This window comes from Vibrio sp. 03_296, from assembly GCF_002265885.1.
Genome location: NZ_NPKW01000118.1, coordinates 57,672 through 105,721, shown reverse-complemented (window position 1 = coordinate 105,721; position 48,050 = coordinate 57,672). Strand labels below are relative to the sequence as shown.

At 48.8% G+C, this 48,050-nt stretch carries 37 protein-coding genes and 3 pseudogenes; 23 read left to right on the top strand and 17 right to left on the bottom strand.

Annotated features, from left to right (window positions below):
- On the top strand, positions 1-204 hold a 204-nt coding region (locus CIK04_RS33375; RefSeq protein ID WP_325205718.1), incomplete at its 5' end, for a hypothetical protein.
- Between the two features lie 1,257 nt (positions 205-1,461).
- Positions 1,462-2,460: a hypothetical protein gene (locus CIK04_RS14590; RefSeq protein ID WP_097352489.1), complete on the top strand. Its 999-nt coding sequence runs from the start codon at positions 1,462-1,464 to the stop codon at positions 2,458-2,460.
- 104 nt (positions 2,461-2,564) lie between these two features.
- Here CIK04_RS14590 and CIK04_RS14585 read toward each other — a convergent pair whose 3' ends face one another.
- From CIK04_RS14585 to CIK04_RS14575, 3 genes are read right to left on the bottom strand one after another with little or no spacing between them, the layout of a single operon-like run.
- Positions 2,565-3,575 carry a DUF2955 domain-containing protein gene (locus tag CIK04_RS14585; protein WP_038939189.1) on the bottom strand — a complete coding sequence of 337 codons (1,011 nt, stop codon included), beginning with the start codon at positions 3,573-3,575 and terminating at the stop codon, positions 2,565-2,567.
- Positions 3,565-4,671, bottom strand: coding sequence for an HlyD family secretion protein (locus CIK04_RS14580; RefSeq protein WP_097352488.1), 1,107 nt, complete (start codon positions 4,669-4,671; stop codon positions 3,565-3,567). The genes CIK04_RS14585 and CIK04_RS14580 overlap by 11 nt, the downstream gene beginning before the upstream one ends.
- A 13-nt stretch (positions 4,672-4,684) precedes the next feature.
- On the bottom strand, positions 4,685-5,182 hold the full coding sequence (locus CIK04_RS14575) for a permease (protein ID WP_097352487.1): 498 nt from the start codon (positions 5,180-5,182) through the stop codon (positions 4,685-4,687).
- Positions 5,183-5,601: 419 nt separating this feature from the next.
- On the opposite strand from CIK04_RS14575, the gene CIK04_RS14570 reads away from it, so the two are divergent.
- Together CIK04_RS14570 and CIK04_RS14565 are read left to right on the top strand one after the other, a co-directional pair.
- On the top strand, positions 5,602-6,249 hold the full coding sequence (locus tag CIK04_RS14570) for a hypothetical protein (protein ID WP_039541133.1): 648 nt from the start codon (positions 5,602-5,604) through the stop codon (positions 6,247-6,249).
- Positions 6,250-6,400: 151 nt separating this feature from the next.
- Positions 6,401-7,360, top strand: coding sequence for a phosphatidylinositol-specific phospholipase C (locus CIK04_RS14565; RefSeq protein WP_097352486.1), 960 nt, complete (start codon positions 6,401-6,403; stop codon positions 7,358-7,360).
- 268 nt (positions 7,361-7,628) lie between these two features.
- Here the strand turns inward: CIK04_RS14565 and CIK04_RS14560 are convergent, their stop codons facing one another.
- From CIK04_RS14560 to CIK04_RS14550, 3 genes and pseudogenes are all read right to left on the bottom strand, one after another.
- The gene (locus CIK04_RS14560; protein ID WP_017421781.1) at positions 7,629-8,969 is read right to left on the bottom strand and encodes an MATE family efflux transporter; all 1,341 of its coding nucleotides are present in this window, start codon (positions 8,967-8,969) and stop codon (positions 7,629-7,631) included.
- 170 nt (positions 8,970-9,139) lie between these two features.
- Positions 9,140-10,906: pseudogene (locus CIK04_RS14555) on the bottom strand (glycoside hydrolase family 3 N-terminal domain-containing protein); the annotation flags it as partial.
- 29 nt (positions 10,907-10,935) lie between these two features.
- Positions 10,936-11,703 (bottom strand): annotated as a pseudogene (locus tag CIK04_RS14550) (carbohydrate porin); the annotation flags it as partial.
- Between the two features lie 529 nt (positions 11,704-12,232).
- On the opposite strand from CIK04_RS14550, the gene CIK04_RS14545 reads away from it, so the two are divergent.
- From CIK04_RS14545 to CIK04_RS14510, 9 genes and pseudogenes are all read left to right on the top strand, one after another.
- On the top strand, positions 12,233-12,694 hold the full coding sequence (locus CIK04_RS14545) for a molybdopterin-dependent oxidoreductase (RefSeq protein ID WP_017421760.1): 462 nt from the start codon (positions 12,233-12,235) through the stop codon (positions 12,692-12,694).
- A gap of 14 nt (positions 12,695-12,708) precedes the next feature.
- Positions 12,709-13,800 carry a GGDEF domain-containing protein gene (locus CIK04_RS14540; protein WP_097352485.1) on the top strand — a complete coding sequence of 364 codons (1,092 nt, stop codon included), beginning with the start codon at positions 12,709-12,711 and terminating at the stop codon, positions 13,798-13,800.
- Between the two features lie 143 nt (positions 13,801-13,943).
- Positions 13,944-14,603 carry a thermostable hemolysin gene (locus CIK04_RS14535; protein WP_097352484.1) on the top strand — a complete coding sequence of 220 codons (660 nt, stop codon included), beginning with the start codon at positions 13,944-13,946 and terminating at the stop codon, positions 14,601-14,603.
- A gap of 9 nt (positions 14,604-14,612) precedes the next feature.
- A pseudogene (locus CIK04_RS33370) lies at positions 14,613-15,602 on the top strand (AMP-binding protein); the annotation flags it as partial.
- 513 nt (positions 15,603-16,115) lie between these two features.
- The gene (locus CIK04_RS33365) at positions 16,116-16,799 is read left to right on the top strand and encodes a TenA family transcriptional regulator (RefSeq protein ID WP_232708646.1); all 684 of its coding nucleotides are present in this window, start codon (positions 16,116-16,118) and stop codon (positions 16,797-16,799) included.
- Between the two features lie 9 nt (positions 16,800-16,808).
- Positions 16,809-17,615 carry an SDR family oxidoreductase gene (locus CIK04_RS14525; RefSeq protein ID WP_039561177.1) on the top strand — a complete coding sequence of 269 codons (807 nt, stop codon included), beginning with the start codon at positions 16,809-16,811 and terminating at the stop codon, positions 17,613-17,615.
- A gap of 55 nt (positions 17,616-17,670) precedes the next feature.
- A complete protein-coding gene (locus tag CIK04_RS14520; RefSeq protein WP_086017731.1) occupies positions 17,671-18,258 on the top strand; it encodes a tetratricopeptide repeat protein in 588 nt (195 codons plus the stop codon).
- Between the two features lie 3 nt (positions 18,259-18,261).
- The gene (locus tag CIK04_RS14515; RefSeq protein ID WP_053543286.1) at positions 18,262-18,918 is read left to right on the top strand and encodes a response regulator; all 657 of its coding nucleotides are present in this window, start codon (positions 18,262-18,264) and stop codon (positions 18,916-18,918) included.
- Positions 18,908-20,326 carry an ATP-binding protein gene (locus CIK04_RS14510; protein WP_176463343.1) on the top strand — a complete coding sequence of 473 codons (1,419 nt, stop codon included), beginning with the start codon at positions 18,908-18,910 and terminating at the stop codon, positions 20,324-20,326. Before CIK04_RS14515 ends, CIK04_RS14510 begins: the two co-directional genes overlap by 11 nt.
- Before the next feature lie 111 nt (positions 20,327-20,437).
- On the opposite strand, the gene CIK04_RS14505 is transcribed toward CIK04_RS14510, so the two are convergent.
- Positions 20,438-21,244: an ABC transporter substrate-binding protein gene (locus CIK04_RS14505; RefSeq protein WP_097352481.1), complete on the bottom strand. Its 807-nt coding sequence runs from the start codon at positions 21,242-21,244 to the stop codon at positions 20,438-20,440.
- Positions 21,245-21,321: 77 nt separating this feature from the next.
- Positions 21,322-22,200 (bottom strand): LysR family transcriptional regulator, encoded by an 879-nt coding sequence (locus CIK04_RS14500; RefSeq protein WP_017421756.1) that lies wholly within the window; start codon positions 22,198-22,200, stop codon positions 21,322-21,324.
- A 188-nt stretch (positions 22,201-22,388) separates the two neighbouring features.
- Between CIK04_RS14500 and CIK04_RS14495 the strand changes: the two genes are divergently transcribed.
- Positions 22,389-22,874 carry a VOC family protein gene (locus CIK04_RS14495; RefSeq protein WP_026050592.1) on the top strand — a complete coding sequence of 162 codons (486 nt, stop codon included), beginning with the start codon at positions 22,389-22,391 and terminating at the stop codon, positions 22,872-22,874.
- 110 nt (positions 22,875-22,984) lie between these two features.
- On the opposite strand, the gene CIK04_RS14490 is transcribed toward CIK04_RS14495, so the two are convergent.
- Complete coding sequence (locus CIK04_RS14490) at positions 22,985-25,732, bottom strand: pitrilysin family protein (RefSeq protein ID WP_097352480.1); 2,748 nt, start codon at positions 25,730-25,732, stop codon at positions 22,985-22,987.
- Between the two features lie 189 nt (positions 25,733-25,921).
- Here CIK04_RS14490 and CIK04_RS14485 point away from each other — a divergent pair, with 189 nt between their 5' ends.
- Entirely contained in the window at positions 25,922-27,730 is a 1,809-nt protein-coding gene (locus tag CIK04_RS14485; protein WP_097352479.1) for a Na/Pi cotransporter family protein, read from the top strand.
- A gap of 143 nt (positions 27,731-27,873) precedes the next feature.
- Positions 27,874-29,199 (top strand): HD-GYP domain-containing protein, encoded by a 1,326-nt coding sequence (locus CIK04_RS14480; RefSeq protein WP_046029616.1) that lies wholly within the window; start codon positions 27,874-27,876, stop codon positions 29,197-29,199.
- 137 nt (positions 29,200-29,336) lie between these two features.
- Here CIK04_RS14480 and yghU read toward each other — a convergent pair whose 3' ends face one another.
- A complete protein-coding gene (gene yghU, locus CIK04_RS14475) occupies positions 29,337-30,194 on the bottom strand; it encodes a glutathione-dependent disulfide-bond oxidoreductase (RefSeq protein WP_094867307.1) in 858 nt (285 codons plus the stop codon).
- 153 nt (positions 30,195-30,347) lie between these two features.
- Positions 30,348-31,775 carry an NAD-dependent succinate-semialdehyde dehydrogenase gene (locus CIK04_RS14470; RefSeq protein ID WP_097352478.1) on the bottom strand — a complete coding sequence of 476 codons (1,428 nt, stop codon included), beginning with the start codon at positions 31,773-31,775 and terminating at the stop codon, positions 30,348-30,350.
- A gap of 218 nt (positions 31,776-31,993) precedes the next feature.
- Between CIK04_RS14470 and CIK04_RS14465 the strand changes: the two genes are divergently transcribed.
- Both CIK04_RS14465 and CIK04_RS14460 read left to right on the top strand, forming a co-directional pair.
- Positions 31,994-32,773, top strand: coding sequence for an EAL domain-containing protein (locus CIK04_RS14465; protein ID WP_097352477.1), 780 nt, complete (start codon positions 31,994-31,996; stop codon positions 32,771-32,773).
- A 117-nt stretch (positions 32,774-32,890) separates the two neighbouring features.
- A complete protein-coding gene (locus CIK04_RS14460; RefSeq protein ID WP_039547932.1) occupies positions 32,891-33,436 on the top strand; it encodes a hypothetical protein in 546 nt (181 codons plus the stop codon).
- A 68-nt stretch (positions 33,437-33,504) separates the two neighbouring features.
- Here the strand turns inward: CIK04_RS14460 and CIK04_RS14455 are convergent, their stop codons facing one another.
- Positions 33,505-35,127 carry a methyl-accepting chemotaxis protein gene (locus CIK04_RS14455; RefSeq protein WP_097352476.1) on the bottom strand — a complete coding sequence of 541 codons (1,623 nt, stop codon included), beginning with the start codon at positions 35,125-35,127 and terminating at the stop codon, positions 33,505-33,507.
- A 214-nt stretch (positions 35,128-35,341) separates the two neighbouring features.
- Here CIK04_RS14455 and CIK04_RS14450 point away from each other — a divergent pair, with 214 nt between their 5' ends.
- On the top strand, positions 35,342-35,944 hold the full coding sequence (locus CIK04_RS14450) for an HAD family hydrolase (protein ID WP_097352475.1): 603 nt from the start codon (positions 35,342-35,344) through the stop codon (positions 35,942-35,944).
- A gap of 254 nt (positions 35,945-36,198) precedes the next feature.
- Positions 36,199-36,867: a porin family protein gene (locus tag CIK04_RS14445; RefSeq protein WP_097352473.1), complete on the top strand. Its 669-nt coding sequence runs from the start codon at positions 36,199-36,201 to the stop codon at positions 36,865-36,867.
- A 119-nt stretch (positions 36,868-36,986) separates the two neighbouring features.
- On the opposite strand, the gene CIK04_RS14440 is transcribed toward CIK04_RS14445, so the two are convergent.
- A complete protein-coding gene (locus CIK04_RS14440) occupies positions 36,987-38,168 on the bottom strand; it encodes a lytic polysaccharide monooxygenase (RefSeq protein WP_097352472.1) in 1,182 nt (393 codons plus the stop codon).
- Positions 38,169-38,598: 430 nt separating this feature from the next.
- Here CIK04_RS14440 and pcp point away from each other — a divergent pair, with 430 nt between their 5' ends.
- Together pcp and CIK04_RS14430 are read left to right on the top strand one after the other, a co-directional pair.
- On the top strand, positions 38,599-39,237 hold the full coding sequence (gene pcp / locus CIK04_RS14435) for a pyroglutamyl-peptidase I (RefSeq protein WP_097352471.1): 639 nt from the start codon (positions 38,599-38,601) through the stop codon (positions 39,235-39,237).
- An 84-nt stretch (positions 39,238-39,321) separates the two neighbouring features.
- Positions 39,322-40,509 (top strand): hypothetical protein, encoded by a 1,188-nt coding sequence (locus tag CIK04_RS14430; protein WP_097352470.1) that lies wholly within the window; start codon positions 39,322-39,324, stop codon positions 40,507-40,509.
- On the opposite strand, the gene CIK04_RS14425 is transcribed toward CIK04_RS14430, so the two are convergent.
- On the bottom strand, positions 40,506-40,946 hold the full coding sequence (locus CIK04_RS14425; protein WP_026050595.1) for an Lrp/AsnC family transcriptional regulator: 441 nt from the start codon (positions 40,944-40,946) through the stop codon (positions 40,506-40,508). The genes CIK04_RS14430 and CIK04_RS14425 overlap by 4 nt on opposite strands.
- A 121-nt stretch (positions 40,947-41,067) precedes the next feature.
- On the opposite strand from CIK04_RS14425, the gene CIK04_RS14420 reads away from it, so the two are divergent.
- The gene (locus CIK04_RS14420) at positions 41,068-41,655 is read left to right on the top strand and encodes a LysE family translocator (protein ID WP_017791431.1); all 588 of its coding nucleotides are present in this window, start codon (positions 41,068-41,070) and stop codon (positions 41,653-41,655) included.
- An 87-nt stretch (positions 41,656-41,742) separates the two neighbouring features.
- Here CIK04_RS14420 and rimO read toward each other — a convergent pair whose 3' ends face one another.
- The 3 genes from rimO to malQ form a co-directional block, all read right to left on the bottom strand.
- A complete protein-coding gene (rimO, locus tag CIK04_RS14415) occupies positions 41,743-43,152 on the bottom strand; it encodes a 30S ribosomal protein S12 methylthiotransferase RimO (RefSeq protein ID WP_045609994.1) in 1,410 nt (469 codons plus the stop codon).
- Positions 43,153-43,400: 248 nt separating this feature from the next.
- Complete coding sequence (gene glgB / locus CIK04_RS14410; RefSeq protein ID WP_225459738.1) at positions 43,401-45,548, bottom strand: 1,4-alpha-glucan branching protein GlgB; 2,148 nt, start codon at positions 45,546-45,548, stop codon at positions 43,401-43,403.
- A gap of 267 nt (positions 45,549-45,815) precedes the next feature.
- The gene (gene malQ, locus CIK04_RS14405; protein ID WP_097352469.1) at positions 45,816-47,996 is read right to left on the bottom strand and encodes a 4-alpha-glucanotransferase; all 2,181 of its coding nucleotides are present in this window, start codon (positions 47,994-47,996) and stop codon (positions 45,816-45,818) included.
- Positions 47,997-48,050: the final 54 nt, after the last annotated feature.

Here is a 48,050-nt window from a genome sequence, read left to right as displayed (position 1 = left end):
GCAGAAGGGCATTATTTTAATGAATACATTAGTTTAGATCACATTATATGTCGGTACAAAGCTCCAATCTTAGATGGTTTATTAAGAAAAGTTGATGACTTGAGTCTTCGTACAAAGCGTTTGGCAATGCGCTTTACCCGTGTGTCGCCTAAACCGAAGGTTATAAAGCCTATCCCTCCTAAAGTTACAGCTTTTGTCATCTAAGAACACCTTCCTCTCTTCATGTCTACCACAAGATAGCTAAATGGTATAATCGGAATATTCAGATTGATATGGGCGATATGCTCTTTGGACTTAGACATTTGAGTACGCTCTACGAATTTACAGTTCTTATGCAAATTGTCTCTGCTTTGGAGAAGTGTGGCTGCGTATTAGTTCAGCAAGGTTGGAAAGACTATTCTGAGCAAGTATTTGGGGGAGTTGAAAAGGCTCGACCAACAAATCACTCTGAATAACTACATTTGAGTTCACCGACTCACAGCGAAAAAATGAATATAGAGCTATTTTATGAACCTAGAATTTGGACTTCAGAGAGAGCTCAACCCGGAGACCCAGTAGATGTATGTATTGAGCAATCAAGATCGGAAACACAGATATCGCTCTCCAGACTATGTAATTCGCTTGAGACTCCAAGGATTGGAAGAACCTATTCTGCTAATTTCGACGCTAAGTTTCTATCCGCTTATCGGGTAAAACTCAGAAACTACCAGACTTGGTAAATAAATACCTACTTGGGCTCCATCAGAAAAAAGCAAATGGTGAATTTGGGAAGTTACCTATACAAGCAGTTTGGGCTATTTACCCTAAAGGCAATGAACCAACAGTTAATTTCTATGCAAAGCAGCATTCTATTGGTGGCCCAGAACGTATTTTACCATCATTGGGGGGGATTCGAGTAAAACCGTAACGAAGGATGAACGGCTACCTMYACTGTTGGGAGAACTATTTGATCATGTTACAAATGAACATCAAGTCAAAGAGGTTTTGCTAGAGAAAACTGCATTAAGTAACTCGATAACCTCTCTACTTAAAACACATCAGGAGATATGGTCAAATTAAGTAATAAGTACAATCTCAATAGAGATAGTTTACCTCAACTAAAATCCGAGTGTTCTACACACTCGGATGTTTTAGCATATTTCTAGCCCTAAATATTGTGAGTATATTACTCTTGGGTTTAGGCATGTTTAAAAAGGAAAATATATGCTCATAAAAACTAGTTTTTAGGCATTCTGCTTGAGCTATATATTAGGCCCCCTCATTCCAACACACCATCCCATTACTCCCATCAATCTCAACTCTGTGATCTTGCTGCTTTCTCTATGCTTTTCCTGTTGAAAGTTTGTACAAGGCTGTCATTATCTACCACAAAATAAATGGGTTACATTTTGCGCCGTTTTTATGGGTGCGATGTGACCGAATAAGGACATCAAATGGGTGTGTCACCTATCGAGGTATACCATGCAATTTTCTACAATTTCTCGCGCGCTGTTGGCCGTTTCTACGATGACGTTGGCGATGCCAACTCAGGCTATCAAACTCACCGAAAACCAGATCGAACTGGGCATCAATACTCAAATCGCTTGGATGAAGGACTCTGGCGCATTTACCCAACTTGCGGCTTGCAGCGGCAAATCGGAAGCCACCATTATTCAAGGCTTTCGCAAGTTTATGGATAAGTGTGCGAGGGGCGATGAGAGCCAATATGAGCTTTGCTACAACAATGAGCTTAAATCACTGCTTGGGGTGACAGACGCACGCCTAGAAGCTTGTATCAATCAGTATGGTGATGATGACGAAGAGCGTTATTACGCACTGAAAGAGAAAGAAGAGAAGTTGCAAGCCGAGCTCGATCAGTTGAATAGCCGCAATGACGATTCCGACGCGCACTGGAATAAGATCGAAGCGCTAGAGAAACAACTTCAAGATCTCTATGCAGAGATGGAGCCGCTCGAGCAAGCAGAAGCGGATCGCTCGCAGCGTGAATGGGAGTTGGCGACCAATGAAGTGCGCAAAATGAATAAGAAACTCGCTCCGCTGAAAGAGCATGCCCCCCACAACCTACCCACTGGCCTGGATGAACCTTGGCTAGGTATGACACCGAGCTTTGATCACCTCCCACCTGAGTTGGCCTCAGCAAAAGAATCACAATGGGCCATTTGCGCCAATATGATCAAAGACGTGACCTTATCGGCGGAAAGCATTGGTGCGGTGAAGCATCAACCTGAAGCGTACGGCATTACCGATGAGCAAAATCAGCAAGCATTACGCGAGATGTACCATGCCTCCAGCGGCACCTTCCTCGATAAGATTGACGCGAAGATTGTTGAAATCAGCTTAAAGGATTGGCAATTTGCCCATACGGAGAAAGGGATGTACGACATTTCGAAAAAAGCGTGGGACTGGTGCCAAGCGCAACCTGCTGAGAATTTCGTCGGCCTTGATGACTCTCGCCTTTAATCGCAAGGCGTAAAACACGCCAGCCCCCCTCCACAAAAAAACGCGAAAAGTAAAAAGCACTGAGTGAGTTCAGTGCTTTTTTTGTTGGCGAGTATAAGCGCGGCTTACGCAGCGTTTTGGCTTGCTGGTCGCGTTTTAGGATGCAGGATGATGAGGCTCATGATGCCGAGCAATACGGCAAGCATCACTGAGGCAAAACGCACGAGGTCATCTGCAATGGCACTGATGCTGGTGGAGGTAATGCCGTAGAACACCAATACGACATAGCTGGAATACATCAACTGTATCGAGTTGAAGCTGGCTTTCCTCTCAATGGCATGAATACCCATGAACAACGCACTGACGATAGCGGCCCCCATGGAACCCACCAAGTTGACTTGAAAGAGGCTGACAACCAATGGTGGTATGGCATACAACACGCTGGCATAAGTGGTTATTAGCCTTCTGATGCCATAATCATGGCCAACGATGGGATCGGGATCTTTCAACACCAAGGCGACAATGATGGTGATGATGGTGCTTTGCTCCAAATCCATACGGATGGTGGTGATCAGCACGGCCATGATCAGCACGGTTTTCGCCATGGTCTGCCAATCGAGCGTATAGCGAATGGTGGAGGTTCGCCCTTGCACATTCGCAGCCATTGGCTCGCCCCCTGGGAACAGGAAGTAAGCCAAATACGCGACAAAACCCGCGATGAAGATGTTCGCTAACAAGGCAAATGGGATCTGCTCGACATCGATCCCTTTTTGTTGAGTAAACACCGCTATCATGGCGGTGGAGACGACCAAGAGTATCGCCAACACATCTTGCGTGTTCTTTTTCGTGCGCTCCATACACCAGTAGAAGACGCCAAATAAGAACAAGTAATAGACGTGTGGATAGTCTATCAACAAGTTGCTGACAAACGCCTGCATCCAAGCGGTGGCAAACAAAATGCCCCCCATAACCAGTATCATCACTGGCGGCGGCGGCTCGTGAGTGGTGGTGAGAAACACCACGCACATCGCCGGTGCGAGCAAGGGCAAATCGGTACCGAAAACGTATTGCCAAAACAGCAATAAGATTGGAAACAGCGCGACTCTGATCAGAGGGTTCGCGGCGCTACGATACATAACTAATATAACTCCATGCCCACATCCAGAGGTCTTGTAGTCGCTCTGCGATGTAGCTTTCCTCAGGATAGAAACCGACCACTGCGCGGCCACTGTATCTTAGAGTGATGTTGTCTGGTAAATCGGAAAACTCAATGTTGACCGGAAAACGCTGTGCTTTCGGGTTGTTCGTTGGTGAGGTCATTAAGCCTGTGCCAGCATCAACCGCTAAGCTGCCGTTACCGCTGCTGCCCCAACCAATGGAGGTGATGTTGCCTTCGAACACTTCACCTGGGTACGCATCAAAGACGATTTTCACTTTATCGCCCGTTTGTAGGTACGCGAGTGAGTTTTCTCTCACCATGGCGGTCAACCATAGGTTGTGATTGTTCACAAAAGTCAGCAGTGGCTGGCCTGCACCTGCGTAATCGCCCACGGCCAAATCCATATTGGTGATCACACCATCAGCGGGAGCCGTCAGTTTGGTGTGGTTGAGGTTGAGGAGCGCTTGTTCAAGACGGTTCAACACCGCTTGGATCTCTGGGTTTTCTTTGCCACGAGGACCAAACTCTTGTTTGGCTTTCTCTAACGCCGACGATGCTTGAGCTAGGTTAGCTTCGGCGGTATCGAGCTCGGCAACGATGTTATCCAACGTGGCTTGGCTGATGGTGCCTCGCTCTGCCAACACTCGGTTACGCTCAACGTTTTTTCTCGCGTTGGCGACTCGCACGCGCGCGGCCACTTCATTGGCTTTGGCCACGTTGATCGCTGCGGAATCCGCTTGGTAGGATTGCGCCGCTTTTTGTAGGTCAAATCGCGCCGCTTTGACGGCCAACTCAAAAGGTCGGTCATCAATGTTTAAGAGTGCATCACCCGCTTTCACTGCCGAGTTATTAACTATGTGAATTTCTGAGATAGGGCCAGAGACTTCTGGGCTAATGCGGATCACTTGGCCATTGATGCGCGCTTGATCCGTCATGGGCGTAACTCTATCGGCCCATAGTGTGTATACCCACAGGACCAGCACTGCGGCAAAAATATAGTAGGTAAACGAGCGCGCTTGTTTGAGTTTTTTGTTGTCGTCTGATGCGCTTGTTGTGGTGTTTTGTTCTGACATCGTTGTTCCTCAGTTAAATCGCTTTTTGCTCAAGTATATTCACTTTCTTGTAGATAATGCTGCTTTTGGTTCTCACTTCAACGACAATCGTAATCACAAAAGCAAACAGCCCTGTTAGCACAACCGCCGCCATTGGCGAAACCATCACGACGCCAGCGTACTTAGTCCAGATCACCGCCAACGCAACAAACCAGCCAAACAAAGCGCCTGCCTGCATTAAGGCGATGGGCAGGAGGTCTTTCCAAAATGAACGTTGTAGCTCATTCACCTGCGCGGGATGCGATGACTTTAGTTGATGAAGGAAGAGCTTTGAGGTGATCAAAGACAAAATGATCCCCAAACCAAACGTTAAAGAAATCGCCTGTCCCCAAACGGTCACTTGCGAGTTGGAGATCATCTCCATCGACATCGGGACCGAACTCATTCCTTTGAAGTGGTGACTTGCGATATAGCCGTTAATGGCACCGTTTATCAGTCCTGCGATGAATGAATCTTTTACTTGGATATTCATTATCTACCACCTAGCGAGTGTGAAGAATAAGGGCGGGGAGTATAATCCCATCACTCTACTGAATGCATACGCCAGCCTTGAAATCTCATATTCCAGCTTTGTATAGAATAACGGACACAATGATAGTGCCCGTTAATTTTTTGGTACAAAACGCGATGCGTTAGCTGAGTTTATAACGTGTCCAAACAAGGAATTACCGCTTGTAATGATAACGAACATTTAACAATAGTCCCCCTCCCAGCTATTCACTATGAAAACGCCTTACTATAGATGAATATCTCAAGTATTAATTTAAATGAAACTAATTGCATATTGTTTTTTGCCTACTACCTTTTTATAGTCAGAAATAACCAATCTGATTGATTCATTCAAATCAATAATAAAACTGCGATGGTATCGTTGAGCTAGGAGATAAATGCATGACAACACTGCACAATAACGAGTTCACCTTCAACATTGAAGGCCTATCAGAAATATCCTTTGTCGAAACAGACCATAAAATCACCAGCGGCCAACCCTATGAGGGGGTTACCTGTAAAGGGAATACTCTTATCGTTAAAGCCGGACGCCATAACTCAAAGGACGTAGCAAAGTGGTTCCTAAACAACACCAGAGAAGGTGGCTGTATAGCAAAAACATTCAATGACGAACGACCTGAAGAGCTCAATTTTGCTATTCGCGGTAAGCTAACTCTTTATATTCGTGGCGTCGCTTACACCTTCGATGACTTCGTGATAGGGCAAGGACACTTTCTATCAAACAATAATTGGTGGATTGGTTCAAAAGAGATGTTCGGCGTAACGTGGGGTAACGTAAACCAGCACTATGCTGAAGGTTTAGTGCAAGACTCTCTACGTGTCGTTAAGAACATTATTTCCGAAAACCCTGTTGGTAGTATCGTCGGTAGCGCCAAACTCATTGTTGATATTCTAGGCAAACGTAAAGTTGGCTCAGGCTCTATCGCAGCGCAAACCAGCGAGTCCGACACCGAAGTCGAATTGTTTTTGTTTCAAATGAACAATTCTGATACCGATGCAAGCATGACGGGTCGTTATCAACATCCATAACTTTTCCCAAACTCAGTTGGCCTAGCGGCAAAAGCAGCTAGGCTCAATTGACTCACAGATTAATACCCAAAACGTAACAAAGCTTTTGTTTGTGAGAATGCCCATCCTTTAGATGATGGATCTCAATAAACAATCGACATTGGAGAAAGATATGACGTACGTAGAGACTCGTAACTGGATGAGCGCGCTCGATCCTCAATTAACGCTGGACCAAATTTCTCTGCCGGGCACTCATGACTCTGGCACCCAGAAAGCACCTGCAGGCCCAGCCAGAACACAAAACTTCGATATTTATACTCAGCTAAATGACGGTATTCGTTTTCTTGATATTCGCGTCAAAGCAAACGGATCCAAGCTTGACTCTCTGAGTATTTTCCATGGCATCGTCAGCTGCGATATTTCTTTCGGAGATGTTCTTGATGATTGCTTGAAATTCCTTTCTGAAAATCCGACAGAAACCATCGTTATGCTCATGGATGCAGCAACAGGTAGCGGAAACGATATACAGGCAAAATTTGACGAATACATCGCTCTGGAAAAGTACCAGCACCTTTTTTATTTAGGGTCACGAGTACCGACATTGGCACAAGCTCAAAGTAAGATTGTATTGCTAAGACGCTTCCCTAGCAGTATGGGGATAGATCTATCCAAAGGTTGGGAAAAAAATAAAACCTTCACGCTAACTACGCCAGAAAACCAAGTATTTGCGATAGAAGATCAATATCAAGAACACGATACACACAAGAAAATGGCAGCCGTCCAAGCTTCAATTGACAATGCCATTGCGATACCTGACGACGGTGTAATGCATCTAACCTACAACAGCATTAGTTACTCATTTTTAGGCCATACCCCTTACCAGTACGCTTGGGGTGGAAGCATAAGTAAAGTCAACCCAAAAATGAATCCCGGTCTTGGCGAGTTCTTACGTAACAAAACTAGAGGAAATAGGTTCGGGATCGTGGTGTTGGATTTTTATAACAATGAACTGGGCCACATAGACAACAGCGTCGCTGAGCTTGTTATCAGCACCAATATCGGTGTTGCTTTGAAGAACAACGCTAATGCGAGCGAACCCGTCGTTAACCGTGAAGACCATTCCTATACATAAGGTATACTTTTTATTTTAAATCAAGACTTTGAGATTGGACGGAAGTTTGCTGGGATAGAGAAGTTAATAGCATCAAAAGCGCATCTATTAGCTTCAAAGACAGCTTGATTCCTACAAAGCCCAACATCCTAGAACAGTAGGAAAAATTCGACAACGCAAAGCAAAGTTCAATCGACATCAATGCCAACCCATGCTGTCATCGCATCTGACTGCATGGGTTTTTCACAAACCTCGCATCCATTAAACTCTTGCGACTCTATCTTATGCGTTAGCTGAGTTTATAACGTGTCCAAACTTGCGAGCGCCAACGCCTTGCCATGATGAGACCGCGGAACCACTCGTCGAGGGCAATCGCCATCCATGCGCCAAATACGCCGTAACCCCAGTGAATACCGAGCAGATACGAAAACACCACGCCCAAGCCCCACATGCTCAAAATGCCCATTTGCACTGGGAATTTGATGTCCCCCGCCCCTTTGAGCGCCGAGATGAAAATCAGGTTAAACACACGCCCCGCTTCCAACACAATGGAGCCCATAACTAAGGAGCCGGCTAACATGAGGATCTCCGGCTGCTGAGTAAACAGAGTTAAGATCGCATCACGCATAAAGTAGATGGTGCTCGCCACCGTGACCGAAGAAGCAAAGCCAACCAAGAAGTAGATTTGCACCCGTTTGGTGATGTTCTCTATCCACCCTTTACCAATGTAGTAACCAGTTTGAATTTGCGTTGCTTGGCCAATGGCTAAGGCAAACGCAAAAGAGAAACGTGCGATGTTCTGCGCGTAGGTAAACGCGGCAAGAGATGAAGTGCCCATCTGCACCACAAAATAGACGATGGTGATTTGCGCCATGTTGTACGAAAGCACTTCCCCTGCGTTCATACCGCCGATTTTGAGGATTTTCTTATAGACCGCGCTGGGCACTTGTGCGAGAGAACGCATCGGCAAATCAATTGAGCTGCGCCACAGTAGCACGCCCAAAATCGTCGTGCCGATCACTTGGCTGGCCACCGTTGCAATCGCCACGCCTTGCACGCCATACACGGGCAAACCAAACGGCTGATAGAGTGCAATGTAGTTACCGATGATGTTGAGCACGCCGCTGATGAGGTTAACCGTCATGGGCGAGCGCGAATAACCGTGGCTGCGCAAAATGGTGGTAAACACGATGCCAATGGTGACGTTAAAAGTCATCGCACCGCTGATGAGCAGATACTCTTGCGCGTATTGTTCCACCTGCGCTTCCAAACCGTAATAGGGCAACAAATGCGTTGCACCGAGCACCGCCAACACGCTGAGGATCACCCCAATCACGCTGGAGAGCGCAATACTTGCCACCCCAACGTGGGTGGCATCTTGATCGCGGCCTGCACCGTTGTATTGGGCAATGAGAATCCCAGTGCCGCTGCTGACAAAGGTAGAGACAATGATGAGGAAGAATGTCAGTTGGGTGATCACGCCCACCGCGGAAACCGCTTTGTCTGAATAACCAGAGAGCATGAATACATCACTGGTGCCGAGCGCTGTCCGTAGCAAAATCTCCACTAATATCGGCCACGCGAGCGTCACGATAGACATGCGCTGGTTGATATTTTGGGTTTTAGCCATTTTGTTGACCTTAAATATGAAAAATCGATCGTCGGAAAAACGAAAAACTGCTCCACAAAAGGGTTGCAGAGCAGTCTGAATGAACAATAAAAATGTGCGTCTTATTGTATAGGAACTGCGCAAAAAGACACACAAAATTCATGGCTAAATGTGGCGCAAACTGGCGGCACTTATTCCTCTTGTCGCTCAAAGCGTAAGGTTTGCAACACTGCGCCTTTTTTCACAAATTGGCTCTCTAGCCAGTACACACCCGATGACAGAGAGATCGCTCGACCTTCCACTTTGACACTCTGCCCGTTGGTACCATTGGTCGGCAGTGACATAGCAAACTCACCATTGATACTCAAACTGCAAGACGATTGCGCCAACGCTTCTCGATCGTAGGCCATCTGAGCAAAACAAAGGTAGGTGCCGCTGTGTTCTACCTGCAACAAACACTGGCTGGCGCTTTGGCTGTTGAGTTCGATGGTTTGATCCGCAAAACAGACGGGGGCCGATTCAGGCACGGCGTGACGCGCCTGTGCCGAAAGTGGCGCAAAAGGTTTCACCGCTTGATACGCCTGCAGCGGTCTTTGCATCACAGGCGCTTGCAAAATAAAGCGGCAGATGTTCATCGCGCTGCGTTGCAACTCGCCTAACGTCAACTCACCTTGCGCTAACGCCTGCAATGTGTCGTCGCCCATCGGGTTGCGCTCGGCAGCGTCGTTTTCCACCACCATGTAGAGATCATTTTGCGCTCGTAGCATGTAGCCAGTGAAGCGCTTACTCTCTTCGCCCCCGTCAACGGGGTGATTCATTTTTGCCCACCAGTCGGTCATCACAATGCCAGTGTAGCCCCATTCACCACGCAAAATGGTGGTGTTGAGATCATAATTGGACGCCGCCCAATGGCCGTTGACCGGATTGTAGGAAGTCATGATGGTGGACGCCTGACCATACTTCACCGCCATTTCAAACGGCTTGATGTGGATTTCACGCAGCGCGCGCTGCGACATCACGCTGTCCACATCCACGCGTGCGGTTTCTTGATCGTTGGCCGCAAAGTGTTTGATGGTGCCAGAAACGCCCGCTTGTTTTAAACCTGTGGTTTGCGCCGCCGCAATCCAACCCGTTAATAACGGGTCTTCGGAGAAATATTCGAAATTACGGCCATTGAGTGGGTGGCGATGAATATTGATGCCGGGGCCAAGTAACGTATCGATTTGGTACGCTTGTAATTCTTGGCCAACCAGATAATACAACTGCTGATTGAGCGCCGAGTTCCACGTGCAGGCAAGCAGCGTTCCAATCGGCACTTGCGTCGCTTGATGGCCACTGTCCATACGAATCCCAGACGGACCATCGGCCGCCGCGGCCACCGGAATGCCCAGCTCAAACAGCGAATCACACACCCCGCCAAACGCCGCCGCCGTACCCGGTGTCACTTTCGGGCTGCACATGCCTTCTCCACGGACTAGAGTCGCCAATTGCGCTGGCGTCAGTTGGGCAATGAAGGCTTCTAAATCGGCTTGGCCTTGGGCAACATCGGCCAACTTAATCCCTTGATCACCCGTAAAAGCATAGGTTGGCGGCAAGTTGGCTTCAATTCGCTGCGCCAAATCCACCGTACGCAATGGCACAGGCTGATAGCCAGTTTGATAGACGCCATTGGCTTGGCGCTCGGCGGGCACTAGGCGTTCAAACTCACGCGTTGGGGCACAGGCTTCTGCAAGGGTTTCTAGCACCCGCAGTTGGTCGAGTTGCCACACGGCATCAAGCAGCTCCGCTTGGCGTACGCTCCCCCCAAGGTAGAAACGGTATTCACCCGCTTCCAACACATAACTGTTTTTGTGCCCTGTCACGCCGCTGTCGTCATAGGAAGCCAAAGCCCACAACGGCACGGTAATTTGCACTCTTTCACGGCCATTCGGTGCAATTTCACCGCTTTTATCAAAACCACTTGCCAAGCGGTTTCCCCTTGTTTTGCCGCATCCGCTTCATCAGAGGCAAAACCATAGTTGGCATAGAGATCGAGCGTCGCCGCACCCAAATCCATCGCGTGCAATCGAGAGGTTAAGGCATAGATACCGGTGTCATTGCCCAGCGCGCCACCATCCCCGTTATCCACTTGGCCGACAAAGCCAAAATCAAACTTAGCGCCGCCCAAGTTAAGGTTTTTGAAGCCGCCGCCTTGGCCATCGTGGCTCATCCAAAAGTAGTCATTTAACCCTTGTTGTGGACGTTGATGGAAATCACGCCCCGCCCACACATAAAGTTCAGGCTGGCTTTCAAACAGATTGGTGGCCCCCGCGTAGGCTTTTTTCAAATTCAAACCACCCGGTGAACTCCATTGATCAATCCCCCATTGATCCATCATGAAGACGATGTCCCAAATCGCTCCGCCGTCGGTCTTAAAGGCTTTCGCAAGTTGAAACTCGCCGCCGTTTGCTTCGTTGCCGAGACGGCCCACCGCTGCGCCACTGCTGCCCACTTGCACGTAGCGATTATCCCCCGCTGCATAGTGCGCGCCGTAACGTGCATAGCCGGAAAACACAATGCCCAGTGGCACTTCGGTGTCTGGTGTGAGCACCGCAGGTTGTTGATCGTAGACGTAAGCGGTTTCCAGTTTGGCTTCGAGCTCCTGAATGCGTTTTTCCAACGCATCAAGATCAGATTCCGAGGTTGCAAAGGCAGAGACAGAAGCAAGCGAAGAGGCCACCGCAAGAGCAAGAGGTAAAAGTCGTAAGGTTTTCATGAGTGTTCCCTGTTTATGGTTATTGGTTGCCATAGTAGGGAATGAAAGGCTTGAAAATGTCGCCCCGCTTCACAGGCTGTTCTGACTCGAAGCGCCATGAAACTGGGCTAGGCAAGCGTGAAAACAGATTGTGTTTTGAGATCAGAAAGATAGAGAAACATGCAAGCCAAAGAGGACATTTGAAATCGGTTTCATTTCATGGCGATTAGCCAATGTCATCACGATTTCGAGTCACTGTTTGTTGTTTGAAAAGCTCATGCTACGTGAAATATTCATGACGGTGAAAGTTTTCATGATTGCGTGGTTATCGCATATCGAGCTCAACATTATCGTTTCATTCAGAATTCATAAATACACTCAATATCATAAACTTACAGACTGATTTTCGTCTTATTATTAGGAATAATTACATTAGAATTACATGACATTTGAGCCGCTAAGAGAACAAATAACCACCAGCATGAGATTATAAAAACAGCATACCGAGGCTATAATGACTGCATAATCAATAACAATCGGGTCACAGGAAATGAAGTATCTTGCTCTTGTTTGGGGCTTACTCATTGCACCTCAGGTGTACAGCTATAATTTGCAGATGGATATCCCCCATGCCCCAGCGGTTGTGTTAACCGTTCAGGATTTAGAGCAAATGGAAGCCACGCAATACACCACTATGCTTCCTTGGCTTAGCGCGCCAGCCACCTTTACCGGAGTCAAGCTCAGCACCCTTTTAGCGCAACAGTATGGCTTTATTCCTAATCGCGTCACTCTGCGCGCCTTAAACGACTACGCCGCCGACATCGATCTCTCTGATATCGAAAAATATCAGCCCATCGTTGCTTATTGGCAAGACGGCAAACCCATGCGAGTGAGAGATAAAGGTCCTTTCTGGCTCATCTACCCGCAATCTTCGTTTCCAAAAGAACTGAATATCGAACGCTACCATTCCCAGATGGTTTGGCAGTTAAAACAAATACATATCGCGAAGTGATGTGAAAACGAATAATGCAAAAAACAAACTTAAATCTTTATAAAGGGCCCTTTTCAACTTCAGCAAAACTGACTTTGCTGGCAGTGACCGTCTGCTTGTTGATCGCCAATCTTGCCCTACTGCAGGAAACGAGAACCTTGGCACGCTCTTACTCAGACTCACAAAATCAAGCCACTTGGTTTCTTTTCAATCTCTCGAAAGAGCTCTCTGAATTGGTGAGTGAATCGAGTCGCGCCGAAGACAGCAGCTACGACCTCAAGCGAGTCGAACTGAAATATGAGCTCACTTGGAGCCGTTTTGATTTGTTGATCAACAGTCGAGAAAGCGACACCTTTCTCTCGCGAAACGAAGTAAAAAGCTTTTTCGTCGATCTGTTTTACCAATTCCAAACGCTAGAGCAGCCGCTGCAACTCGCACTAAACGGTGATGACAACGCCGCTAAACTGTTTTACCGCGAAACCAGCCGCCTTTATCTGTCCATGATCGACTATGTGACGCGCAATTTCCGCGTCGCCAGCCCTTTGTATAAAGAACAGCAGATGCGCGCACACCTGCTCTTCCAAGCTCAGTTTGTGCTGTTAGGCATTTTTGTCTTGTGTGCTGGCTTCATGGCTTATTTCTTCTACAAAGAAGCCCGTTTTCACAAAAAGATGTCGTTAACCGATCCGCTGACTCAATTGCCAAACCGTATCGGTATGTTTTTGCACATGGATAAGTACATCCAGGACAAAGAGCATTTTTCGATCTACCTATTGGATCTCAATGGCTTCAAAGCCATCAATGACAATCTTGGCCATCAAGCGGGCGATGCCGCATTGCAAGAAGTGGCGCTGCGATTAAAAAAACTGGAAAACGCCTCAGTGCGAGTGTGCCGCATGGGAGGCGATGAATTTGCCGTGCTGTGCAAACATGTCACCAATGACGAACATCAGGTGCTCAATCAGGCGATTCATCAGCTGTTTGTGCCACCGATTGCCCTCGAACAAGGCCCAGCTAAGCTTTCCACCAGTTTAGGTCGAGCCTGTTTTCCAGATGATTCAGAAAACGTGGATGCGCTTATCAATCTTGCCGACAAACGCATGTACCGCATGAAGTTTTCTCGCTAGCGCTTATTTGGCAGCATCCAGGTCACCCGATGCTTCCACCCCTTTCCTAATAAAATGCCTTCGTAAAGAAATATCGCGCTCTTAAGGGTTTCTTAAGTTTCGCCTCTTACCTTGTCAGTAACCAACGAGTTAAGGGGCGCATCATGAAACGGAATCCATCACTCTCGACCGCACAGCCATCACTGCAGTCTGCTGGCGCAAAACTGGATACGACTCAGTTACAACAAGTGAGCTTAGAGATTGTCTATCCACATCATCCCATGTGGGAGGCAGCGGTTGAGTATGTCAAACAGCGTTATGAGCTGGCCTTTTCCGCCCATTTGCACCAGTTCATGCCCGCTTACTTGGTGTTGGCGCATCAAGGCCATCTGCTTTCTCTGTGTGGATTTCGTATAGCGGCAGACGAGCCCCTATTTCTTGAGCAGTACTTAGTTCAGCCCGCCGAACAGGTTCTGTCTCAACGCTTTTCCTCAGACATCCAACGTTCCAACTTAATTGAATTTGGCCATTTGGCCTCGTTCACCAAAGGCACTTCACCCACTCATTTTTATTTGATGGCCGAGATGTTGGTTTCCATGGGTTTCGAATGGTGCATTTTTACTGCCACCGACCCACTGCATGCGTTGATGACTCGCATGGGCTTAGAGCCACAAGAGATCGCCCGTGCTGACCCAAACTGCCTCGCCAATGCACAGAGTTGGGGCAGCTATTACGACCACCAACCACGCATTCTGGCCGGAAACCTGAGAAAAGGGTTGGACCGCTTGCATGCCCTCTTTCAACGCTCACAACGCCACGCCTAGGAGGAAAGCATGAACCTAATCATTCAAACCTTGCAGCAGTATGCTGAGCAGCGCCCAGAGCAAGTGGCTTTCTTTGGCCTCAATGACGAAGGTCGCGAGCAGAGCTACACCTATCTGCAATTGCTGCAGGCGGTCCGCCAAACGGCACAGCAACTGCAAGAGCGCAATATTTCGGCATTGGCGCTTCGAGCAGAAAACAGTCTCAACTGGCTGATTGTCGATCTCGCTGCGATGATGGCCAACGTGGTGATCGTGCCAATCCCGATGTTCTTTTCACCGCTGCAAGTGGCACACAGTTTAGAAGCGGCAGGGATCACCTATTTATTGGGTGATTGGCAATCTGATGCTCAACTCGGTGAAATGGCTGGGCTGGCGCTTTATCATCGCCCTTGTGACGGAGAAGTGGGGTATCTGCCTAATACGGGGAAAATTACCTTTACTTCTGGTTCGACAGGGACCCCAAAAGGGGTCTGTTTAAGCCACGAACATTTGGCCAATGTCAGCCAAGCATTAGCCAACGGGCTCGCTTTAACTCAAGGGGCGCATCTGGTGCTGCTGCCACTGTCCACCTTGCTAGAGAACATCACCGGAATTTACGTGCCTTTATTGCTTGGCCTGCCGTCCATCATTCTGCCAGGCCACAAAGTGGGGTTATTAGGCTCAAGCCAATTTGACCCTGCTCTCTTTGCCAAGGCTCTGGCGCACTATCACCCAGCCACACTGGTGCTTACCCCCGCCTTGTTGATGGCATTGATTGGCGTGGTTCACGCCAAGCCAGAACTTGCCCATTCACTGCACTTTGTCGCGGTAGGCGGCGCAAAAGTCGCCGCGGGGCTGATTCATCAAGCTCATAGCCTCGGCATTCCTGCCTTTGAAGGCTATGGTTTATCGGAATGTGGCTCGGTGGTTTGCTTGAATTTGCCCCAGAATCATCAAGTGGGCAGCTGTGGACAGCCGCTGCCCCATTGCCAAGTTCGTATTTCTGACGATGGTGAATTGCTGGTCAAAGGCAACAGCGCGTTAGGCTATTTGCAACAGCCTTTTGAGCAAGAGTGGTTAGCCACTGGGGATCTCGCCAGCATCGATGAAGACGGCTTTGTCCACCTTTCTGGCCGCAAAAAAAACCTCATCATCACCGCTTACGGACGCAATGTTTGCCCTGAGTGGCTTGAATCTCAAGCGCAAATTTTCTTGCCCGGACAGCCTTTTATTGTCACAGGGGATGGCCAACAGGCGCTTTGCGCCATCGCCCAACCGAGTTCGCAGCTTGCGCAGCAGCTCATCAGCTTAAACGCATCGTTACCAGACTACGCACGTATCCATTATTTGATTGAGGTTGAACAACTCACCACGATCAGTAACTGGTTTACGGCCAATGGCAAGCTGCAACGACAAAACGTGGAGCGCGATGCCGCTTTTCTGCTTGCGCAGCAGCCAACCCATTTTTTACAACATCCGGTTCAGATCACCGAACTCACCAAACAGCCGACAACTTTGCCCACGGAGGTGCCCATGCACACATTCTTCGACCAACTCAAACAACACACACTCACTGCACAGCAAGAGATGTTACAAGCACCGGTGATCGGCCAAGTGATGAGTGGCGCGATTTCCAAATCCCTCTATGTTGCGTTTCTCACCCAAGCTTATCACCACGTTAAACACACGGTGCCACTTCTCATGGCATGTGGGGGGCGCTTATCCGGCCAATACGAGTGGGTACGAGAAGCGTTGGCAGAGTACATCGACGAAGAAAAAGGGCACCAAGAGTGGATCTTAAACGACATTCGCGCCTGTGGTGGTGATGCCATTGCAGTGAAAAACAATCTTGGCGAAGGCAAAGCGGGACGCGCCATTGAGTTGATGGTGGCTTATCTCTATCACCACATCGATCGCCACAATCCGCTCGCCCTGTTTGGCATGGTGTGGGTATTGGAAGGCACCAGTGTCGGCATTGGCGGTCAAATGGCTCAGCAAATTCAACGCACTTTGCAACTGCCTAACGAAGCGATGAGTTACCTCACCTCGCACAGCGTGCTCGACCAGAGCCACTTGCAGTTTTTTGAACGCTTAATGAATCAAATTACCGATCCAAACGACCAACAAGTGATCATCGACTCCGCCAATATGGTCTTTTCACTCTACGGTGAAATGCTGCGTTCGTTAGGCGAGCATACACAGCAACAAGCGGCTTAAGGAGGCACTATGCAACTTTCTCAGGCAAACATATTGCTCACTGGCGCCACTGGCGGCATTGGCCAAGCAACGGCAAAAACCCTCGCAAGGCTCGGTGCAAACGTAATTTTGCAAGGACGCAATGAGCAAAAACTGCGCGCCTTAAAAAATCAGCTCTCCGGTGCAGAACGCCACCACATTTTGTTGGCCGATCTGGCGAGTGAAGAGGGCATCGCAGCCGTGAATCGCTTTGCGCAGCAACACTATGAGAATCATCAGCGCATCAATGTGTTGATCAACAACGCAGGCTGCAACGCGTTTGCCCCCTTGAGTCAGCGAAGCGCCCACGAGCTTGAACAAGAGCTCAAACTCAACTTGCTGACGCCAATGTTGCTCAGCCAAGCGGCGCTCTCTTGGCTGAGCCGCCCTGGCATTATCCTCAATATTGGCTCGACGTTTGGCTCTATTGGCTACCCTGGTTACAGCAGCTACTGCGCGGCCAAAGCGGGGTTGCATCGCTTTAGCGAAGCGCTTGATCGAGAGCTGACGGCAGAGGAAATCCGCGTGCTCTATCTTGCCCCTAGAGCCACTTCAACATCACTCAACTCCGAGGCCGTGGTGCAGATGAACCAACAGTTGGGTAATCGTAGTGACGACCCACAAGTGGTCGCTGACCACATCGTCCTCATGCTGGAAAAAGAGATCGCGGCCAAGTGGATTGGCTGGCCAGAAAAGCTCTTTGCCCGGCTCAATCAACTGCTGCCCAGCGCTGTAGCCAACGCCATTCGCAAACAGCAACACACCATTGAACAGTTCATCAACCGAACCAGTCACTGAAAAGGAGTTCGCTATGAAACGTATTTTAACGACCTCGAGCATCTTAGCGCTCAGCATGCTTTCCGCCAGCAGCTTTGCTGTCACCCCATTGCAGGATGTGCAAAGCAAATGGGCGGTATGCCAATATCAGGTTGAAGATGAGGATCAAAAAATCAAGTGTTTAGAAAACTTGATCATGCATAATACCGCCATGTTGCAGCAGATGCCTGACAACCCCGAACTCACCGTTTGGTTAGCCATCAATAAGGCCTCTCTTGCCGGCGCAGAAGGTGGGTTAGGTGCATTATCCTTAGCCAAAGAAGCCAAAGCGCTGCTTGAAAAAGTGATTGCCACCGCCCCAAATACACTCGATGGCTCGGCCTACACCAGTTTGGGCTCGCTCTACTACAAAGTCCCTGGCTGGCCACTGGGCTTTGGCGACGACGAAAAAGCGGAAGAAATGTTGAAAAAAGCGTTAGAGATCAACCCAAAAGGCATTGATCCCAACTATTTTTATGGAGACTTTCTCGCAGAGGATGGCAGACGCACAGAGGCCAAAGTCTATTTGACCCGCGCCAAACAAGCCGAGCCACGACTCAATCGACTCTTGGCTGATAAAGGCAGACAACTTGAAATTGATGCCGCATTGGAGAAACTGAAATAAATCATGCGATTACTACTGATTGAAGACGACACACTGCTTGGCCAATCCATGGTGACTTCGCTAAGTCGCCATGGCTATACGGTCGATTGGTTAGAAAAAGGCTCGGGCGTCACCAGCGCACTGAAAACCGAAGATTTCACGGCGGTGATCCTCGATTTAACCTTACCGGATATCGATGGCTTAGACGTGCTGCGCAACATTCGCAGCGCTGGCTTCAACTTGCCAGTGGTGATTTTGACCGCCAGAGACGACATCAAAGATCGCGTTCAAGGCTTAGACCGCGGCGCGGACGATTATCTGGGCAAACCTTTTGCGCTCGAAGAGTTGTTGGCCCGTTTGCGAGTGGTGATTCGTCGTCAATCTGGCAGCGCTACGGAAGTGATTGACGTGGGCGAACTGAGCCTTTCCCTTTCCGATCAGTCCATTCGTTATCAAGAGGCCGTTTTAAAACTGACGCGCAACGAGTTCAAAATCCTTGCGGCGTTAATGACCAATGCCGGACGAGTGATGAGTAAAGATCAGTTACAGCAGTCTCTACACGGTTGGGATGACAGTGCCAGCGACAACGCCATTGAAGTACACATTCACAACTTGCGCAAAAAGGCACCCAACGTGCCGATAAAAAACATTCGTGGCGTGGGGTACATCATTGAAAAGTAGCCAACCCTTCTCCATCAAGCGACGCTTAACGCTCTCTGTGAGTTTGCTTTCCTGCTTCTTGCTGATCATGACCATGTATTTCAGCTACAGCTCTGCGCAGCATGAAGTGGGAGAAGTGTACGATGCACGCTTGGGTCAAACAGCAAAACTGATGTTGATGGCATGGTCCATCGCACCCGAGAAAGACAGCCTGCAGCAGCACCAACAACAGTTTGAGCAGTGGCGCACCAACTTACGCCGCCTCGCTCGAGAAGATGATGACGAAGGCACCGCATTTGGCCATCCTTACGAGCAAAATCTGGTGTTGCAGTTTTTCCGTCATGGCGATCTGATTTGGAGCTCCGATTCATCGTTGGCGGCGCTAGGCTCAGAGAAGCAAAAAAACGGCTTTCGTGATACTCAGATGAATGGCGAACGTTGGCGTATTTTTCAGCTTTCTTCCCCTCCCGATTCCGGCCATTCTGAGTGGATTGTGGTGGCAGAAAATCATCGCATTCGCAATGAAATCATCAGTGAAATTGCCCTTTCGACCGCTCTGCCACAACTCATTTTGCTGCCCGCTTTGTTGGTTTTGCTACTTTGGTTAATCGATAAACATTTTCACCCTATTGAAGAGCTGAGAACGGCGATCAGCCATCGCAGTGTCAGCAAACTCGACCGAATCAACGTAGATCACCCTACCCTAGAACTTGACCCACTGGTTGATACTCTCAATCAGTTGTTAAACGAGTTGGAACAAGCGTGGCAACGAGAAAAACGCTTTACGCGCACCGCGGCTCACGAGCTGAAAACCCCTCTCACTATTTTGCGCCTGAATGCAGAGAATGCTCTCGCCAGCGAGAGCCCGCAGCAACTTTCTCACGACCTCAATAACATCCTCAAAGGCATCGACCGTACCGACCGTTTGATTCACCAGTTATTGACCTTGGCCAAGGTAGATAACGCGAGTGATCTGGCGTGCGACAGCATCGAACTCGATAAGCTGCTGCAAAGTGTGATGGCGGACATGGCGTTGTTGGCCTTAAAGCAGCAACAAGAGCTCAGTTTGCAGAGCGAAGAAGTGTTGTTGCAAGGTGACAAAACTCTGCTCGAAGCGCTGTTTCGCAACCTACTGGATAACGCAATTCGCTACTCGGGCGCACAAAGCGAAATTGACATCAGCGTAGTGGAAACCCATCAATATGTGGACGTGTTGGTGGCCGATAATGGCAGTGCAATTGACGAAGCCAGCCGCGGCAAGTTATTCGAACCCTTCTTTCGCGCCAACAGTGAAAAAGGCGATGGTGCGGGTTTGGGCATGGCAATTTGCCAAGACATTGCCAAATTACATAACGCCACACTCGAATTGCTCCCTCGCAGCGAGCATCGCAATGTCTTTCGTGTGCGCTTTTGGCGAACTCACCCGTAAGTGCCAACAGTGCAAACAGAGCCAACGGGCATAAGAGGCAACATATCACGACAAAAAGGCGCAGTTCGCGCCTTTTCTCTAATTTTTCTGGTTGCAATTAGGCTATCGCAATCACTCAAAATACTTACGATACAAGGCTTGGGTCCAGCCTTCCATTTCCATTTGATGAAGAGCTTGCCGGAACTCATCAATCACCGAACCGGGCACTAACTCCATCGGCATGTTGTTCCAAGCTAAAGGTAAGTTGGGGTCATAGGCCGGATTCTCTTGGCCTTGAAACAAAGCAGAATTGCGACTAAATCCCGCCCAAGAAGGTGAGCTGCGATCAACAAACTGAGGGTGAATCATCATATCGTTTAGGCCCTCCGTTTTGAGGTAGTAACGTAAAGTGTCTTCCTCATAGACATAGAAGTCCGCTCGTCCACGACGTAAAAAGGTCATGGCTCGTCCTACGTCTAGTTCAGAAACCGTAAACTGATTCATTTTCGAGGTATCGCGCCCCACAAGGTAATCAGGATTTCCCAGCGCCACCAGTTGCATAACCCCGTCAAGGCTGGTTGCCTGCGTCATGAGTGGCCGTCCCTTGAGCGTGACCGCCACGTCACGTTGATAAGTGCCATTGGGTACCCAATAAGCGTATTTCGCGCGCTCCAAATCAAAAGCGAAACCGGGGTAGAAATCGATCTCACCCGCTTCTAACGCCAACAATACTCTCAGCTTGGGCAAGCGCACCACTTTGAGCTTTGCACCAATCCGCTTGGCGGCCTCATCATACAGCTCGAAGTAGAAACCATCATCACTGGGTTCCGCATGAATGTAGGGCATTTTTTCCGTCGTGCGGTAGCCCATGATGATCTCTGTCGTGGCCAAGCTGGGATAGATAAATCCACATAAAAGCAGCAACAATCCAAAGCGCATGATCTTTCCTCTGGCAGTTTATGACTCCATCAGAATAACCATAGACCATCTCGCAGAGATTAACGTTCTTTGCTCTTCTATAGTGCCTGTCTCATCGCATGGGCAATCACCTCAAAGCGTGCTGGCAGAGTGCGCGCTTTTTTGCTGATTAAGTAAAGAGATTCCTCCACTCGCTGAGCGCTTGGGTAGATGGCCAAATGCTCAGTCAATGAAAATTGGCTCATTGCCGAGTGAGGCAATACCGTGAAGCCAAGACCTTGAGCGACGGGCAATAAAATTTGGCTAAGTTGATTCACATAGCCCCTTGCTGGAATGTGTCGCGTGTCCATTTGGCTTTGATCCGTTTCACCACACAAAGTCAAATAAAGCTCTAAATAATGGTGGGCATCCGGGTGTTCAATGAGCCCTAACGCGATTATGTCGTCCAATGTTTTCCCTTGATATTGAGCTGGATAAAACAGACACAGTTCATCGGTGCCCATTTTTTCAACCTCAAACAAGGCAGGTTGAGGAAGGTGAGTAACAATGCCTAAATCGACATCGCCATTGAGCACTTCTTGGATGATTTTATGATTAGGCGCCACTTCCAACTGCGGAATCAGTTCTGGGTATTTACATTGTAAATCGAGCAATTGCGGATAAAGTTTTAACCCCAGCGCCCCAGAACACGCCACCCGGAAGACACCCGCATGTGGGTTGTCAAACTGCAAACTTTGCAGCAGTTCTGCTTGCTCACTTTCTAACTGCTTTGCGTATTGATAGACGCGTAGCCCCGCTTCGGTGATTTCAAAACTCTTCTTATCACGCTCAATGAGCGCAGCGCCACAGCTCTCTTCTAACTTGCGAATGTGTTGGCTGACGCCCGGCTGAGTCATAAAAAGCTTTTCAGCGGTTTTGGTAAAGTGGCCAACCTCAATCAAGGTTTTAAAGGTCGTCAACCAAACTGGATTTAACATCGCTTGCCCACCTACATTGCTGCTCAATAATAAAAACAAAAAATTATTAAAATAATAAATTATGATAATTTCAAGTAATAATTCTAACTCCCTATACTCTCTCCATCGAAACAGATTAGCCAATCACAACGGATTAACTAATCGAATCTAATCAACGAAAAGAACCAACAAGAGCTTGGAGAAGAACGATGAAAATGAATCACGTAGGCATCATGGTCGGCGACATGGACAAAGCGGTAGAATTTTACACCCATGCACTTGGCCTAAAAATCGTCATGAACAACACCAAAGTGGTGGAAGAACGTGAAAGCGCCATCGGTAGAATGTGTATTGCAGTATTTGGCGAAGGCTTTAAGGGCTTTAACATCGCCCACCTCGTCACTACCGACGGCATTGGCGTTGAACTGTTTGAAATGAAAGAGCGCCAAGAGCGTCACGTTGTGGACTTCTCTCGCCTTGGTATCTTCCACTTCTGTCTACAAACCGACGATTTTGAAGGCGTCATTAAACGCACAGAAGAGTTTGGCGGCAAAGTGCGTATGGACATCATGCGTTACCACCCAGAAGACGACAGCAAGCCTGCGAAGATGGTCTACCTAGAAGACCCATTTGGTAACTTGTTTGAGCTTTACTCGCACACCTACGAAGAAACCTACGCCTCAGATTACGAGTAATCAGGTATAAAAATGGGTTAGCGTAAAAAATGGATTAGCCGAAAAGCTAATCCATTTTTATTTCAAGCACATGGCAGGGCTATCACTCGGTGCTGCCGTTTTTGTCCGTCCTATTTAGGCTCCAACAACAACGTCATTCGTTTCGTACCTTCGCCAAAAGTATTCTTCGCTCTTTGTTGAACCTCTTCCAGCGTGATGCTTTGTGCGGTTTGCTCATAGTTCAGCAGGGCATCAATCCCGTAGTGGTTAATCAAATAACGGGTATAGAATCCGTTACGAAAGCGTGGATCGCTGTCCAGTGATCTTAAGTCAACACTGAGCTGTTTTGCCGCGGTGTCCACTTCCTCTTGCGTGATATTTTTCGCCAACTCAGCAATCACTTGTTCGATTTGCTGGTCCATCAACTTAGCGTCTTTGGGCGCTATCTGCAACTCAAAGAACCAATCTGACACCGTTTCTTGGTCTTGCATCATCGGATACACCGCTGGGCTGTAATCCAAACTCGCTTCTTCACGCAGTTGCGTGAGCACTCGCGCCAAACTGATTCTTTGCAGCATGTCTTCGATAAACATATCTTTGCCCACTTTTGCTGCAACGTGAGGATTCAACACGCGTACTAAATGCAAGGTTGACTTCTCACTGCCCTCTTTCACCACGCTGTAAGCCGGTAAGTTGTCTTTATACACAACGGCATAATCCAACGCTGGCGCGGGTTGCATCTCGATAGACGCCACATATTGTCTCAGCAATGGCGCCACTTGCTCTGGCGTAAGATCGGCAATCAGCACCATTTTGAAACCACGATTTTGACCAAACAGCGTCTGATGAATCGCGTCGATTTGCTCCACGGTCACGGGGCTCACTTCATCCGCCGTCACGAGGCGATGTCGAGTATGATCTGGATAAGAAGACTGATTGCCCTTCAAGACCAACTGACCAACACCGGATTTCAAATAAGCTGAACGGTTTTGCTCAAACTCTTTCTTCACGGCCTGAAGTTGGCGAGGATCGATATTGATTTCTGTAGCAAGGTTGTAGAGCGCATTCAAGGTGATGGCCAATTTTTCTTTGGCACCTATCATTTCCACTCCATGATAGGTGGTGCCCAAAATAGGATTGAGCATCAAATCATTTTTGCGCAAGTAGCTGTCCAGTTCCGTGCCGGAAAAATCCCCCAAGCCGCTGCGAACGGCGGTATGGGTTGCTAATTCATAGGCGGGATACAAACTCGGATCAATCGCAGCTTTGCCACCGAGGCTGGCAAAGTTGATGTAAGCGCGATCACCCGCTTTGCTGTCTTGCTGGAACCAGACTTCGACACCATTGGAAAGCGAATAGACTTTGAAACCACCTTCATGGTCTTGAACATCGACAATTTGCCCAGCCTGCTGCGGCTGAAGAAAACCTTCATCTTTCGCTGCAAGGGTTAATGGCTTCACTCCAGGGCGTTGATACGCTTCGGCGATTTTCATTGGTGTGGTTGCCCACGTTGCCATGCGATCACCAGGCCCGAGTCCCATTATGAATGGCACGGGTTGATCAAGTACGCCTTGCAACTGATTGTTGGCCGTTTCAAGGGAATTCAGCGCAATAAATTGGGTAAGATTGGCTTGATAATCTTGCTTCGATTGAGTGACGTTGTTTTGGTCCAAATCGATCATCCGGCTATCAGCGAAATGAAAGGGCTTACGTTGCTGCCAATCGCTTTCCAAATTCGTCAACTCGCTACGATAACCAGACATCACGCTGTCGAGCTCTTGTTGGCTAACACCATAGTCGCGCAGCGACGCCAATGTCTCAACAAACAAACGGTGCATGTCGTGTCGTTGGCCCGGCGAAAACGACACCCCACCTGCGATCAGGCGGCTGTAGTTGTTGGCAAACGCATTGGCGTAGGCGTACTGAAACGGCTCCGCAGCATCATTGAGCACCGAATAGAGACGCTGTTGAATCAACTTAGCACTGACATCGTCATGCCACATCTGTTGTTGTTGCGCTTGTGTACGCATGCCAACAAACCCGCGGTCGATAGCAAAATGGACACTTGGCGATTCCATCACGCTGCTAAACAGCACTCTCGGCTCTGTTTTTACTGGAATGTCACGGCGTTTCTCAACGGTGTTGTTGGCCGTTGCCTGCCAACTGGCAAACTTTTCATCAATGATGGTGGCGATCTCTTCAACGCGAACATTACCGGTGATGATCAACTCAGAGTATTGCGGTTGATACCAAGTTTGGTAGAAGGACTTCAAGGATTCTGCCGTGGCATTTTCAATGGATTCTTGATCGCCAATCGGATCATGCTTCTCATAAACAGTGCCATCAATGGAAGCGTAGTAAGCATTAAACGAAAAGGATGTATCTTCAGGTCGTGAGCGTCGCCACTCGCCTAAAATCACGCCTTTCTCTTTCTCCACCTCTTGTGGTGCAAACTCGATGCCGTCACTGACATCGCGCATCCAAGTGAGAGCGTCTTGCAAATGAGCCGCGTCATTAAGCTCAAGTTTGTAGGTGGTTTGCTGATACGCGGTAAACGCATTGATGTCAGCGCCAAAACTGCCACCCGCTTGAGCGAACAGTTTGATCACCTCGTTACCCGAAAAGTGTTGGCTACCATTGAACGCCATATGCTCCACAAAATGGGCATACCCTTTTTGCTGCTCGTTCTCTTGGAATGACCCAATGTTGACCGTAAAACGCAGCGAGATTTCCTGATCATCCGTCGGGTAAATGTGGTATTTCATGCCATTGGGCAACTGACCAACGCTCCAGTTGGCGTCTTGTTGCAATGGCGTGGAGTTGGGGGTTAAAGCACAACCTGACAGTAGTAATGCTGGGAAGAACAACATATTTCGCATAAATCTCGTCCCTAGTAATAATTCTCTTAGAGAATATATCGCCATCGTCCTATTCAACCTATTTTATAGAGTTACGATGGCGTTTTTTCAGGACATCAATCGCAAAATTCGTGTCAGAGACTTTTCCTCATAGCGCGTAAAATCTGTCTATTCTTATTAGTGATAATTAAAATAATTAGAGTGGTCGCTATGATGATTTTGAGCCGTTTTTTTGCGTTTCTGCGCTCAGCACTGTTTGTGCTGGCTTTATTCCCATCCTTCCCTATTTTGGCCGACACTGGCGCGCAAGAAATCGACTATCTGCCCATGACGGTCGGACTTTTAGGCGGGCTGGCGATTTTCCTCTACGGCATGGAAAAAATGTCGGATGCGCTCAAACGTGCCGCAGGCAATAAGATGAAACAGTGGCTGGCTAAACTGACCACCAACCGCGTTGCAGGGGTACTGACGGGCACGGGCATTACGGCGATCATTCAATCCTCGTCGGTGACTACGGTGCTGCTGGTCGGTTTTATTTCTGCCGGATTAATGTCGCTACCGCAAGCGGTTGGGGTCATCATGGGGGCCAACATCGGCGCCACGGTCACCGCGCAAATCATTGCCTTCAAAGTCACTAAGGCGGCGTTAGTGATGGTCGCAATTGGTTTTATGATGTTTTTCACTTCGAAAAAGGAAACCACCCAACACTACGGCAACATGTTGTTTGGCCTCGGTTTGATCTTTCTTGGGATGAACTTGATGAGCGAAGCGATGGCGCCGCTGCGAAGCTATCAACCCTTTATTGATTTGATGGCGCACATGGATAACTTGTTGCTGGCAATCCTTATTGCCGCTGCCTTTACGGCTTTGGTCCAATCCTCATCTGCCACCACAGGGATTGTGATTGTGCTTGCTGGCCAAGGTTTTATTCCACTCGATACTGGGATTGCACTGGCAATGGGGGCCAATATCGGTACTTGCGTCACTGCCGTGTTGGCTTCGATTGGAAAACCAAGAGAAGCGGTACAAGCGGCGACCATCCACATTATTTTTAATGTCATGGGTGTGGTTATTTGGCTGCCACTCATCGGGATATTAAGTGAACTTGCGATGTTTATCTCACCCCTGCATCCTGAGCTCGTGGGTGCTGAGCGAATGGCCGCCGAGTTACCTCGCCAGATCGCCAATGCCAACACTCTGTTTAATGTGTTAAACACCTTGATCATGCTTCCGTTTGCCAGCGTGTTTGTATGGCTGGTTCGAAAACTCTTGCCCCATACGTCAACAGAAAAAAGCGAAGCCTCCATTCAAACCAAGTACATCAACGATGCCTTTTTGCCAACGCCCGATATCGCGTTAGATCAAGCGCAACTCGAGCTCGGCCGAGTTGGCAGAAGGGTGTGTAATATGCTCAACATGCTGCCCCCTCTCGCGCCAGAATGTAAAGATGCCAACGAAACAAGCTTAGTTCGTGAAAGCCTTAACCAGATCGAATTGATTGAAGAAGAAGTTGATCAACTGCACAGCACCATTCTGTCTTATTTGGGTCGCTTGCGCCGCGAGCCGCTCTCCGATGCGCAAAGCGCGCGACAAATCAAACTGATCAGCATCACCGATCAATTGGAAAGCATCGCTGATTTGGTGGTGAACTCCTTACTCCCTTTGGCTTACAAGGCGCTCAACGACGATATTGTGGTCAGCCCACAAATGCGCACCACCTTGGATACGGTGCAAGACAAAGTGAACCGAACCTTGCTCGATTGCGTCAATGCGATTCGCCGCGATGACCCCGCCACCGCTCAGCTAGTCTTGAATGCCAAACGCGAGCTGAACTCGCTGATTGATGCGGTGTTGGCGCACCAAGCGCAACGTTTATCGGAAGAACAGCCCAACCGCCTGCGGATTTTCCGTTATGAAATGGAATGGGTGGAAACACTCAAACGCATTTATACCCTTACTAAGCGCATTTCTAAGCTGCAATTGCGTCAGCGTGATATTTCAACCCCGACGCAAGGTTAGCCTCACAGTTTTGTGTTTGCTCCAAAGGGAATTTGGCCGGAAGGACAACGGCTCCACGAAACTCGACTAAACTTTAAGCACAAGAGTGCATATTGGTAATGCAACGTTAGTGTTAAAGCACGTCAGCAGTCTAGGAGTCGACAATGGAAGCGATCAAACCTGCAATGCATGAACCGTTTTGCGTGGATCTCAAACACGCGTTGATCTGGGTGGCACGTGCCTTAGATTATGTCGGTATGGACGATCTTCACCACAACCATAGAGTCGCTTACACCGCGTATGAGTGTGCAAAACTGCTTGGTTGGGAGAAAAAGAAACAAGAATTCAGCTTCTTAGCGGGCTTAATTCACGACTGTGGCGTCTCCCAGACGGCGGAACATTCGCATCTCATCAGCGACATGATCCCCAGCGAAAGCGAGCAGCACTGCCGAGTGGGTTTTCAAGCCCTCGAACAATGCGATATGCTGGCGCAGTTTGCCAACATCATTCTCTATCACCATACCGATTGGCTCCATTTGCAGCACGCGCCAATCAGCCCCTATGAGAAAGATGTCGCCGCGCTCATTTACTTAGCCGACCGGCTAGACTTCTTGCGAGCCAAATACTTAAGTCATACCCAACCAGATCTCATCACCTTGTACAAAAAGGCGATCAGTGAGGAACTGTATTTTTACCGTGGCACACTCTTCTGCCCGACCTTTGTTGACGCGTTGGTCACACTGATCCACCGAGATGGTTTTTGGTTTGCGATGGACTCAACCCATATCGAAACCGTCCCGTTCTCTTTTAGCCAATTGAAATGGTTACATCAAGATCTGTCGATTTCCGCTCTGATTCAACTGGGCCGTTTTATTGCTGGCATCGTCGATGCGAAAAGCCCGTTTACGTACCAACACTCCTTAAAAGTGGCCGAGTTAAGTGAGTACTTAGCCCTGCAAATGGGCCTTCCCAAATCCACCAGCAAGCTGATTTACGTTGCAGGTTTGGTGCACGACATTGGCAAGTTGAGAACGCCCGATAGCATCTTGCACAAAGAAGGGCCACTGAGTGAGATCGAATACATCCACATTAAGCGTCATACCGTTGATACCGCCGTCGCACTCAATATGATTTTCCCTCATTCCAATATCGCCCAGTGGGCGGCCAATCATCATGAAAGGCTCGATGGCAGTGGCTACCCGTACAACAAAACCGCTGAGCAACTTGATTTACCATCACGCATCATTGCGATTGCCGATGTTTTCCAAGCCCTGTCGCAAAACCGTCCCTATCGAAGCAAGTTGTCGCCACAAGAGATCACCGACATCATGTGGCCAATGGTGGAACAAAACCAGTTGGATGGCGATGTGTACGCAAAACTCGAGCAGAACTTAAACCACTGCTATGCCATGAGTACGGCGCTGTCGTTGAAGGTCTCTGAGGGAGAAACATCGGTTGATGAAGCGAGCTCACTCGTATATTCGCAATAAACATGCATCGAAGAAGAGCCATAAAAACGTCATAACAAAATCGATAAAAGAAAACCGATAAAAAAGCCCCTCCAATCTAGGAGAGGCTTATTGCTGTTGACTGCTCTCACCAATTCAATGATGAGAAAGACAGAGCGTTAAGGTTGCGTTGCGAGTGCTTGGTCGATGTCACTGGCGCTGTGGCGCTCTTCCACCATCTCCCACGATTCGCCCCAGGTTTTATTGACGATACGGCCACGTTTTACTGCGTCACGTTGTTCAATGTCGTTCGCCCAACGCACCACGTTCTGGTAGCTCGCCACGTCTAAAAACTCAGCCGCATTGTACAGTTTGCCCAGCACAAGGTTGCCATACCAAGGCCAAACCGCAATGTCAGCAATCGAATATTCATCACCACCGAGATAACGATGTTTCGCCAATTGCTTATCCAGCACGTCTAATTGACGCTTGGCTTCCATGGTGAAGCGGTTAATCGGGTATTCAAACTTCTCTGGCGCATAAGCGTAGAAATGGCCAAAACCGCCCCCCAGATAAGGCGCTGAACCTTGCAGCCAGAATAGCCAGTTCATGACTTGAGTACGCGCCGCTAAATCTGTAGGCAACAACTTGCCAAACTTCTCGGCGAGATAAACCAGAATATGGCCCGATTCAAACACATTAATTGGCTCAGCTGCGGAGCGGTCAACCAAGGCGGGAATTTTTGAGTTGGGATTCACCGCGACAAAGCCTGACGAAAACTGATCCGCATCGCCAATCTTGATGATGTGCGCATCGTATTCGGCTTCTTTCACGCCAAGAGCCAACAACTCCTCCAGCATGATGGTCACTTTCTGACCATTGGGTGTACCCATAGAGTAAAGCTGGAGTGGGTGTGAGCCAACTGGCAGCTCGCGTTCAAATCTCGCACCCGAATCTGGACGGTTGATGCTCGCCCACTGACCGCCGTTTTCTTCATTCATGGTCCAGACTGCTGGAGGAGTATAGGTATTTGCCATGATGTGTCCTTTTTTGGTTTGGAGGTAATTACCTGTTTAATATCAGTCCTTAGACCTCAAATTAAAAGGAATACTTTCCAACGAAACTCGTCTTAACTAGAACGATCGGTTATATATCTTTTCTGAGCTCACTACCCGCCTCAATCACGCCTTTTATAACCCCATCAGGATGTACTTACTTTCCATGTAATCATCCATGCCAAGGAATGAACCTTCTCTCCCTAAGCCCGATTCTTTCACGCCACCAAACGGCGCAACCGTGGTGGAAATCAATCCTTCATTGACACCGACAATGCCCGCTTCAAGCGCTTCCGACACGCGCCAAGCTCGTGAGAGTGATTGTGTATAGAAGTACGCGGCAAGGCCAAAATCGGTGTTGTTGGCACGCTCCAGCACTTCCTCTTCGCTATCAAAGACAAACAGTGGCGCCATTGGGCCAAAGGTTTCTTCCTGCGCCACCAGCATCTCATCCGTCACGCCACTGAGCACCAAAGGCTGCACAAGTCGACTGCCTGCCGTGGGTAGTTGACCACATTCAATTTGCGCCCCTTTGCTTTGGGCGTCTTCGACGTGTTGCACCACCTTAGCGACTGCGGCATCGTTGATTAACGGGCCAATATTGACACCTTGCTCAAAGCCGTTGCCCACTTTAAGCGCCGAGACTTTCGCCACCAGTTTTTGACAAAATTCAGAATAAACCGAGCGCTGAACATAAAGGCGGTTTGCACAGACGCAAGTTTGCCCAGCATTGCGGAATTTGGCGATCATTGCCCCTTCAACGGCGGCATCCAAATCGGCATCTTCAAAGACGATAAACGGGGCATTGCCACCCAGTTCAAGCGAGAGCTTTTTGATGTTGTCTGCCGATTGACGCATCAGCAGTTTTCCTACCGGCGTTGAGCCCGTGAACGATAATTTACGAACGCGCTTGTTACTCGTTAGTTCGCCACCAATCGCGACCGCATCGCCGGTGATCACGTTAAATACCCCAGCAGGAAAACCCGCTTTTTCTGCCAGCACAGCCAGTGCAAGTGCGGTGAAAGGTGTATCCGGCGCGGGTTTTAAAATCACCGGGCAACCCGCCGCAAACGCTGGGCCGCATTTGCGGGTGATCATCGCCGCGGGGAAGTTCCAAGGCGTAATCGCAGCCACCACGCCGATCGGCTCTTTGGTCACCAAAATCTTGGCGTTTGCTTTATGGCTCGGCACGAGCGTCCCATAGGCTCTGCGTGCCTCTTCAGCAAACCATTCAATAAAACTGGCGGCATAAAGCACTTCTCCCTTCGCTTCTGCCAATGGCTTACCTTGTTCCAACGTCATGATGTGGGCCAACTCATCGCAGTGTTCGAGGATCAACTGATGCCAACGATGCAGTAGATTGGCCCGTTCTTGTGCCGTGAGTGCTTTAAACTGCTGAAACGCTTTGTCTGCACCCGCGATCACTTCTTGGGTCTCCTTTTCCCCCATATTCGGCACCGTACCAATCACTTCATCGTTAAAAGGATTGGTAATGGTCATGGTTTGCGGCGCGCTGCGCCATTCACCGAGCAGATAACATTGCTGCCTGAATAATGAATTCATACTGGATTCCTATTGAGCGTGGGAATGCCGTACACCTGCACGGCACTCAGTGTCGATGCCCCAATTATAGAGGGCCTAAGCGAAGACACTATACGCCGAATCATCGTGATTCCTAGTGGTGCGAAAACGGGATGGCTGAGAAAAACGTTCTCCTGACAAAAACAGTGCTAATCTTTTAAAGTAAAACCCTTAGAAGCTCAAACTTGTAAGAGACTGATATGAATAGTGATAATTTGGACACCAACGTTATTGGCTGTGCACGCTGCCAAGCTCATGAATCCCTAAGTTTTGAATTCTCGATGGCCTTTCAACCGATTGTCGATATTGTGCGTAAGGAAGTGTTTGCTTACGAAGCGCTCGTTCGAGGCGTTAATGGTGAAAGCGCGTGGAGCATGTTGTCTAAAGTGTGTGATGAAAACCGATACCAATTTGACCAAGCTTGTAGAGTCAAAGCGATAGAATGGGCTGCGAAATTGAATTTAAAAACAAAGCTCAGTATCAACTTTCTTCCAAACGCCATCTATCAACCAGAAAGATGCATCCGAACCACACTCGAAGCCGCTAAACGGTTCAACTTTCCTGTCGAAAACATCATGTTTGAGTTTACTGAAGTCGAAAAATACGAAGATGCTAACCATGTAAGAAGAGTGGTCGAATATTACCAATCACTCGGATTCTTAACCGCGATTGATGATTTTGGCGCGGGCTACTCAGGGCTAAACCTGTTGAGCGATTTTCAAACCGACATTGTCAAGCTCGACATGCACTTGATTCGCAATATTCATCGCGATGATAAACGACAGCAAATTGTTCAACACTGCATTGCGATGTTGAAGGATTTGAACATCACCCCGTTAGTTGAAGGGGTAGAAAATGCAGAAGAGCTTGAGTGCTTGAGAGCAATGGGTATCTCTCTTGTTCAGGGTTATTTGATCAGTAAACCGGGATTTGAGTCGCTGCCACAACCCAACTTCAGTGCGTTTGAACGCTCTTTTTAAGATCCTCCCATCTCCATAGAGGAAGGGGAATGAAGCGCACTCTCACACTTATTCGATCAACAACATGCGATGTTGAACATCCATCACCATCGAGTACAAACTGAAAAGGAATGAAAAATGGCAGAAATTCCCATCCCCAAATCCCTACATGAAGTCTTGGGAGAAAAACAATCCCTATTGGAGATCGTCTCCATCTTCGCTTTTGCTTTTGTAGGAAGTGCCGCAATTTATGGGGTCTTGTATCGCCCATCTTCGCCAGAGGTTACTTGGCAGGTGGCGATGGGCTTCATTCTCATCGTCGATGTACTTGCTGGTTGTGTTGCTAATTTTACGAGAGGCACCAACCTGTATTACGCCTCTCGACGCAGCAGCCGTTTCATGTTCATCGCCATCCATTTCCATGTTATTGCGATTGCTTGGCTGCTCGGAGAATCGATACTGTTGGCTTGGATGGTCTGGGTTTACACAATTACATCGGCTCTGGTGGTGAACTCACTCAACGGCCATCGTTTGCAACTGTTTGTCTCAGCCTGCTTGATGTGTTTTGGCTTATTACTGCTCCTGTTGCTGCCATTAGAGCCTTGGTTTTTAGCCTGTTCGCTGTTTTTTATGATTAAGGTTGTTTTTAGCTTTGCGGTGGATCACTACACCAAAATTGAATGAACTTCCTGCTCTAACACTAAGGCGCTGAAAAGTATTGTTTTTCAGCGCTGCATTTGTCTCTCTAATGATTAAATTTTGAATCTTCCCAGCAGGGTATCTAACTGTGCGCATTGCTCATCGAGTCCCTCACAGGCTTGTTGCACCTGCGCCACCATACTGACCATCTGTTTTGAACTGTCAGCAATGTTCTGCACATTCAGGTTTATGTCGGCGCTGACGGCACTTTGCTGAGTCGCTGCAGAGGCAATCTGACTGTTCATGTCGTTCATATGCACAATGGAAGCCCCTATTTGGCCTAATGAATCGGTCGCGTTGCTCGCTCGATGTAGCGTTTCTTCACGGCTATTGGCACTGCGTGACATCACCACGACCGCCTCCTGAGCGCCTTGCTGCAAGCGTTCTATCATCGCTTGTATTTCACCCGTACTGTCAGAAGTACGACTCGCCAGAGAGCGCACTTCATCCGCGACTACCGCAAAACCTCGCCCTTGCTCTCCCGCCCGCGCCGCTTCGATCGCCGCGTTGAGTGCCAACAGATTGGTTTGGTCGGCAATGCCACGAATCACATCAAGCACCGAAGCGATGTTACTTACCTGTAAGTCCAGTCGGTGAATCACTTGCGTCGCACTTTCAATTTCGTCCGACAAATGCTCGATCGATTCCACCGTTTGTTGCACCGTGTGCTGAGCTTGCTCTACCTGCTCACTCGCAAGGAAGCTCGACTGCGCCGCTTCACCTGCGCTATCACTCACGGATTGACTGGTCGCCTGCATTTCATTCACTGCAGCAGCCACGGTGTGGCTTTCTTGTTGCTGCCCATGAGAAAACTGGCTGATTTGCTGTGTCGATTGCAAAATCAAATGCATGTCACTGCGCACGCTTTGCGTTGCCGCCACCACCTCTCCAATGGTGTTGTGAATGCGGCTGGTAAATTGGTTAAAGGAGTGCGCGAGCTCGCCCAACTCATCGTGGCTGCTAATGTCGATACGGCGAGAAAGATCCCCTTCCCCCTCGGCAATATCGCGCATCGCCACCTGAATTTGACGCATCGGCTTCATCACAAAACGCTGAATCACCCAGTAGGCAAACGACACGCTGATCACCACCGCCGCCAGACCAATGAGGATCACGTTGTCGACAAAGTTCTGGCGTTCAACATATTGCTGATTGAGCAACATCAACTCATCATCAATGGCATTACTCAGGGTTTTGAGTTGAGCACGCATCAGCACAAACTCATCGTGAATGTTTTGCTGATTGTTGGCGTAATAATGCTCCGCTAAATCAGGCTGATTAAATATCGGTTCATACAATCCGATCCAACTCTGCGTTATTTTCACCAACCTATTAAGCTCCCCTTGCATTGCGCGAGGAATGAGCTGCGCATCAATTAATTGCTGTACTTTCTTCATTCGCGGAATGGCTTTGTAGGCATTTTCTTTAAACTCCCCGAGATGGTAGTTCTTTTCATCCTGCGATGAAGCCAGCAGCCAACCTTGCACCGCATTGCTTGACTGGTATAAGTCTCGATAGGCATCTTCTAAGCTCATCACCACCGGATACATACCGTTATTAATATCGTCGGCTATTTTGGCTTGTTTCTCGGATAAGGAATAATTAATAAATGAGACGACTAAAAACGTCAGTAAAATAATGCCAACGGGAATCGTCAGCTTGTGTTGAATTTTCATATCATTACCTAATTACTGTTTAGGCATATTGTCTGGAAAAGCCATTTTCCATTCTATGACTGATATAAAAGTTTAATTTCTGCTCAATTTATATTTGAGTCAGGAGTGACTCAAACTCATAAAATAAAGCGATACTGCTATGACACAACAGAAACGCTTGCGCTTTTGATCGCCTCTCACTATAAACAGGTATCCCCTTCGCTTAGGTATTCGCATGCATCTCGCCCTGTTTGATTTCGATGGCACCATCACTCATGAAGATATGTTTTCGCTCTTTTTGAAACACTCTGCGTCTCCCAAGCGAAAATGGCTAGGTCGGCTCGCGATCATGCCGTTTTATGCCCTGTACAAACTCAAGCTGTTGCCCGCACATGTGATGCGCCCGATTGCCAGTTGGGTGGCTTTTTGTGGCCGTAATGCCCACCAACTGCAACAACTGGGGGAGCATTTTGCAGCGGAGGTGATTCCTCATTACCTCCGAGTGGAAGCGATGGAAAAACTGGCGTGGCACCAAGCCAAAGGCGACCGTATTATCTTGGTTTCCGCCTCACTCGACCTTTACCTTGCGCCTTGGTGTAAAAACCAAGGTATTGAACTGCTTTGCAGCGAAATAAGAGTCCACCACGGCACGTTAACTGGCACCTACCTCAATGGCGATTGCAGCAAAACCCGCAAAGTCGCCAGAGTCAAAGCGCATTGCGATATCGACCAATTCCCGCGCATTTATGCCTATGGCGATACCGATGAAGATCGCCCAATGCTGGCTCTGGCAGACGAAGCGTATTTTCAATGGGAGAGAGTTGCGCCGGAGGGGTGATCGATGTCATTCGCTCTTAGCTCGCTCTCGCTAGCCATATCGGGCACAGCCTCTCCGCCCACCCCATTGTTGCGAAATGGAAACACTGTTTTTCCGCTGCTTGCCTTCAAAACACATTTCAAATACCTATAATTCACCACCTTAAAAATACACAAAACATATTCCGCGTTATCTGAATCTTCTGAATCGCTGAACAACTCAGTGCTAAGGGGTGTAACGCGTTTTTTCATTTTCATTGCATAAGAGTGTTTCCTATGAAGCGACATACTTTGGCCGCTTGCCTACTGCTGGCATCACCTATCGCTTTGGCTAAGCAAGGTTTTTACCTTGGTACCGACCAAAGCGTTTCGTTTTATTCCTATCAGAGTGACGATCTCGAGCAAGATTACCGCTACGATGTGAGCCCTAAAAAAGTGGGTGTTGGCATTGGTGCCACATTGGGTTATCAATTTATCGATTGGTTGGCACTGGAAGCGGGCGTATCGTATTGGTTGGCTAACCCTATCAACCAAACCGTGAGCTATTCCTACGGTGAAGGTCATCTGGAGAGAGCGATCATTTCTTTAGAAACCCAAAGCCTCAATCTCAATATTGGTCCTAAGTTTTCTTGGCGTGTGGCCAATAAGCTCAGCCTTTACGGAAAGCCAACACTGCACTACACCACCACAAGCACTGATTGGGACAAATACACGGCGTCTTATATTGACAACTCACTGATCCTGACGAGCAATGAGCGCAAAAAAACGCGCAATAGCACGGTACACAGTGGTATTGAAGTAGGTAGTGAATGGCATTTCACACCACGCTTTTCGATGACGCTCTCTTACCAATATCTGACGGATGCACTCAACGTCGATAGTCCTGAAATTGCGAAAGAGTTTGATCAGCAAGCCATCAAAATTGGCGTGTTGTTCGACATCTAACGATGTGGCCACAAGGAGGTGGCGTATTTGATACTTGATGCTACGAAAAAACTAAGAAATAAAAACGAAGAAGCAAAAAGGAGGCCGCAGCCTCCTCAGTGTTGAAGCATAACAATGCCTTAACGCCAAACGCCCCACTCGCCAGTCGTCCCCGGCTCTTCACCCGTAGTCCACCATTGCGCAGTCCATTCTCGGCCATTGTGGCTAACCACATCACCCGCGACATACACTTTATCTTTGCTCCAACCGTTGGTAGGTAACGTCGGAGGCGTGGTATCCGCTTTGATCAACGAAAGCGCGTAGCTAAAGTTCGCGCTAGGTGCATGCACTTGGTTAGCAAACAGATTGCTGCTGTCGTACATGTAGTGGTTCATCTCTTGGTGCCAAATGCCGATGTACCAATCTTTATTTTGTTGACCATTAAATTGCCCCGCCAGCTCCGCAGCCCAAGTGCCGGTGTTGTTGGCAGAAATAGCCAATGAGATGTCCACTAGCTCAGCACCAGTTGCGTCAAAGGTACGCAAGCGAACCGTATCACCGGATTCAACAGGGCCAAAACCTTGTGGTACGAAATAGCCAAGTACGCTGAGGTTGTTACCTGGTTCCGTTGGTGGATCGGTTGGGTCTGTAGGCGGCGTAGTGCCTCCACTTCTCAAGGTGATGTCACTGCAATTATAAAAACCTTCGCCAACCACATCAATGCGCTGCCAACGAGTGTAGAGAATGGCATCGCCACTGCGATCCGCCGGGAAGGTCACTTTCATGCGGTAGCGTTTTTGTTCATCCACCACGATGTCCCCAGCAGTATCAATCAAGTCGAGATCATCCCAGGTTAACGGCAATGACGCATCGTAGCTCGGCTTGGTTAAATAAAATTCCCAGTAAGATGGGTTGTGCGGCGCTTTACCAAAGAACACCAGTTCGATTTGATTGTTGGCATCTGGTGTGATTGACGTGCGCTGCCAATAGGGTGAAGGGATGTTTAACCCGGCTTTGGCGGAATCACCCGCAGAACAAAGCTCGCCATTTGGAACGATGGCTTTGACATGCGCCATATCGCGGTAATTTGGTACGTTCGCGGCAATTTCACTGCGTTGCACAAATGGGTAAGCGCCAGAGGCATCAAACGCCGCCTGACACGCTTGGTTTGGGATCTCGTTGGTCCAAAAACCGCCATCTTCATAACAGGTATTTTGTCTGGCACTTGGGTATTCAACCCAACCATGAGCCTGAACCTGAAAGGTGCTTAACGCGGCAAGAACACTGGCGCTAGCCAGCGAAAAAGAAAGTGCTTTTTTCATCCTATTTCCTTTTGTGATTGTCACTCCCTCTACGGCATACGGGAGAGTATACCCGTCCTACTTGATGTCACCGCGGCGTTGGCTACGCTCGCTCCCCCTATCACATAGCCATTCTATGCTCATAAGGATTCACTCACTAGCCGCCCACCTGCAACTCCCCGTAGTTTGGGTAACAGAACCTCTAATCCCGATCTTATTCGGGTGTAATAAAGCTAGCAGGATGTCTGTTTCATAGTGTGGATAGGGCAAATTGTCGGGTGTTTTTGTCGCGAGTTTGCTACCTGCTTTCCAGACGTTTTGTAGCACGGTGATCGGTGTAACAAACATTTTCGAGTCACTTCAAATTGAGTCTGCGAGGTTTATAGAGGATTCGTTGGCAAGCCGACGGATTTGATGCATAGTGCAAAGCGGTTTTTTAAGGAAGTTATCCATGCGCAAGATACTAGTCACCGGATTTGAAGCGTTTGGCGGCGAATCGCTCAATCCCTCCCTTGAACTGGTCAAGGTACTCACTCAGAAAGAGCGGACAAACATAGAAATCATTGGCTGCCAAGTGCCTGTTGTTCGTCATCAATCTATCTCGACCGTCATCGAGGCCATTGAACAACACGAGCCTGAGTTGGTGTTCATGATTGGCCAAGCTTCTGGCCGCGCAGCCATTACACCCGAGCGAGTGGCGATTAATCTGGATGACTATCGCATTGAAGACAATGCCGGTCATCAACCGGTGGACGAGCCGATCATAGCAACAGGCCCTGCGGCCTATTTTTCGACTTTGCCTGTGAAGGCGATCACCCATGCGCTGCAACAAGCGGGAATACCTTGCCAGCTCTCCCACAGTGCTGGCACATTTGTCTGCAACCATTTGTTCTATGGCATTCAACACTACTTGCAAGCGCGCCCCATTCGCAGTGGATTTATCCACATCCCTCTGTTGCCAGAGCAAGCTTCTGCTTCCAATCAACCAAGTATGAGTTTAGAGACATTGGCACGTGGCTTGGAAATGATGATCATGACCTGTCTTGAAACAGAACAAGACACCAAACTCACGGGCGGCACGATCTGTTAACGCAATAATGACAATGCAAAGGGAACAGAGTGAAATCAGTGCAGTCATATAGGCGTCTCCAAAGCAAAAGAGAATGACCCCTTTATGCATACACGCTTACTCGTTTTTGCACTACCGGTATTGGCTTCGTCGTTTACTATGGCAAACGAGGTTAACTATCACATTCGCGTCAGCCCAACCTCTGAGGATCAGTTGCGCTTTAGCGCCAATACTCGCAACTTGGGCAAATTTACGGTGGAACCGCCTCGCAGCCTGACATCAGCAATGCCACCAGCGCTTTCTTGCTTACAAGATGAACGCTTCACCTCCATTCAATATGGAACCGAGGTCGAGTGTGACAGAATTGAATGGCAAACCACGGCTGAGAAAGTGCCCGATCAAGGGTTTGAACCGTCGAATCAAAACGACAGCTACTCACCGCAACAGGGGTGGTATTTCGTCTCAGAATACGACACCTTGCCTCGTATCCCGCAGGCCGACATCACCTTAGTTTGCACGCCCGACCAACACTGCTATACCTTGCCCAACCCAACACTTCCGCCACTTTTTTTAGTTTGGGGCATGGATACCGCCCTAATCCCTATCTCTGGTCAGCACGTTCGTGTCCATGTCGAGGATGCCAAGATGATCGACGCGCAGCAACGCTGGCTGCCGACGATGCAGAAGCAGTTGTCCTATCTACACCGTGTTTTTCCTCAATCAAACATGGCGGGTTGGGAGTTGGCGTTCTTCAAACGCGACAAAAACGCTGGAAGTTTAGGTGGCGCGGCAGGCACTAACATGCTGCTAGTGAACAGCTTACTTGACCAAGGGGAACTGACCGATGAGTCGTTGCAGCTCTTGCTCAAAATTTCCGCGCACGAGTCGATTCACTATATGGATAAGAGGAAAAATTCTCTTTGGAAATCAGAAAGCTTGGCAGAGTACTACGCCCTCAAGTCTCTGATGAACACCGAGATCACTTTCGAGTCACCAGAGGCTCTGTGGCAACAATTTGCGCAGAAATACCCATTTGCTGATACAGGGCTATATGAGGCTGAGCACCAAGTGCTTGAGCAAGGTAACCGCCAATACTATCCACTGTTTTACTTCAAGGGCGCGGCGTTTTGGTACGCGCTGGATCAGGCTCTGCAAACCCACGGAGCTTCGCTGGATCAATGGCAGCAAATCGAGTTGGGACGTGAAGCCGAGTTCAACGCTAAGATCATCACCCAACTGCAAGCCATTATCGGCGAAGAGAAATGGCAAGCATTGGCTGAGAAATACCTCTAACGCTCATCTTTCGGCGAATCCATCACGACCATGGTGGTGATGGATTTTACCTGCTCGCACTCACCCAGCACATCGGCGTGAAACTTCTTATACGCGACGAGATCTTTGGTTTCTACCCGTAACAAATACTCATTGGCACCGGTAATGTTATGGCATTCGACGACTTCGTCAACGAAGCGGACGTGATCTTCAAACTCTTGCTGCGCTTTTTTGCTGTGCGATGCCAAACCAATCGACACGTAGGCAACAAAACCAATCCCCAATTGGTTGCTGTCCAATACCGCACGATACCCCTTGATAACCCCTTTTCGCTCTAGATCCTGCACGCGGCGCAAAGTGGCAGAAGGGGAAAGCCCAACTCTTTCTGACAACTCAACATTGGAAATTCGGCCATCTCGCTTGAGGGCGTGCAATATTTTTTCGTCAAATCTATCCATGGTGAAATTTTCTTGCGCACTGTTTGTTTGGTGAACAAATAAAAGCACAAAATTGCGATGATAACTACCTATGATTGTGTTGACCGGTCAGAAAACAATTATCAACGTGTAGGAGAGAAAAATGGAGCTGTCTCAGCTTAGCGCCTTGGCGCTGTTTGCCTTTGTATCAACGTTTACCCCCGGTCCCAACAACATTATGTTGATGACATCCGGCGCTAATGTCGGATTTGTTCGTACCATTCCTCACATGCTCGGTATTACGCTTGGCTTTGCGGTGATGGTGATGCTCATTGGTGTGGGTTTGATGGGGCTGTTTCACAGCTACCCACTCTCGCACCAAATTCTTAAGTACCTCAGTTTGAGCTATTTGGTTTATCTGGCGGCGAAGATTGCCTTCAGCGGCAAAGCCAGTGAGCGAAAAGATTTTAAGCCGATGAGTTTTTTGCAAGCGGCAAGTTTTCAGTGGGTGAACCCAAAAGGCTGGACCATGGCGCTGACGGCAGTCAGCGTTTACAGCACGGGGAGTCAATGGTGGGAATTGGCTTTGATCGCTGGGGTATTCATCTTGGCCAATCTGCCTTCGGTCAGCTTTTGGACCGCGGCTGGAACTCAGTTACAGCGCTGGCTCACCACGCATACCCGAGTAAGGAGCTTTAATATCAGCATGGCGTTGCTGCTACTGTTATCAACGTTACCAATGCTCAACTAGCCGTAGAAAGAGAGTGACAGAAAAACAAAGAGCCGAATCATCGGCTCTTTGTCGGTGTGACTTAACACGGTGAAGTTAGGCGTGAAGTTAGGCGCGAACCAACGCGCCCCACAGGTCGTATTCGTCAGCGTGCTCGATAAGCACGTCCACTAACTCACCCGCTTTGAGGCTGGTTTCACCGTTGAGGTAAACTAAACCATCGATTTCTGGGGCATCCGCGTAGGTGCGGCCAATCGCGCCTTCTTCGTCCACTTCATCGATGATCACTTTCATGGTGCTGCCAATGCGTTTTTGCAGCTTCGCTGCGCTGATTTCTTGTTGAACCAGCATGAAACGATCAAAACGCTCTTGCTTCACTTCTTCCGAAATCTGATCGTCAATGTCGTTTGCAGCCGCGCCTTCTACTGGCGAATATTTGAAACAGCCCACGCGATCCAATTGCGCTTCTTTTAGCCACTCTAGCAGCATCTCGAAATCTTCATCCGTCTCACCTGGGAAACCAACGATAAAGGTTGAGCGAATCACCAACTCAGGACAGATCTCACGCCATTTTTTAATTTGATCGAGCGTGCGTTCCGCACGGCCAGGGCGCTTCATCGCTTTGAGTACATTCGGGCTGGCGTGCTGGAATGGAATATCCAAGTAAGGCAGGATTTTTCCTTCCGCCATCAGCGGGATCAGATCATCAACGTGTGGATAGGGATAAACGTAATGCAAGCGCACCCAAATACCCATTTTGCCCAGCTCTTCACTCAGCGCTTTGATGTTTTGACGCACAGGTGAACCGTTAGCAAAACCAAGGCTGTGCTTGCTGTCCACACCGTAGGCACTGGTGTCTTGGCTGATCACCAATAGCTCTTTCACCCCTGCGTTTTTCAGGCGTTCGGCTTCACTGAGGATTTCTCCCACCGGGCGGCTGACCAAGTCACCACGCATCGACGGAATAATGCAGAAGGTACAACGGTGGTTGCAGCCTTCCGATATTTTTAGGTACGCATAGTGTTTTGGCGTCAGCTTCACGCCGTGATCAGGCACGAGGCTGGTAAACGGGTTGTGCTCTGGCTTTGGTGCAAACTGATGCACGTGCTCTAACACGTTTTCATACGCATGTGGACCCGTAATGCCTAAAACGCCCGGATGCACTTCGCGAATTTCATCTTCACGCGCGCCCAAGCAACCGGTCACGATCACTTTGCCGTTCTCTTTTAGCGCTTCGCCAATGGTGTCGAGCGACTCTTGAACCGCACTATCAATAAAGCCACAAGTGTTGACGATCACCACGTCCGAATCGTGGTAGCTGTTAACGATTTCATAGCCTTCGGTACGAAGTTGCGTCAGGATTCGTTCAGAATCAACGAGGTTTTTGGGACAACCTAATGAGACGAAGCCGATTTTGTTGCCGCCGCTTGGCGTTAACTCTTGGCTCTGTTGCTCGATGGTTTTTTTGGCCGTATCCAACGTCGTGGTTTGGTTTGGCGTAAACGTTTGAACTGTCATTACTTGCTTTGCTTCCAGTGTTGATTGGTGCCAGTCATCAGTGATCGAATCGCCACTGTTTGCTGGTGAAAAATCGATAGCTAAAAGGCTTCTGTTACTTGTTAAAAGCCGCTTAGGTATCGCGAGCGCGAATTATAACTGAGGATAAAAAAATGCATAGATCCTGCAATGTATTTTTGAGCAAAAAACAAACAAAAAAAGGGAGGTATTTAACCTCCCTTACCGTTCATTCCAGAAGGAACAAATCGTTAACTAAGTTTGTAGAACAGGGTCGACAAGGGTGGTAGGCGCAACACAATTGACTGAGCCAAATCTTCACTGACCACCGCTTCGCTCTTGGCCTCCACCACAACCTCGTAGCCACTGCCCGCGTATTTGCTGTCGTCGGTGTTGAGCAGCAATTGGTAGCGGCCTTTGTTTGGCACACCTAAGCGGAATTCATCACGTGGCACTGGGGTAAAGTTACTCACCACCAAGATGCGCTCGCCTGCTTCACTGATACGCTCGTGCGCAATAATGCTCTGCTCGGCGGCATCTTGTAAACGCCACTCAAAACCGGCTGGAATGCAATCTTGATCGTGCAACGCCGCTTGGTTGCGATACAAGTGGTTGAGGTCACGCGTCAAGGCTTGCACGCCTTGATGACGGGGGAAATCAAGCAAGAACCATTGCAGTTGGTCATCGTGATTCCACTCCGCCGTTTGGCCGATCTCTGCGCCCATAAAGTTGAGTTTTTTGCCCGGTTGACCATACATGTAACCAAAATACGCACGTAAGTTGGCGGTTTGCTGCCACTCATCACCTGGCATCTTGTTGTGAATAGAACCTTTGCCGTACACCACTTCATCGTGGGAAAGCGACAAGACGTAGTTCTCACTGTGAGCGTAAACGAGCGGGAACGTGAGGGTATTGTGGTGGTATTTGCGATGAACAGGCTCTTCTTTGATATAAGAAAGGCTATCGTGCATCCACCCCATATTCCACTTAAAGCCAAAGCCCAAACCACCCATAAAGGTTGGTGCGGACACGCCTGGGAAAGCGGTCGACTCTTCCGCTATCGTCATCGCATTCGGGAAGTATTTGTACACTTCCTCATTCATCCATTTTAGTGTGGCAATCGCATCGTAGTTTTCGTTGCCGCCATCCATGTTCGGGATCCACTGGCCATGGCTGCGTGAATAATCGAGATACAGCATCGACGCTACCGCGTCCACCCGAATGCCATCGATATGGAACTGCTCAAACCAATACAGTGCGTTAGAAACCAAGAAACGGCGTACTTGCTCGCGGCCAAGATCGTAGATAAACGAGTTCCAGTCTTGGTGCCAACCACGGCGTGGGTCTGGGTCGTGGAACAGTGGTGTACCATCAAAATTGGCCAAGCCGTGATCGTCAGATGGGAAGTGCGCAGGCACCCAATCCAGTACCACACCAATGCCAGCTTGGTGACAGGCATCGACGAAGAATTTGAAATCATCGGGTGATCCATAGCGGCTGGTTGGCGCAAAGAGACCCACAGGCTGATAACCCCAAGAGCCGTAGAACGGGTGCTCAGAGACAGGCATCAGCTCAACATGGGTGTAGCCCATATCCACTAAATATGGCACCAACTCGGCGGCCAGTTCGCGATAATTCAGGAACTCACCTTGCTCGTTGCGCTTCCAAGAACCGGCATGCAACTCGTAGAAAGAGAGCGCTTCTTTGCGTTTCTCGGTCACTGGGCGAGTTTGCCATTGGTCATCTTGCCACTGGTAGCGGGCGTGATCGTACGTGACGGAAGCAAAAGACGGGTATTGCTCTGCATAAAAACCCCAAGGATCGGCTTTGTGTGGTAAGCCTTCCCCCTTAGGCCCTTTCATTTCGAATTTGTAGCTCACCCCTTCGGTTAAACCCGGAATAAACAAGCCCCAAATGCCGTAATCAAGGCGCTGCATTGGATGACGTCGGCCATCCCAATCATTGAAACAGCCCACAAGACTCACTGCGGTTGCATGCGGTGCGTACACCAAGAAACGGATACCTGAGATTGATTTGCCATCTCGCTCAAGCGTCATGAACTGTGAGCCCATGTGTTGATACATGGTTTTCGGAGTGTGGAGATCGTCATACTCGGCGTAGATACCGTGGTATTGGTATGGGTCATCGACAAGTTGTTCGACGCCATTCCAATCGATCGCCAATTGATAATGGGTAAGATGCAGATTGAGATCGGCTTTGAGAATGAAGGCGCTCTCTTTTTCTCGCTCAAGCGCAATACGTGGCTGGCCTTCTAATACCAATGCCACCCCCGTTGCACCCGGCATCCAGACTCGCAGTGCCCCTTGTGTTGGGTCAATAAATGGACCTAAAAATGCAAACGGTTCTGAACAAGCGGCTTGAGACAGTTTCTCAAACATCTGATTCACTTTACTTTTTACTAATTTTTTCAAACCTTTTTTCCCTCGCCAAACAGCCAACGTTGTGAACAAAATCCTAATTCACGACCGCGTACTTATTCTTGTTCATCCACAAGGTACGCAAATAATAAAAATGCCCGCTATTGGTGCGGGCATAATAACGGTACCTCATTCTACCATTTTACTGGTAAACAGAGAGTGACCCAGGCTGTAGTTTCTGTCTGCAAATCAAGTCATTACATATGGGTCATCTCATTGAGTTCACTCTTATTTGCTCGCTTGTGCGCGCACTTCCGTGAGACGACGAGCAATACGATTCACATCTTCGCGACTGAAAATCTCTTCAAGGTTCATCGACAATTTACGACGCCAGTTCGGGTATTCATCGACCGTGCCCGGGATGTTGACTGGGTTGTCCATTTGCAACCAGTCTTCAAGCTGAACACTGAGTAGCGCGGAAGAGCCCGCGGCTACATGCAACTGCAATGCTTCACTTAAGTGCGCATCCATTGGCACGTATTGCGCATCGTGGCCAATGCCTTCTGGCAAGTAACCATGCCAACGCACGCTATCCAAAATGCCTTGTTTGCATTTTAGGCGATCGTCGAACAAGCCATTGAGCTGTTCTTCGTTTGGATAGAGGCCAATTTCGCGACCCATTTTGAGGTCATCACAATGCCAGAAGCCGCGTAGCGTTGGCATATCGTGGGTACACAAGGCCGCCATTGACTGATCGGCATAGTGTTTTGGCGAAATGAAACCACCATCTTCTTTTGACGTTTCGAAGAAGAACACTTTGTATGAGTGCACGCCCGCATCACGCAGAATATCAACGATTTCATCTGGCACTGTGCCCAAGTCTTCGCCGATCACGCTGCACTGATGACGGTGAGATTCCAACGCCAAAATCGCTAGCATGTCTTCTACTGGGTAGTAGAGGTACGCCCCTTCTGTCGCTTTTTCGCCTTTTGGAATCCACCATAGACGAAGAAGGCCAAGTACGTGGTCAATACGCAGTGCGCCACAATGTTTCATGTTGGCACGCAGCAGTTTGATGTACGCGTCATAACCGGTGGCTTGCAGCACTTCAGGGTTGAGTGGTGGCAGACCCCAGTTTTGCCCCAGTGGACCAAGGACATCCGGTGGCGCACCGATGCTGGCATCCAGAACAAGGTTGCCGTTATCAGCCCACGTTTCGCTGCCAGAATCGGCCACACCGACCGCAAGGTCACGGTAGAGACCAACGGACATGCCTTTCTCTTCAGCCAGCGCTTGCGCTTCTTTGATCTGGCCGTCGGCAATCCACTGTAAGTACATGTAAAGGTGTACTTTTTCTTGGTTGTCTTTGATGAATTTCTGCGTTGCAGCCGAATCAAAGCGGCGGTATTGCTCAGGGAAAACCGGCCAGCCCCACACGTTTGAATCTTGCGCGTGCAGATCTGCGTGCAATGCATCGAATGCCGCTTGGTGCACCAGGCTGTCACCGCCTTCTTCCACAAACTCTAGGAACGCGCGAGAACGATCGCTGTTTTTGTCGAGATGGCGAGTTTTGAACTCAGCAAACAGCAGTGGCAATACGCTCATTTTCAGCTCTGCCACTTCGGTGTAGTTCACCCAATGTGATTCGCGCGCTTTTTGCAGACGCTGCTGGAATTCGGCACTGCCGACTTTCTGTTGCGCCAGTGCACTAAGCGCAAACTCAGGCACAGAGCTCACATCGATATAAAGAATGTTCAACCAACGGCGAGACGATGGGCTGTATGGGCTAGCGCCTTCTGGGTTGGCAGGGAATAGCGAGTGGATCGGGTTCAGACCGATGAAATCACCACCGCGAGACGCGATGTCACTCACCAACAATTTAAGATCGCCAAAATCACCGATACCCCAGTTGTGCTGGGTGCGTAGGGTGTAAAGCTGAATACTTGGACCCCAAAGTTTTTTGTTCAGCTCTAGAGAATCTTGTTTGAAACAAGCGCGTGGCGTGATAATCAACGCCATTTCATACGGTGCTTTACGACGCTTACGGCTCACGTATAGTTTGTGATAACCCCAAGCCAAATCTTTTGGCAGGGCAAACACTAGAGGGCCACCCTCGGCACGTTCATCGCGAACAATCTGTGACTGAAGATAGCCTTCCAGTACCTCTCCTTGTTCTGTTTCTAAACGCCAGTTGAACTCGCTTTCACGCGCACTGGTGCCAAGATTCAGTTCCACTTCCACCGGATCGCCATCACGCAATACCAATACTGGCGCTAATACGTCTTTCTTGTGTTTTTTCTCAGCTGAAGCCAGTAGTTTTTCATCGCTGCTAGTGTCATAGCCAAGAAAGTTGAGCAGGCGGCGTAGCGTTTCTTCGGAGACCAATGCTTCGTCTCCCCAAGCGCTGACATAGCTGTCAGCTAATCGTGCCATTTCTGCGACTTTCTTTAATGCTGTTTGTTCTTTCATCGCTCTCTCCGAAGGTACTTCTGAAAACCTTCAATGTAGGGTTTATTTGCTGCT

Coding starts and splice junctions, on each gene's coding strand:
- CIK04_RS14490 (WP_097352480.1), bottom strand. CDS start 25,732: ATGCGAAATATGTTGTTCTTCCCAGCATTACTACTGTCAGGTTGTGCT.
- CIK04_RS14580 (WP_097352488.1), bottom strand. CDS start 4,671: ATGTCAGAACAAAACACCACAACAAGCGCATCAGACGACAACAAAAAA.
- CIK04_RS14525 (WP_039561177.1), top strand. CDS start 16,809: ATGCAACTTTCTCAGGCAAACATATTGCTCACTGGCGCCACTGGCGGC.
- CIK04_RS14560 (WP_017421781.1), bottom strand. CDS start 8,969: ATGGCTAAAACCCAAAATATCAACCAGCGCATGTCTATCGTGACGCTC.
- CIK04_RS14515 (WP_053543286.1), top strand. CDS start 18,262: ATGCGATTACTACTGATTGAAGACGACACACTGCTTGGCCAATCCATG.
- pcp (WP_097352471.1), top strand. CDS start 38,599: ATGCGCAAGATACTAGTCACCGGATTTGAAGCGTTTGGCGGCGAATCG.
- CIK04_RS14540 (WP_097352485.1), top strand. CDS start 12,709: ATGCAAAAAACAAACTTAAATCTTTATAAAGGGCCCTTTTCAACTTCA.
- glgB (WP_225459738.1), bottom strand. CDS start 45,548: ATGTTTGAGAAACTGTCTCAAGCCGCTTGTTCAGAACCGTTTGCATTT.
- CIK04_RS14440 (WP_097352472.1), bottom strand. CDS start 38,168: ATGAAAAAAGCACTTTCTTTTTCGCTGGCTAGCGCCAGTGTTCTTGCC.
- CIK04_RS14505 (WP_097352481.1), bottom strand. CDS start 21,244: ATGCGCTTTGGATTGTTGCTGCTTTTATGTGGATTTATCTATCCCAGC.
- rimO (WP_045609994.1), bottom strand. CDS start 43,152: ATGACAGTTCAAACGTTTACGCCAAACCAAACCACGACGTTGGATACG.
- CIK04_RS14495 (WP_026050592.1), top strand. CDS start 22,389: ATGAAAATGAATCACGTAGGCATCATGGTCGGCGACATGGACAAAGCG.
- CIK04_RS14485 (WP_097352479.1), top strand. CDS start 25,922: ATGATGATTTTGAGCCGTTTTTTTGCGTTTCTGCGCTCAGCACTGTTT.
- CIK04_RS33365 (WP_232708646.1), top strand. CDS start 16,116: ATGCACACATTCTTCGACCAACTCAAACAACACACACTCACTGCACAG.
- CIK04_RS14455 (WP_097352476.1), bottom strand. CDS start 35,127: ATGAAAATTCAACACAAGCTGACGATTCCCGTTGGCATTATTTTACTG.
- CIK04_RS14450 (WP_097352475.1), top strand. CDS start 35,342: ATGCATCTCGCCCTGTTTGATTTCGATGGCACCATCACTCATGAAGAT.
- CIK04_RS14430 (WP_097352470.1), top strand. CDS start 39,322: ATGCATACACGCTTACTCGTTTTTGCACTACCGGTATTGGCTTCGTCG.
- CIK04_RS14535 (WP_097352484.1), top strand. CDS start 13,944: ATGAAACGGAATCCATCACTCTCGACCGCACAGCCATCACTGCAGTCT.
- CIK04_RS14545 (WP_017421760.1), top strand. CDS start 12,233: ATGAAGTATCTTGCTCTTGTTTGGGGCTTACTCATTGCACCTCAGGTG.
- CIK04_RS14520 (WP_086017731.1), top strand. CDS start 17,671: ATGCTTTCCGCCAGCAGCTTTGCTGTCACCCCATTGCAGGATGTGCAA.
- CIK04_RS14565 (WP_097352486.1), top strand. CDS start 6,401: ATGACGTACGTAGAGACTCGTAACTGGATGAGCGCGCTCGATCCTCAA.
- CIK04_RS14425 (WP_026050595.1), bottom strand. CDS start 40,946: ATGGATAGATTTGACGAAAAAATATTGCACGCCCTCAAGCGAGATGGC.
- yghU (WP_094867307.1), bottom strand. CDS start 30,194: ATGGCAAATACCTATACTCCTCCAGCAGTCTGGACCATGAATGAAGAA.
- CIK04_RS14570 (WP_039541133.1), top strand. CDS start 5,602: ATGACAACACTGCACAATAACGAGTTCACCTTCAACATTGAAGGCCTA.
- CIK04_RS14445 (WP_097352473.1), top strand. CDS start 36,199: ATGAAGCGACATACTTTGGCCGCTTGCCTACTGCTGGCATCACCTATC.
- CIK04_RS14590 (WP_097352489.1), top strand. CDS start 1,462: ATGCAATTTTCTACAATTTCTCGCGCGCTGTTGGCCGTTTCTACGATG.
- CIK04_RS14585 (WP_038939189.1), bottom strand. CDS start 3,575: ATGTATCGTAGCGCCGCGAACCCTCTGATCAGAGTCGCGCTGTTTCCA.
- CIK04_RS14575 (WP_097352487.1), bottom strand. CDS start 5,182: ATGAATATCCAAGTAAAAGATTCATTCATCGCAGGACTGATAAACGGT.
- CIK04_RS14420 (WP_017791431.1), top strand. CDS start 41,068: ATGGAGCTGTCTCAGCTTAGCGCCTTGGCGCTGTTTGCCTTTGTATCA.
- CIK04_RS14480 (WP_046029616.1), top strand. CDS start 27,874: ATGGAAGCGATCAAACCTGCAATGCATGAACCGTTTTGCGTGGATCTC.
- CIK04_RS14460 (WP_039547932.1), top strand. CDS start 32,891: ATGGCAGAAATTCCCATCCCCAAATCCCTACATGAAGTCTTGGGAGAA.
- malQ (WP_097352469.1), bottom strand. CDS start 47,996: ATGAAAGAACAAACAGCATTAAAGAAAGTCGCAGAAATGGCACGATTA.
- CIK04_RS14500 (WP_017421756.1), bottom strand. CDS start 22,200: ATGTTAAATCCAGTTTGGTTGACGACCTTTAAAACCTTGATTGAGGTT.
- CIK04_RS14470 (WP_097352478.1), bottom strand. CDS start 31,775: ATGAATTCATTATTCAGGCAGCAATGTTATCTGCTCGGTGAATGGCGC.
- CIK04_RS14465 (WP_097352477.1), top strand. CDS start 31,994: ATGAATAGTGATAATTTGGACACCAACGTTATTGGCTGTGCACGCTGC.